General features: G+C 56.8%; 41 protein-coding genes (1 of these 41 only partly in view). 24 read left to right on the top strand and 17 right to left on the bottom strand.

The annotated features are described in order from the left end of the window. Window positions 1–496 precede the first annotated feature (496 nt). From JT718_RS19015 to JT718_RS18970, 10 genes are all read right to left on the bottom strand, one after another. Complete coding sequence (locus JT718_RS19015) at window positions 497–985, bottom strand: hypothetical protein (protein WP_205504379.1); 489 nt, start codon at window positions 983–985, stop codon at window positions 497–499. An 85-nt stretch (window positions 986–1,070) separates the two neighbouring features. After that, window positions 1,071–1,571, bottom strand: a complete 501-nt coding sequence (locus JT718_RS19010) for a hypothetical protein (RefSeq protein ID WP_205504378.1) — start codon at window positions 1,569–1,571, stop codon at window positions 1,071–1,073. A gap of 131 nt (window positions 1,572–1,702) precedes the next feature. Continuing rightward, complete coding sequence (locus JT718_RS19005; RefSeq protein WP_205504377.1) at window positions 1,703–2,071, bottom strand: DUF3997 domain-containing protein; 369 nt, start codon at window positions 2,069–2,071, stop codon at window positions 1,703–1,705. Between the two features lie 1,084 nt (window positions 2,072–3,155). Further along, window positions 3,156–3,578 (bottom strand): DUF4304 domain-containing protein, encoded by a 423-nt coding sequence (locus JT718_RS19000; RefSeq protein WP_205504376.1) that lies wholly within the window; start codon window positions 3,576–3,578, stop codon window positions 3,156–3,158. A 90-nt stretch (window positions 3,579–3,668) separates the two neighbouring features. Continuing rightward, a complete protein-coding gene (locus tag JT718_RS18995) occupies window positions 3,669–4,472 on the bottom strand; it encodes a WG repeat-containing protein (protein WP_205504375.1) in 804 nt (267 codons plus the stop codon). Between the two features lie 503 nt (window positions 4,473–4,975). Then, window positions 4,976–5,830 carry a universal stress protein gene (locus tag JT718_RS18990; RefSeq protein WP_205504374.1) on the bottom strand — a complete coding sequence of 285 codons (855 nt, stop codon included), beginning with the start codon at window positions 5,828–5,830 and terminating at the stop codon, window positions 4,976–4,978. Window positions 5,831–6,441: 611 nt separating this feature from the next. After that, complete coding sequence (gene pbpC, locus JT718_RS18985; RefSeq protein ID WP_205504373.1) at window positions 6,442–8,793, bottom strand: penicillin-binding protein 1C; 2,352 nt, start codon at window positions 8,791–8,793, stop codon at window positions 6,442–6,444. Window positions 8,794–9,758: 965 nt separating this feature from the next. Then, on the bottom strand, window positions 9,759–15,197 hold the full coding sequence (locus JT718_RS18980) for an alpha-2-macroglobulin family protein (protein WP_205504372.1): 5,439 nt from the start codon (window positions 15,195–15,197) through the stop codon (window positions 9,759–9,761). Window positions 15,198–15,474: 277 nt separating this feature from the next. Beyond that, window positions 15,475–16,293 (bottom strand): 3'(2'),5'-bisphosphate nucleotidase CysQ, encoded by an 819-nt coding sequence (gene cysQ, locus JT718_RS18975; RefSeq protein ID WP_317195531.1) that lies wholly within the window; start codon window positions 16,291–16,293, stop codon window positions 15,475–15,477. A 58-nt stretch (window positions 16,294–16,351) separates the two neighbouring features. Continuing rightward, window positions 16,352–16,801, bottom strand: coding sequence for a hypothetical protein (locus JT718_RS18970; RefSeq protein ID WP_205504371.1), 450 nt, complete (start codon window positions 16,799–16,801; stop codon window positions 16,352–16,354). A 364-nt stretch (window positions 16,802–17,165) separates the two neighbouring features. On the opposite strand from JT718_RS18970, the gene JT718_RS18965 reads away from it, so the two are divergent. After that, on the top strand, window positions 17,166–18,302 hold the full coding sequence (locus JT718_RS18965) for a glycoside hydrolase family 26 protein (RefSeq protein WP_374729175.1): 1,137 nt from the start codon (window positions 17,166–17,168) through the stop codon (window positions 18,300–18,302). A 724-nt stretch (window positions 18,303–19,026) separates the two neighbouring features. Here JT718_RS18965 and JT718_RS18960 read toward each other — a convergent pair. The 3 genes from JT718_RS18960 to JT718_RS18950 form a co-directional block, all read right to left on the bottom strand. Beyond that, the gene (locus JT718_RS18960; RefSeq protein WP_205504369.1) at window positions 19,027–19,953 is read right to left on the bottom strand and encodes an alpha/beta hydrolase; all 927 of its coding nucleotides are present in this window, start codon (window positions 19,951–19,953) and stop codon (window positions 19,027–19,029) included. A 117-nt stretch (window positions 19,954–20,070) separates the two neighbouring features. Then, window positions 20,071–21,066, bottom strand: a complete 996-nt coding sequence (locus tag JT718_RS18955; RefSeq protein ID WP_205504368.1) for a YhdH/YhfP family quinone oxidoreductase — start codon at window positions 21,064–21,066, stop codon at window positions 20,071–20,073. A gap of 231 nt (window positions 21,067–21,297) precedes the next feature. Next, window positions 21,298–25,800 carry a DUF7619 domain-containing protein gene (locus JT718_RS18950; RefSeq protein ID WP_205504367.1) on the bottom strand — a complete coding sequence of 1,501 codons (4,503 nt, stop codon included), beginning with the start codon at window positions 25,798–25,800 and terminating at the stop codon, window positions 21,298–21,300. 430 nt (window positions 25,801–26,230) lie between these two features. On the opposite strand from JT718_RS18950, the gene JT718_RS18945 reads away from it, so the two are divergent. From JT718_RS18945 to JT718_RS18915, 7 genes are all read left to right on the top strand, one after another. Then, window positions 26,231–26,443 carry a hypothetical protein gene (locus tag JT718_RS18945; RefSeq protein WP_205504366.1) on the top strand — a complete coding sequence of 71 codons (213 nt, stop codon included), beginning with the start codon at window positions 26,231–26,233 and terminating at the stop codon, window positions 26,441–26,443. Window positions 26,444–26,764: 321 nt separating this feature from the next. Beyond that, complete coding sequence (locus JT718_RS18940; protein WP_205504365.1) at window positions 26,765–27,175, top strand: SPW repeat domain-containing protein; 411 nt, start codon at window positions 26,765–26,767, stop codon at window positions 27,173–27,175. A 255-nt stretch (window positions 27,176–27,430) separates the two neighbouring features. Continuing rightward, window positions 27,431–27,709 carry a hypothetical protein gene (locus JT718_RS18935; protein ID WP_205504364.1) on the top strand — a complete coding sequence of 93 codons (279 nt, stop codon included), beginning with the start codon at window positions 27,431–27,433 and terminating at the stop codon, window positions 27,707–27,709. Window positions 27,710–27,792: 83 nt separating this feature from the next. Beyond that, a complete protein-coding gene (locus JT718_RS18930) occupies window positions 27,793–28,701 on the top strand; it encodes a YihY/virulence factor BrkB family protein (protein WP_205504363.1) in 909 nt (302 codons plus the stop codon). A gap of 217 nt (window positions 28,702–28,918) precedes the next feature. Further along, window positions 28,919–29,530, top strand: coding sequence for an NAD(P)H:quinone oxidoreductase (gene wrbA, locus JT718_RS18925; RefSeq protein ID WP_205504362.1), 612 nt, complete (start codon window positions 28,919–28,921; stop codon window positions 29,528–29,530). Between the two features lie 101 nt (window positions 29,531–29,631). Next, window positions 29,632–30,966, top strand: a complete 1,335-nt coding sequence (locus tag JT718_RS18920) for an NAD(P)/FAD-dependent oxidoreductase (RefSeq protein ID WP_205504361.1) — start codon at window positions 29,632–29,634, stop codon at window positions 30,964–30,966. A 682-nt stretch (window positions 30,967–31,648) separates the two neighbouring features. Next, window positions 31,649–32,257: a hypothetical protein gene (locus JT718_RS18915; protein ID WP_205504360.1), complete on the top strand. Its 609-nt coding sequence runs from the start codon at window positions 31,649–31,651 to the stop codon at window positions 32,255–32,257. 528 nt (window positions 32,258–32,785) lie between these two features. Here JT718_RS18915 and JT718_RS18910 read toward each other — a convergent pair. From JT718_RS18910 to JT718_RS18895, 4 genes are all read right to left on the bottom strand, one after another. Further along, complete coding sequence (locus JT718_RS18910) at window positions 32,786–33,271, bottom strand: ankyrin repeat domain-containing protein (protein WP_205504359.1); 486 nt, start codon at window positions 33,269–33,271, stop codon at window positions 32,786–32,788. Between the two features lie 480 nt (window positions 33,272–33,751). Beyond that, window positions 33,752–35,335 (bottom strand): endo-1,4-beta-xylanase, encoded by a 1,584-nt coding sequence (locus JT718_RS18905; protein WP_205504358.1) that lies wholly within the window; start codon window positions 35,333–35,335, stop codon window positions 33,752–33,754. A 187-nt stretch (window positions 35,336–35,522) separates the two neighbouring features. After that, on the bottom strand, window positions 35,523–37,154 hold the full coding sequence (locus JT718_RS18900) for a sialate O-acetylesterase (RefSeq protein ID WP_205504357.1): 1,632 nt from the start codon (window positions 37,152–37,154) through the stop codon (window positions 35,523–35,525). A 100-nt stretch (window positions 37,155–37,254) separates the two neighbouring features. Then, on the bottom strand, window positions 37,255–37,485 hold the full coding sequence (locus JT718_RS18895) for a hypothetical protein (protein WP_205504356.1): 231 nt from the start codon (window positions 37,483–37,485) through the stop codon (window positions 37,255–37,257). Between the two features lie 814 nt (window positions 37,486–38,299). On the opposite strand from JT718_RS18895, the gene JT718_RS18890 reads away from it, so the two are divergent. From JT718_RS18890 to JT718_RS18815, 16 genes are all read left to right on the top strand, one after another. After that, window positions 38,300–39,781 (top strand): tetratricopeptide repeat protein, encoded by a 1,482-nt coding sequence (locus JT718_RS18890; RefSeq protein WP_205504355.1) that lies wholly within the window; start codon window positions 38,300–38,302, stop codon window positions 39,779–39,781. Window positions 39,782–39,937: 156 nt separating this feature from the next. After that, complete coding sequence (locus JT718_RS18885) at window positions 39,938–40,987, top strand: toll/interleukin-1 receptor domain-containing protein (protein ID WP_205504354.1); 1,050 nt, start codon at window positions 39,938–39,940, stop codon at window positions 40,985–40,987. A gap of 154 nt (window positions 40,988–41,141) precedes the next feature. After that, complete coding sequence (locus JT718_RS18880) at window positions 41,142–42,311, top strand: patatin-like phospholipase family protein (protein WP_205504353.1); 1,170 nt, start codon at window positions 41,142–41,144, stop codon at window positions 42,309–42,311. Next, on the top strand, window positions 42,308–43,660 hold the full coding sequence (locus JT718_RS18875; protein ID WP_205504352.1) for a TRAFs-binding domain-containing protein: 1,353 nt from the start codon (window positions 42,308–42,310) through the stop codon (window positions 43,658–43,660). Before JT718_RS18880 ends, JT718_RS18875 begins: the two co-directional genes overlap by 4 nt. A gap of 399 nt (window positions 43,661–44,059) precedes the next feature. Continuing rightward, the gene (locus JT718_RS18870) at window positions 44,060–44,476 is read left to right on the top strand and encodes an SRPBCC family protein (RefSeq protein WP_205504351.1); all 417 of its coding nucleotides are present in this window, start codon (window positions 44,060–44,062) and stop codon (window positions 44,474–44,476) included. 802 nt (window positions 44,477–45,278) lie between these two features. Beyond that, window positions 45,279–45,902: a contractile injection system cap protein gene (locus JT718_RS18865; protein WP_205504350.1), complete on the top strand. Its 624-nt coding sequence runs from the start codon at window positions 45,279–45,281 to the stop codon at window positions 45,900–45,902. A gap of 5 nt (window positions 45,903–45,907) precedes the next feature. Continuing rightward, a complete protein-coding gene (locus tag JT718_RS18860) occupies window positions 45,908–46,681 on the top strand; it encodes a hypothetical protein (protein ID WP_205504349.1) in 774 nt (257 codons plus the stop codon). A 42-nt stretch (window positions 46,682–46,723) separates the two neighbouring features. Continuing rightward, a complete protein-coding gene (locus tag JT718_RS20600) occupies window positions 46,724–48,811 on the top strand; it encodes a phage tail sheath C-terminal domain-containing protein (RefSeq protein WP_240337176.1) in 2,088 nt (695 codons plus the stop codon). Window positions 48,812–49,112: 301 nt separating this feature from the next. Continuing rightward, window positions 49,113–49,544 (top strand): phage tail protein, encoded by a 432-nt coding sequence (locus JT718_RS18850; protein WP_205504348.1) that lies wholly within the window; start codon window positions 49,113–49,115, stop codon window positions 49,542–49,544. An 11-nt stretch (window positions 49,545–49,555) separates the two neighbouring features. Continuing rightward, a complete protein-coding gene (locus tag JT718_RS18845) occupies window positions 49,556–49,999 on the top strand; it encodes a phage tail protein (protein WP_205504347.1) in 444 nt (147 codons plus the stop codon). A gap of 7 nt (window positions 50,000–50,006) precedes the next feature. Further along, window positions 50,007–50,198 (top strand): DUF5908 family protein, encoded by a 192-nt coding sequence (locus JT718_RS18840; protein ID WP_205504346.1) that lies wholly within the window; start codon window positions 50,007–50,009, stop codon window positions 50,196–50,198. A 12-nt stretch (window positions 50,199–50,210) separates the two neighbouring features. Then, complete coding sequence (locus tag JT718_RS18835; protein ID WP_205504345.1) at window positions 50,211–50,888, top strand: CIS tube protein; 678 nt, start codon at window positions 50,211–50,213, stop codon at window positions 50,886–50,888. Further along, the gene (gene vgrG / locus JT718_RS18830) at window positions 50,885–52,627 is read left to right on the top strand and encodes a type VI secretion system tip protein VgrG (protein ID WP_205504344.1); all 1,743 of its coding nucleotides are present in this window, start codon (window positions 50,885–50,887) and stop codon (window positions 52,625–52,627) included. Before JT718_RS18835 ends, vgrG begins: the two co-directional genes overlap by 4 nt. Window positions 52,628–52,741: 114 nt before the next feature. Continuing rightward, window positions 52,742–53,032, top strand: coding sequence for a PAAR domain-containing contractile injection system baseplate protein (locus tag JT718_RS18825; RefSeq protein ID WP_205504343.1), 291 nt, complete (start codon window positions 52,742–52,744; stop codon window positions 53,030–53,032). An 89-nt stretch (window positions 53,033–53,121) separates the two neighbouring features. Next, window positions 53,122–53,580, top strand: a complete 459-nt coding sequence (locus JT718_RS18820) for a gp25 family contractile injection system sheath assembly initiator (RefSeq protein ID WP_240337175.1) — start codon at window positions 53,122–53,124, stop codon at window positions 53,578–53,580. After that, window positions 53,577–55,355 carry the 5' portion of a baseplate J/gp47 family protein gene (locus tag JT718_RS18815; protein WP_205504342.1) on the top strand. Its footprint extends 1,989 nt past the window's final position, so the window shows 1,779 of its 3,768 coding nt (coding positions 1–1,779); its start codon is at window positions 53,577–53,579; its stop codon lies beyond the right edge, outside the window. The genes JT718_RS18820 and JT718_RS18815 overlap by 4 nt, the downstream gene beginning before the upstream one ends.

Raw genomic sequence — 55,355 nt, 5'->3', positions numbered from 1 at the left:
CCATTGTTACCCGCTGTTGTTTTCTTGCTTCTGCTTCTCTTGCTACTTTATCCCTGTTCCTGTTTTTGCCCTAAATACCTAAAAACGGTTCTAAAACGCTGGCCATCGGCCGGTAAGAACCGCAAGTGAACGTTTTGCGGATTTCTCTATTGCTACTCTTGCCGATTAAAGTCGGTGTTGCCTGTTTTTGGCTTGATTTACCCAAAACGGCTCCAAAACGGTGGCCATCGGCCGGAATGAGCTGCACTTAGATTATGCACGAATTTTACATCAATTCTTCTTCTGCCACAATCGCTGGTAAAAGTCGAGCGGCGCTATCTTTCTTTTGCTAAGCTAACTAAATTCTTCTGCTACTCTTGTTCTTGATTGCCAATTTAGCCGATAATTTTTCTGCTGTGACAGCTGATTTTTATTTTTTCAATTGCGGGTAACGGCTGGGCTAAACGGCGGCAGAGGCCGTCGGCCGAGGCTGGCGTTTAGCTGTTGTTGTAGCACGTTATTCTATTTTCTTTTCAATTTGAGCTTGATGAAGTTTCCTTAATCTAATACCAAGAAGTTTATTGTCTGCATATGCCGATAATGTCGTTCTTAAATCAATCTCATGTTCTGATTTTGTTTCGGCGTCCATTGCTATAATGATATTCGCTTCATTTAATCCACTTATTGAGATTCTTGAATACTTCTTCTCAAATTCTTTTACTGTTTTAAGTTTACTTGCTTTATAAGCTGGCCAATCTGTTAGATTTCGCTTTTTCAAGTCTTGATTTTTTTCAGCGAACTTATCCAAGTTTCGTTTTATAGATTCACCTAACTGCTCATCAGGTGCGTCAAAATTTAACACTTCAATTTCCTCTTGCTCATAGTAAAGCCAAGATTCATCAACAAAGAAAGGAGCAACAAGTATTTTATCATAATCGGCGCTCAAATAAACAGCAATCATTTTCGAAAACTGTTTCTTCTCCTTTTTTGACTTAAACCAATTCATATTATTAATGTGCTACAACGGTCTAGTATAAACAGCGAACGAGGCCGTCGGCCGAAGCTTGATGTTTATACAGTGTTGGCAGGAGCTATTTTAATTTTTCCCATTTGTCAATCAAGTCAGATTCAATCAAGTTTTTCATTCCGTATTCATTGAACTGAATTTTGCTGTTTTCACAACCCTGCATAGGACATCTGTCATGAACAAAACGAATAGGAGCACCGTCATGCTTAGTACAATATGGAGTTAAATCAGAAATGAAAGGTGTATCAAAATCGAAAAAGACGCCCCATCTAAGTAAGATGCTTGCATCAGTAATTTCTGTTTTATTAAATTCTCTTAGCTTTCTCTGCTTTTTGTTGTAGAACTCGTTGTTCTTGTTAAACAACCTCCGTCCTATCAAGTATATTAGAGATGCAAAGCCTAAGAAAAAGAGGATTTGATATACTTCAATTTCTTTAGTTAAGAATTCCCCAACTTTCACAGATTTAACTTCATCCCATTTTATTGATGCACCCCATAGCTTATCAAAAAGATAAACTAGGAAGCCTGAGAAAGCAACTGCTAAAAATGGTAATACCTTTTTCATTCCAATTTTCTATGTATTGAATTTATTATTGATTTTAGTTACTGCCAACGGACTAGTATAAACAACGAGCAAGGCCGTCGGCCGTGGCTTGATGTTTATACAGTGTTACCTTTAGTTGTTTTTATTTTTTCTTATCTCCTTGGTTTCAAGTAAAGGTTAATGTTTAGCGTTTGTAATTTATTCGTAAATTCTATAGAATCGAGTGGAATGGGTTGCGTCTCTTGCTTCTTGTCAATAATCCAGAATTTGATTTCACTTTTATATCTATCTTGTAGATTTCTTGCTATGATATATTCTGAGTTGAAATCGTAATGCGTTACTTCTTCTGGAACAATAGTTTCACCGCCACTTCTCTGCCCACTTTTCCCAAGTAAGATTTGGGATTCCTTTCCATCTCCAATGTAATAGTAGTTATTTCCCAATTCTTGAATATTGTCCGTTTGGTTAAATATGCAGGATTGAAAGAATAGAGCCAAAGGAATCAGGAAAGTCTTCCTCATTATTAATTATAGTTTACAATTAAAGGTAACGGCTCGGCTATGCGGTCGGCTGGGAGACTGAATCGGAGATTCATGTCGGACGGCTGGCCGCTTGCAGGCAGAGATGGAACGTCGGCCGTAGGAAAACCCAGCTGCCGTATAGCCATTGTTACCCGCTGTTGTTTTCTTGCTTCTGCTTCTCTTGCTACTTTATCCCTGTTCCTGTTTTTGCCCTAAATACCTAAAAACGGTTCTAAAACGCTGGCCATCGGCCGGTAAGAACCGCAAGTGAACGTTTTGCGGATTTCTCTATTGCTACTCTTGCCGATTAAAGTCGGTGTTGCCTGTTTTTGGCTTGATTTACCCAAAACGGCTCCAAAACGGTGGCCATCGGCCGGAATGAGCTGCACTTAGATTATGCACGAATTTTACATCAATTCTTCTTCTGCCACAATCGCTGGTAAAAGTCGAGCGGCGCTATCTTTCTTTTGCTAAGCTAACTAAATTCTTCTGCTACTCTTGTTCTTGATTGCCAATTTAGCCGATAATTTTTCTGCTGTGACAGCTGATTTTTATTTTTTCAATTGCGGGTAACGGTTAGGCTAAACGACGGCGAAGGCCGTCGGCCGATGCTGGCGTTTAGCTCTTGTTGTATGGCGTTGTTCTTTATCGTTTGCCACGCGCATTTTTCTTTCCTGTTTTCGGCCTGATTTCAGGAAAATAGCCCGAAAACAGAAAATCGGAGCTTTTTGCTTTTCATTGTCCGTCTGTTTTTGGCTTGATTTCGGAAAAACAGGCCGAAAACGCAATCCGTCGGTTTGCACGCATTGTAGATGAATTTCCTGCGCAAACGCAACGTCAATTCCTCGTCTGCTTCTTTTGCTCCGTTTGCTGGTCAAAGTCGGGCGGCGCTTCCTTTCTTTGCCAAGGTATCTTAATTCTTCTGCTGAGTTCTTCTTTGGCTTTTGCTACTCAAGTCGATAAATTTTTCTGCAAAGACAGCTGATAAAAATTCTTTCAATGCCATACAACGGCCTCGTGTAAAAGACGTGCTAGGCCGTCGGCCGTGGCATGACTTTTACACAATGTTAGCAACAGGCTTTTTTTATTCTTTATCCCAGTACTGCTCCATTAATGGAAGTCGCTCGATTACTTTTTTAGCCAACTGCTCATATTTATTACCGTTATCCGTCATGTGAGCCTTATCATATCTAAACCAACTGTCTGTTCCTTTATCTTCTTTGATAGAGTCGGGATAGATTCTTAGACGTTCATTAAGGTCGTGAGCTGTCAATTTGTTTAGTGGAATTTCTTTACCCCAAGAGGTTTTGAAATCGGGTTCATGCCAATTAGCTAACTCTATCACAAATCCGCCTCCATACTTGTCGAATTGGAAAGTTAACAGATTTGTCCGTCCGCTTTTTGTTCTTCTGAAATGGGGAAAGGTACCTTTGAAATCCTTCTCGCGTATCACGGGTATAAAGATTTCTTTTAGCGCGTTAATCATTTCAGTTCTTTCTTCACTCATATTTAAGCTTGTTGCTAACGGTTAGTATAAAAAACGTGTGAGGCCGTCGGCCGAAACATGGCTTTTATACAATGTTACATGGCGTAGTTTTTATAACTCTATTCTGACTTTTTTACCTTCCATGACACCCTCTGCATAAATCTTCCCGTCATTATGCTCTATGGAGAGGGAGTCAAACCCATTCTTGATTTTTACTTGGCCTGTCGTGTCAACGACGTACCACTTTCCATCTCTCTCTATCTGGCCATGGTACCAGTTGAACTCATATATGCCATCATTGCTGAAAGGTGAGATGAGTTTCCCCTTGTAATTAATAAATGCATACTGATTGTCTTTTACGACAACGGAGACACCGTTCTTGAATCCCCAAACCGTATCGAATGGTATGGTGGAAACCAAGTTCTCTTTTTTATCAATCATGAAGTATTTTCCCTTGTCTTCCACGACAGCGGTTCCCCGATAGAATGGAACGGCATGTTTAAACTTAGGCTTTATCAGCCAGTTTCCTGTGGTGTCGACATAGCCATACAAGGAATCCTTAAGCACCAGGGCGGAATAATCATCTACTAAAACATAGTCGAACTGCGGCCTGAACAGTACCTTGCCAGTCGCATTGATAAGACCGTATTTGTAGAATTTGTAATCATTGTATGCCCTTTTGCCTCCTGAATCCACTAGGATGAATCCGTATTCCTGCCAGTCTTGGATGTAATCGAACTGGGCAGGAAGGATGATATTACCTACGGAGTCATGTAGCCCTTCCTTTCCCTTCTCCTCATAGATGTAGACAGTCTCCTTTATCTGCCCGATTGGTCGCATCAGTACGTCTTCCTCCTTGCTCGGCACTTTGCAAGAGGCGATTAAGCATAGAAGTAGATATAGGTAGCTTTTCATTTTCTTTCTATGCCATGTAACTATTGTATAAACCGAACCCTATTCGGCTTATTGGCTCCTTGGGCGGAGGAGAATGTCCAACGTCCTGAGAGTTTCCAAGGTACATACAAACAAGTTCATCTCAAAAAAGCAGGCAGTAACCTTAGAAATCAGGTTTTTAAAGCGTCAAGTGGCTTTTTGCGGAAGAGGAGAGGACCTTTAGCCGTTTTTTTATCCGGATAGATCCGTTTATAACCGGATAAAAAAACGGATCTGTTCCTTCAAGAAGCTGCAACTCTCTGGTAAGGGAGTGGGCGGCAAGCAGGGGCAGGAAGAAGGGTTGGCCCCAAAGGCAAAACGAACGGGGTACCGCAGAAAAACAGAAAGGCACCGGGTAGATGCGCCCGGTGCCTTCCAGCAAGAGAGTAAAATTTGATTGTATTTATGTGATAGGTTTTCTGATACGTACTTAAATTAGCAAGGTAGGCGGTGCCAAGGTGTTGCTTTCAGGCCGCAAGCCTGGCCTAGAACTGGATTTTTTTGGCGTGAATCATGAGCAGGGGCAGGTTGGCGAAATGGGTTTGCTCTTGCTCCGTTTGGAAAAGCGGTTCCCAGGCATTCACCGTATGGGTGCCCATCACCAGCATGTCGGCTCTTTGGTTCTGGCAGAACTGGCTAATGCCTTTCATGGTGCAGGCATTTACTTCCACGTGCAGGCTCAGGCGCTGGTACGAGATGCGTTTGCTTAACCGTTGCAGTTCTTCCATGGCAAACTGACGGGCCGTTTCGTCCTCTGTAGGGAGTACGTGCACCAGTTGCAACTGGGCACCAAAGTAACTGGCCAGTTTCAGCACCAGGGTCATGTCAGACACGCAGAAGCCTCTCAGGTCGGTGGCCAGCACCATCCTGCGGATAGGTTTGAACGAGGTTTTGTTCGGGATCATGAGCACCGGGCACGCAGCCTGCCGCACCACATGGCCGGTGAGCGACTGGGTCACAATCTCCTTCATGCCCTGCTTAGACGAGGCAGCCAGTACCACCAGGTCGGCTTTTTCTTCCAGCGCCAGGTTGGTGATGGCCCGGTGGGTTTCCCCGTGGCCCAGTTTGGTCTCGTAAGAAACCGGAATGCCCCACTCGGTTGTCTCCAGGGCCGCCTTAATGCGCTTCAGCTTAGACAGCTTCTTCTTCTCCTGGCACAGTTCTTCCGGGGCCGGGGCATCCAGACTTCCCCCGGCCGGAACCAGGGCTGCTGCCACCGGTTCAGCAATGTTATGGAATAAGATAATGTTAGAATTGATCCGTTGGGCAATTTCATCTGCGTACCTGATGGCGTTTTCAGAACTGGCAGAGAAATTTGTCGGACATAGAATAGTAAGCATATATAATTGAATAATATTTATTTGCAGACGAAAGTTACTAGGAAAATAGTTCCTCTCAAAATGACTTTAATCATGAAATAATTAGAATATTCGGTAAATACTCCTGTGTATTTCTAAAATAAGTGAATAAATACGGAGGGAGGTAGCTGATAGGATACCATGGCTTTAAATAAGTGATTGATAACCAGTAGGGAATACAGATGGACCTTGGTTAAGTAAATGCCAAGGAAAAAACTTATGTAAAACAGGAATTAGATTTATAGAACCATTCTAAATAAAGATTGACTTTTTGCATGGCGCAGGCTACGTAGTTTTGCTAAGTTAAAGCCAATTTTAAGTCAATTTCTGGAATCCTTAACTTGAGGGTAGCATAATTCTAATGAAAAACGTCTGTGCGCCGCACCTGCACGGGTTTTGAGGTGCGGTGAACCCAGCGTGATGGCCTTTGTGCTTGGGAGAAGCAGAGCAAAGGAAGAGAAGGCGCGGGTCTGGCAAGGCGTTGGGCTATCCCTAGCCAGCAGAGGCAAGCAGGGTGGAGGGAGCCTGGATCACAAGCCCTCCATAGGAAGCAGAGCGCCCACCAGTGGGGCAAAGCCTGCACTACTCCGGGCTTATTCCACAAGCCGGACGGTTACGTAGCTGTTGGTATTACGGCCCTGGTCATCCAGGCAGGAGATCTTGAGCTTGCCTGCCTGTTCGGGGGCAAAGAAAACCGGCTCGTCACGGGGAGCAGCTTGCAGAAACCGGTCGTTCACGTACCAATACACCTTTTTTACCTCATTGTGGGCGTGGCATTGCAGCATTAGTTTCTGCTGATCGGCTTTTTCCAGCAGGTACTCCATGCCAGCCGTGGGCGAGGCAATCACCGGGGCCCATTCCTGGAAGATTCGGCTGCAGCCTGGGTGATGCGGCGGCAGGGCTACATAAGGCAGGTGCTGCTGCACAAAGTAGGTGAGCAACTCGGGCGGATGGTTGGGGTACCATTTCTCCTGGTAGTCTCCCTGGGGCAGGCAGTGGGGGCAGTAGGCGTACTTCCCGTCTACTGAAACCGCTACTTTCTTGAGATGGGTGCATTTGGTGGTCCTGGAGATGCCGGGCAAATAGGTGTCTACCACCAAATCCTGACAGAACGAGTTGGCCGGCAAGCCGCTGTGTAGGCAAACCCTGCGGGTGCCAAGGGTGGCCGGGGCCTTGTACCAGTGATTGGGGCTGTTGTAGTCCAGGGTGTTGAAGATGGAGAACAGGAGCGGGGTGGCCGTATCGGTGCCGTTCAGTTCGGGCACGCCCTCGCCCGAGAAATTGCCTACCCACACGCCTACCGTGTACTTCTGGTTGTAGCCAATGCTCCAGGCGTCTTTGCGGCCGTACGAGGTACCCGTTTTCCAGGCGATTTTGGGCAAATGGGCACTATTCTGGGCATTGTGGGGCAGGTCGGGGCGCTGTAGCTGAGTCAGGATTTGGTTCACCATGAAGGTGGCTCCGGTAGAGAGCAGCTGTTTTTCCTGCCGGGAGGTGTCCTGCTGCAGCCAGCGGGTCGGCGCGTGCTTTCCCTGGCGCGCGAAAGCCGCGTACAGCGTGGTGAGTTCCTCCAGGGTCACGCCGCAGCCGCCCAGGATCAGGGACAGGCCCAGTTGGTCGCCCTTTTTCTTCATCTGCGAAAACCCGGCCTGTTCCAGTTTCTGCACGAACGGAGCCACGCCCACCTGGTCCAGCAGCTTCACCGCCGGAATGTTCAGCGAGGTGGCCAGGGCGCGCTCTATGGTGATGTTGCCGCTGTAAGTGCCAAAGTAGTTTTCGGGGCGGTAGCCGGCGTAGTCAACGGGCACGTCGGTGATAATGGTTTTGGGCGTGATCAGCCCTTTTTCAAAGGCCACGGCGTACAGGAAGGGCTTTAGCGTACTGCCCGGCGACCGCAGGGCGCGCACGCCGTCTACCTGGCCGCCGTGCAGCACATCCGTGAAATCGGCGGAGCCGAGGTAGGCTTCCACGGCCCCGGTCTGGTTGTTGAGCACCAGCACCGCCGCGTTGTGGATGTTCTTGTAGTTGAGCTGCTGCAGGTAATTGTAGGCCAGCTGCTCCACTTTCTCCTGCACCCGGGGCTGAAGGGTGGTCCTGACGCTGGCTTGCCCCGGATGCTGCCGGAACATGCGGTAGGCAAAGTGCGGCGCCATGCGGGGCGGGGCCAGCCGTTGGGCGTTGAGCGGCTCCAGCAGGGCATCGGCAATGGCCTGGCGCGGGAAAGCCTCCTGCCGCTGGTAGTACCGCAGCCACTTGTTCCGGAACGCCACAATGCGCGGGTTCTGTAGCCCGATGCGCAGGCTGGAGGGCTTGTTGGGAATCACCGTGAGGGCCACCGCCTGCGCCAGGCTTAGTTCCTTAGGCGATTGCTGAAAGTACAGCACCGAGGCCGCTTTCACACCCTCAATGTTGCCGCCGTAGGGCACCAGGTTCAGGTAAAGCTGTAGAATCTCCGTTTTGCTGTACCGAGCTTCCAGTTGCAAGGCCCGGAACACCTCAGTGAGTTTGTGCCAGTAAGTGCGCTCGTTGGGGTACAGCAGCCGCGCCACCTGCATGGTGATGGTAGAAGCCCCTGAGGTGGTTTTTCCCTGCGCCAAGTTCTTGAGGAGCGCCCGGCCCACGGCCACTGGGTTCACGCCGGGGTGATAGTAGAAGTACCTGTCTTCCTTCAGCAACACCGCCCGCTGCAGCACCGGACTAATTTCATCGGGGGCCAGCTGCATGCGCCATTTCTCGTCGGGGCTCAGGAACGAATGCAGAATGCTGCCATCGGCCGCGTAGATCACGGGGGAGTATGAAATATTTACCCTAAGCGGAAACAGCACGTTCAGCAGCAGGAACAACCCCAAAGTGCCCGCCACGGCCACGGCCACCCTGCGCGCCCACCGCTTCGCCCTGGCAGGAAAGAGGGTGGAAAAGTCCGGTTGTTTGCGAGTGAGGGGCATGGGGGCTGGGGTAAAGGTTACGTGGGTTTCAGTTTAGGTTAGAACCGTAGCCTATATGTGTTTTAAGGCGGATTCTTCAGGCTTTGGTAAACGAGGCCAAGAAGTTAGAACCGTAGCCTATATGTGTTTTAAGGGCAATTTCCGGAAAACAGGTCAAAAACTACAATCATTTGCAAGCATCATGCGTTCAGAACCTTCTTTGTTATCTGAGATCTCATCTGTCCTCTACAATTTCTTCTTGTCACCATAGTTACCATCTGCCATCCACAATCCTCTCTTTTCATCCACCGTCTTCTCTTAGCTTCCACCGTCTTCTCTTGGCATACACAATTTCTATCTGTCACGTACTGCCTTCTCTGAGCATCCACACACCTCACCGGTCGCTCGCAGTCTTCTCCTGCCAACCGTAATCCCCACCTGATAGCCGCCATCTCCATCTTCCATTCGCAATCCTCACCTGCCATCAACAGCCTTCTCTCATCATGCACCATACCCACCTGACATCCACAGTTTTCCCCTGGCATTCACCACCTCCATCTTACATCCGCAACCCACAACTGCCATCATTAGTCTGCACTTATCATTCTCAATCCCCACCACCTATTATCCGCAACCCCCATCTGTCATCCTGGAAGGATCTTGTGGGCGAACTAGACAGACTTTGGACAAGCGCCATTACCGTTGGTAACCAAGATCCTTTCAGGATGACAAGAGGAGGAGCCCCATATAGTAGAAGAAGCTTTCCACATTCAACTTGCGGCACCTTCCAGGATGACAAGAGAAAGAGCCAAGAGAAGGAGCGAAGAGAATAGGAGTCAAGAGAAGAGAATCAAGAGGGCGAGCCAAATGGCTTCCAATTGTCCGGGTTCTCAGGTCTCAGCCCCCAATCTTCCTGCCTGCTCCTTTTCCTAACGCTGTTTAGAGGCTGTTTTCGTCAAAACAGCCCTTAAACGCTGGCCTGGCGGTTACCGCACCTTCATGACCCCCGCGCCGTGATAGGAGTGGTACTCGGCGTTGTACATGGCATCGGCGCCCACGGGGCCCATCTGGAAATCGCCCTTAGACACGGCCCGCACCTGGTAGAAGAAGTACTGGGGCTTGGGGCGGGCGGTGGCATACAGGTTGATGCGGTCATCGCGCATATCCAGGTGGTCTGGAGTGGCCGGGGCCATGGCCTGGAGCCAGCCGAACTCGCGCGAAGTCATCAGGCGCGGGTTCTCCACCTCAAAGCCGGCGGGCAGCAGGTCGGTGATGGCCACGTTGGGGATGGTGCGCCCGTCCAGCGACTGCAGCGCCAGCCGCACCACCACCAGGTCGTTCTGCCGCACGGTATGGTGGGTGATTTCCTTACCGTTGCGGTCAAAGAACTTCTTCCTGACCTGCAGTAGATGGTCTTCCTGCCGGTAGTGGCCGCTTTGGCTAATGCCTTCGGTCTCCCAGAAATAGTACAGCGTGCCCTGGCCCTTGCTCCGCAGCGTGACCGGGGCGTTTTTCAGCTGGTGGGTGAGCCGCAGGTCCTTGCCGGTGAAGGCCCCCACCACCTTTCCTCCCTGCAGCACCTGCGCCGACAGATTGCCGCCGCTGCGGCTGGCCAGTTTGCCCAGGGCCAGCAGGGCGAACGCGCGTTCCTGGGTATTGTACCAGCGCGCAGACCGCAGTTCCTGCGAGAGGTGCCGGGCCAGCGTGGCCACCTGCGGATGGTCTGGGTTGGCCTCCACCAGGCTGTTCAGCGAGATAGCCCTGTCGCGCAAGGGCGAGTAGAAGGAGCCGTCCAGCGCCCGCACCGAGGTTTCCCCGGCAAAGGAACGGGGTAGCAACTGCCGGAAGCTTTCCAGGCCGCCGTTGAGGGCGTAGGTGCTGGCCAGCAGGTAACGGGAATCCAGGGACAGCAGGTCGGGCTTGGCTTTGTAGTAGTTCATGGTGGACCAATCGGGCTGGTCCGCCACGCTGAGCACGTACAGCGAGTAGGCGCTTTCATGGGCGGCAACGTACTTGCTTTGCACCCGGCGGGCGGCGTCATAGAAGCGGTACACCTCGGTGGCCTTGCCTTTTACCATGCGCTGCAGGTAGGAGAGGGCTCTGTCCAGTACTTCCCGGCTCACGGGGTAGCCGGCCTTGCGGGCCTCCAGCAGGAAGTGGGTGGCGTAGGCGCTGCTCCACCAGTCGGTGTGGGTAGCGCCGGGCCAGTAGGTAAAGCCGCCGTCGTACTGCTGCATGCCCTCTATTTTGGTAATGGCCTCCTGCACCAGGTACGCCGGGTTAAAGGTGCGGCCTTTCTGCTCCTGGTGCAGGGCCCGCGCCAGGTCAGCGTAGTACAGCAGCGGAAACGCCGTGGAAGTGGTCTGTTCCAGGCAACCATGCGGATATTGGAGCAGGAACGAAATATCATCGGTGAACTGCACCAGGGGCGAAGTGCTCACCACCAGCCGGGAACTGACCGAGGTAGGCAGGTAATCTTGGGCAGCGGGTAGCTGCACGGTAGCGGCGTTCTTCAGCGTACCCGATTGGGTGGTCTGCGCCAGCGGGGCCGCCGGCCGAACGGTGAGCTGGGTGGTATTGGTGAACTGCTCGCCCAGGGCTTTCACGGCCACCTTCACCGTAGCTTGCCCAATGGCCGGCGTGGCCACCAGTTTGTACTGAACCTGCCGTTCACTGTTGGCTCCCGCCGTAGCCGAAACCATAGCCGACCCTACCACCCGCAGCGGCCCCGTCACCGAGATAGAACTGCTGAACGGCGCGTTTTTGGCGGTGGTGTTGCTAAGAGTCACGGGCACGTATACCGTGTCTTTGGGACTCAGGAACCGGGGCAGGGCCGCGCTGATGACCATGGGGTCGGCCACGCGCATGCGCTTCTCGGCGGAGCCGAAGGCATTGGCTTTGTAGGCCACCGCCATGATGCGCACCGCCCCCGAGAACTCCGGTAGCTTTACCTGCACCAGGGCTTCGCCGCTGCCGTTGGTCTTGAGACGGCCGCTCCAGAGCGCGACCAGCTTCACCCGTTTGGAGGTTAAGGGGTTGATGCGTTTTTCCAGGTCATAACCGTCGCCGCCGGTGCTGGAGCGGGTGCCGGTCAGTTCTGGGAACAGAAACGGGTACAGGTCAAAGGCCTGCACCTCCAGGGCCCGTTTCTGGTAGAAGAAGCCGTGCGGGTCGGGGGTCTGGTAATCTTTGAGCTGCAGAATGCCCTCGTCCACCACCGCCAGGGTCACCTCGGCGTTGGGCGCGGTTTTGATCCTGATGGGCTGCGTACGGTTAGACCTGGAGCTTTCCGGGGCCGTGATAGCCACCTCCAGCCAGGTGTCTTTCCGGGTGACGTGCACCGGCTTAAAGCCCCGCGCAATGGTGAGCGGCAACTGGCTGTCCTTTACCTCCCGCAAGGCCACCGCCGAGATGTAGGCCGTGGGCAGGTGCTCGTCCAGGATGGGCAGCTGGAGCGAGGCCGCTTTTTTATCGGTTTTCAGGTAATGGTAGCTCAGGACCTTGTTCTGCTCCACCGTCACCAGGATCTTGCCCGCAAACGGCGACTTGAACAAGACGCGGGCAGTTTCGCCCACCTCGTAGCTTTCCTTGTCCAGGGCAATGTCTACTTCGCCCTCAGTGTTCACCTCAAAGGACGTGCTCTGGGTATCGCCCCAGCCGTAGGCGTAGAACTCCCGGGCCACGTAGTGGTGGGCCCCGGGCCGCATGACGCGCAGCTCGTACTCGCCCGAGGAGGAGGGCAGGAACTGCACGTCTACCCGTCCGGTTTGGTCGGTTTGCAGCACGGTGTTCAGGAGCACGCTGGAGCGGCGCTGCGATTTGTAGTTGTAGTTCTGGCTGTACCGCTCCACCACGGTCTCATAGGTGTAGCGCACCACCTGTACCTGTACCTGGGCCGGCGCGGGGCGGCCCCGCGCATCCAGGGCCAGCAGGGGCACGCGCAGGGGCTGGCGGGTGCTCACGTAAGGGTCAAACTTCTTGAGCCCGTAAAAAATAGGCTGGGTGTTTACGGTAAACCGGTTCAGGCGGTTCACGGGGCGGCCGGTCTCGTCGAAGACGGTGGTGAAGAGGGAGCCTTCCAGCTGGCCCACATCGCGCAGCTCGTCCAGGGCGAAAGTTTCCTGTCCCTTGCCCTGGGCATCGGTCTGGCCCTGGCGTACGCTGTTCTGCAGCAGGGCGTCGCCGGACTGGTTCAGCTCAAAGTGGAAGTCGGGGTACTGTTTGGCTTCAAAGGGCTTTTTCTTAAGGCTCAGCTGCACCTCATAGGTTCGCCCGGCGGCGGGAGGGCCAAAGAGGTTCTGCGCGGTGAGGTTTACCTGCACGTGCTGGCCCGGCACAAAATCGGTCTTGTTGAGTACGGCGGTGACTTTGAGGCGGTCGGGCATGAACTCCTCCACGCCAATCTTGCGTGCGTTCAGGAGTACGTCATTGCCCGAGTAGGCTTCCAGGGTGTACGTGCCGGTCACAACCGAGGGGCTGAGCACAAAGGCCGTTTCATACGCACCCTCCTGGTTGAGCGTGCCTTTCTGGCTGCGGTATTCTTTGCCGTTGGGCAGCAGCAGCTTTAGTTTGATGGGCAGGCCAGCCACGGTTTTCCAGGCAGGGGTGCGCACCAGGGTGTTCACGTGCACGGTGTCGCCGGGGCGGTAGAGGTCGCGGTCGCCGTACAGGAACGCGTCGTAGGGGAGCTGGTCCAGGCGCTTGCCACCCACGTCAAAGCGGGAGGTGTTCACCTGGGTCTGGGCGTAGGGCAGGTAGTTGAAGTCATCGCCCTGGCGGGCGGTGATGAGCCCCATCTTGAAGCCGGCGGCGGTTTTGTCCATGTTGGGGAACCGGGCCACGCCGTCCTGGTTGGTAGTGGTTTTGTGCACCACCTGGTTGTTGGTGCTGATGAACCTGACTTCTACCCCGGGCAGGGTCTGGGCTGTTCTGATGGAATTGGCGAACACCAGCACCTCGTCTTTGCCCTGCTTGGCGATCAACCCGATGTCAGAGACCGAGATGATCTTGGAGTCTTTGAGCCAGTTGTTCTCGGTGCTGGAGACGGTGATCACGTACAGGCCCTTGAAGTTGCTGTCAAAGTCCAGGTCGGGCAGGTTGAGGTGGAGCAGGTGGTGCTTGCCTTGCCGGGGCAGGCTGGCGGCCTCGTACTCGCGCTCAAAGATGGTCTTGCCGTTGGTCTCGTTCACCGCGTAGTACGCGTTCTCATAGTATTCTTCCGTCTGCTCGTCGTAGTACCCGTCATAGGTCTGGCCTTCCTGCAGGTAGCGCAGGATGTTGTTCTCAAACACCTTGCTGATGCTCACCTTCACGCGGGGCACTTTGGTAAGGTCCAGCGCCAGGTTGCGGGCGCCCTGGCTGCTCAGGTAAATGCTTTTCTGGTGCACGAAGGCCACCGTAGGCTTGCCCGAACTAAACGAGACCGGATATTCAAAAGCCTTGCCCAGCGGTTCGCCTTCCACACCGCTCAACTCGCCGGAAACGGCCAGCCGGTAGCTCTGCCCCGAGGCGAAGTCGCCGCTCAGCACCAGGCCGTTCTCCAGCCGCTCCACCGTATACTCCCGCCGGGGAGTAAGCGTCACCAGGGCGTTCACGTCGGGGTTGACCACGGGTTGTGAGGTGAGCACGTAGATCTTGTCCTGTCCTTCGGCCTGGGCGGTGACCACTTCCAGCACCTGCATCTTGCCGCGGCCGGGCAGCAGTACGGTTTGCTGGGTAGCTTCTGGGGTTTGGTACGTGCTGCCGGGAGTGGAGAGGCCTTTGGCCAGGTGCACCCGCACGGGCATCGGGTTAGGATTGGCCAGGTCCAGCCCTTTCACCCTAATGGCTACCTGGTCGCGGGTGCCGTTGCCCAGCTCTATGGGAAGTTCGGTGGTGCCCTGGTACACTTTCAGCTTGTCGCGCAGCACGGCAAACGGCACCGGGTAATTAAAGGCGAACTGCACGTTGGCCACCAGTTGGGTGGGGTTGTTCTCGTTCTGGGTCCAGTAGGCTTTGGCGGAGTTCAGCTTCAGGTAGGGCGTATGGAATTTAAAGTCCTGCCCGGCCGGAATCTTGTAAGGGGTGGCGCTGTGCCGCAGCAAATCAGGGGTGAGTTCGGCCTGGTAACTGGTGCTGGGCGCGAAGGCCTGGGCCGGCGAGAACACCAGCTCGTTGGGGGCCGTCCATTTGAACTTTCCCTCTACGCGAGGCGTGAACCGCAGGTACGGAATGGTGTCCCATTGGTTGAGCAGAGAATCAGTGACCAGGTCTTTGTCAAAGGTGAAGACCAGGTTCTGTTCCTGCGAGATCTCTGACTTGAAATTCTTCTCTTCCAGCCGGAGTTCGTCGCATTTGCCCCGGCAACCAACGAAGGCCAGGAAGAGCACAAGCGCAAAGCAGGAAAGGGTGCGGAGCCGGTGGGGGGCTGTTTTTGGGGCGGGCATGGTCTGCGGGCGTGGCGTAAATTCTCCTCTAAACTTAGGAATAGTTTTAAAAGGAGCAGAACTATCACAGGAATTTATTTTAGGACAATTCTATCCTTGATCTCCCTTATAAATGGGGCTTTTACGGTTGTCCCATCGCCAATGAACCCGCACCGGATGGCGCTTTTATTGGTAGCGTACTGCCTAAGGTTTTGCGATGGTGCCATCCGGCGTTTCACCCCTGTTTTAGGGCTGTTTTTCCGGAAAGAGTCCTAAAACAGACGGCTGGTATCCAGGCCTACAGGGCGATAAACGAGGGGTTGAGGAGGTCTGGTTTGTTGTAGGTGAGTTCGGCGGCAAGGTGGGGGTGGTAGATGCCCTGGTTCAGGGCGTTGAGCAGGGCGTGGGCCGCGGCGGTGTCCCATTCCATGGTGGGCGCAAACCGGGGGTAAAGGCTGGCTTTTTGCTCGGCCAGGAGCATGAACTTCAAGGAGCTGCCCATGGAGGTACGCTGCGCCTCCGGGAATTGCCCGATGAAGGCCTCGGTCTCCGGGGTGAGGTGCGTCCGCGAGGCGATAATCCTGACGCCGGTCTGCTGCCGCAACGTTGGCAGGTGGCGTTTGGCGGGTAAAGCCTGCAGTGGGGTTACGGTGCCTGCCAGTTCCTTGTAGACCCCGGTCTGGCGGGAGCCCCAGTACAGGCTGCCCAGGCAGGGCGCGTAAATCACCCCGGCCACGGGTTGGCACTGGTGCATAAGGGCCAGGTTTACCGTGAACTCGCCGTTCTTCTTGATGAACTCCTTGGTGCCGTCCAGCGGGTCTACCAGCCAGTACCAGGCCCAGGAGGCGCGCTCGGGGTAGGGGATCTGGGCGCCTTCTTCTGAGAGCAGGGGCAAGCCGGTGGTGGCCAGGTGCCGGGCTATCACAGCGTGAGCTGCCTGGTCGGCGCGGGTGAGCGGCGACTGGTCTGCTTTGGAGACAACCCCAAACTCCTGGCTTTCATAAATCTCCAGAATGGCGCTTCCGGCCTCCAGGGCGGCGGCTTTGGCTGTTTCCAGCAGGGCTGGCAGGGAAGAGGGTGGCGGCAGCATGGTGTTCAGGTGTTCAGGGCGAAGCACTTCAACTGGTCAGAAAGCGGAGTCTGGCCTCCCGTTAGGTGGGGCGGTGGACCAGACTTCAGGGGGCCTGTTCTTCCTTGTAGTCGGCGAACAGCCACTCCAGGGCCGAGTCCTTGTCGGTGAAGGCCTCAAACTGGGTTCTGGCTTCCAGGTCTGGGCTGCTGGACAGGGCGCTGTAAATGCGGTGGAAATCCAGCAGGCCAATGCTTTCCTTGGTGGAGAGCCGGGCGTACTTCCTGAGCGGCGAGGCCATCAGGAGCGGCGTCATTTCCCTGAGCACCCAGTTCTGTTCGGCAAAATCCAGGTACGGAATCACGCGGGCGTCACTGAGCCAGTACTCAATCTTCAGGTCCAGGGCAAGGCGGGCGGCCGCCTGGAAAGCCTCCCTGAACTGGGGCGTTGCCGGAGGGCTGAACCATTCCAGGTAAATAAACTTCACGTTCTCGTCCACCTCTACTTTCAGGTAGTCGTCCTGGTACACGAGTTTTACTTGTAGGTCAATGTGCATGGAACCGATGTCTCTTTGGTAAATCCCTTAAAAGCCAAAATGACATTGTTGCCGTCTGTGAAAGCAATATAGAAAAGCTTTTAAATTATTTCAGCCGGAAAGCGGGTATTTATGAGAATTTTCATCAAAGCTACAAACTTATGTTTACCAGGCGCCTGTAGCGGCCGGTTTTCTGCCAAATAGCAATCTGGTGCTTCTGCAGGAAACCGCCTCCAGCGGAAGAGGACAACCCGTTCAGAACGAATTTAGGTTGATTGCTTTTCTCACCGGCCGGTTCCCCTAGCTGGCCAGGGCGGGTTTAGGGCGTGTTTTTTGAAAAACAGGCCCTAAACGGTATCTTGCTTTTTATCTTTCCAAGCCGATGATGACCAGACTCTCTGTTTTTCTGCTGATGGGGGCCCTCTTTCTGGTGGGCTGCGCCGGCAGCAGACCTATTGACCGCCATGCCACTCCCCAGACCAAGGCCCTGTACCAGAACCTGAAGAATTTTTCCAGGAAGCACACGCTCTTCGGGCACCAGCACGCCACCGAATACGGCCACGGGTGGTCCGGCGACAAAGACCGGTCCGACGTGAAGTCGGTGACGGGCTCGCATCCGGCGGTGATTGGGGTAGACTTCAGCGGGTTTTCGGGACGCTCTCCACAGGCCATCCAGCAAGCAAAGGAGGCGGTGCGGCAGAACGTGGTGGATACCTACAACCGCGGCGGGGTGACCACTATGGCCTGGCACTTCTCTAATCCGGTGGCCAAGGGTGGCTTTTACTGGGTAGACTCCCTGTCGTTGCCGGCGGTGCGGTACATCATTCCGGGTGGCGAGGCCCACGGGCAGTACAAAGAAATCCTGCGCGGCATTGGCCAGTGGGCGCACAGCGTGCGGGGCGCCGACGGTACCCTGGCCCCGGTGATTTTCCGGCCGTTCCATGAGTTTGACGGCGAATGGTTCTGGTGGGGCAAGCCGCACGCCAGCCGCGACGAGTTCATTGCGCTCTGGCGCTTTACCGTCTCGTACCTGAGAGACAGCCTGGGGGTGCACAACTTTCTCTACGCGTTTTCGCCGGACAACAAGTTCAGCACCGAAGCCGAGTTTCTGGAGCGTTACCCCGGCGATGAATGGGTAGACATGGTGGGCATGGACAACTACGGCGACATGGGCCGCGACCGTTACGCCGTGGACGTGGCCGCGCAGAAGCTCAAGATTGTGTCTGATTACGCCCAGAAAGCCAACAAACTGGCCGCCTTCACTGAAACCGGCCTGGAGTCTATCCCAGACACTACCTGGTGGACCAACACCCTGCTGGCCACCCTCAAAAAGCACCCCCTGCGCCTGGCCTACGTGCTGGTCTGGCGAAACGATACCCGCAGCCTCACCCACTACTACGCCCCGTTCCCGGGCCAGGTAAGCGTGCCCAACTTCCTGAAATTCTACCAGGACCCGTACACTCTGTTTGAAAAAGACCTGAAAAACATTTACCGCCGCAAGCGGTTCCTGGGTATCTTTTAACCCAGCCGAGGAGAGCTGCCCCGCAAAAAGGAAATAGTCAGAGAAAGTGTTTGGGGCCTGTTTCCCAAAAAACCGGCCCTAAACGCTTTCTCCGTTTTAAACTATCCACCAGCTTCCCACTACCCTCGCCACTCTTGTGGGTTTTTTCACGCGGCAGAATGCAACCGCTGCCTGTATGGTCTCCGTTACCCAGTTTTCTTCGTTCACGCGATAGGGTGCCGCCGTAGCCTGTGGTATCTCCGTTGCTCACACCACCCTTGTTGGTGTTATCACCAACAAGCCAAGGAACGGCTGCGCTCTCCTCATCGGTAAAAACACGCAGCAAGAAGCAGAAAGGCCAGGTGCTTTCCCATGGCTAACCGAAACAGGTGTTTCGGACTCTAACAGTCTGCCATCCTGTTCTGTTTATCACCAACAAGCTGAATGACGGCTCCGCTACCCTTATTGATGAAACCACCAACACGAAACACAAGGGCCAAGTACTTTCCAATGGCTGAACAAAACAACTGGTCAATAATCCAGTAGTCCTCCCGCATTTAAATAGTAGGCAAATAGCGTTTAGGACCCGTTTTTCCAAAAACAGACCCGAAACGCTTGTTGCTAAACTAACTGTTCCAGGCATCCGCTGGGGTAAAGCCACAGGAACCAACTCCCAGAGCCGTGGGCGCTACGTTCTTGCACCTCCAACTGGCAGTCTCAACAAGAGGTTGGTACCTTCTCTTTCCTACTCACAGAAGGGAAACGCAGTGGGACGGGTGCCCGGTTTGCCGGTGGCCACGATGGTGTGTTCCTGGGATTTGCGGCCGGCCAGCACATCGTTCAGAAAGTCCACTAAGACCTGCTGATTCTTCTGGAAGAGTTCGGCGCTGTACTCGTGGCCGCCGCCGCAGTAAGTGACCAGCCGCGTACTCCCGTTCAGTTGGACCAGGTGCTGGTAAATGGAGTAAGAGCCCGCCAGCAGGAGCCAGTTAGAGGCGTTGGTGGGGCAGTTGTGGTGCGGGGCCGTGGCATAGGGCACCACCGTATCGGTGGAACCGTGGAACAGCAGGACGGGCAGCTGGTTGGCAGGCGTGATCAGGTTCAGGTCCATGAGGGCGCCCGCCCCCGAGATAAGGCCTTTGTAGCTGAAGTTGGCCGGAAGCGTGGTGTTGGGGTACAGGTTCATCAGCTTGTAATCCCAGAAGGCGGCGTGCAGGGCGGCCTCGGCCCCGGCGCTGCTTCCCGCCAGGAAGATCTTGGTAGCATCCAGGTTGTATTTTTGGGCGTGCTGCAGGAAGAACCCGGTGGCCAGCCAGAACTGGTTGGCCGCGTACTGGAACGCCCTGATTTTCTCGGGCAGCTTGCCGTCACAACCGTAGTTTCGGCCTTTCATGTACAGGGTGTAGGTGAGGGTGGCGGCGGCGTAGCCGTGTTGGGCCAGGTACGCGCAGAAGCTGTGTCCGCTGGTCCGGTCACCGGCAGAAAAGCCCCCGCCGTGCTCAAACAAGACCAGGGGCAGTTTCTCCTTGCCGGGTTTTTGGGGCAGAAACAGGTCCAACTCCAGTTTCAGGGTGTCATCCTGGTAGTAGGTGAGGGTGGTGAATTTCTGGGCAAAAGTGGCAGGCAGCATTCCGGTCAGTAAGAAGGCAAGCAGCAGAAGGGTTTTTCTCATAAGCACAGGCAGGGTGGAGGAGCTGCTGGGGCAGCACCGTTGCTGGCCCAAGATAGGCACTTCGCGCAAAACTAACCATGGTTCCGCCCAGGCAGTTAAGCAAGGACTGAACCATGGCTACGGAAGCCGCACCAGGGCCCGGCCCTGCATCTGGCCTTTCAGGATGGTGGCAATGGCCTGGGGCAGCTCCTGCAGGGTGATCTCATGCGCCAGCGTTTCCAGGGTGCGGGGTTTCCAGCCCTGGGCCATCTGTTGCCAAACGGCAGGCCGCCGCTCCGCCGGATATTCCACCGAGTCAATGCCGGCCAGCTGGATGCCGCGCAGGATGAAGGGGAACACGGTGGTGGGCACCTCGGCGCCGTTCACCATGCCGCAGCAGGTAACGGTGCCGCCGTAGTGCACGCTCTTCAGGAGCGTGGCCAGCACCTGCCCGCCCACGGTGTCCACCGCCCCGGCAAAACGGGGCTTCAGGAGGGCTTTGCCGGACTGGTCCTCCAGGTCAGCGCGCAGAATGATTTCAGTGGCCCCCAGTTGGTGCAAAAAGTCCTGGGCCGAGGCCTTGCTGCTCACAGCGTGCACGGTATAGCCCAGCTGGTGCAGCAGGGCCACCGCAATAGAACCCACGCCGCCCGTGGCCCCCGTCACCGCAATGGGGCCTTTCTGGGGCGTCACCCCGTTCCGGAGCAAGGCTTCCACGCTCAGGGCGGCGGTAAAGCCGGCGGTGCCGTAGACCATGCTCTCGCGCAAGGACATCCCTGCCGGAAGCCTGACCACCCAGTTGGCCGGTACCCGTATGTACTGCGCAAACCCGCCGCTGGTGTTCATGCCCAGGTCAAAGCCCGTCACAATCACCTCGTCGCCGGGTTGCCAATCTGGCGAGGTGGAGCTTTCCACCACCCCGGCCGCGTCAATGCCAGGCGTGTGCGGGAACTGCCGGGTCACGCCCCGGTTGCCCGTGGCCGACAGGGCGTCTTTGTAGTTGAGCGACGAATACTGTACCCTGATCAGGACCTCGCCGGGCGGAAGGTCCTGCACACGCTTCTGGGTGACTTCCTGGTGGAACTCGCCGGTGTCCGTCTGGGTCACCAGCAGGCATTGAAATTCTTTTTCCATGGTCTGTTCGGCTAAGGGGTTCGGCCGGCCCTTGGCTCTGTTTTAAGGCCCTTTTTTGGAAATCAGGGCCCAAACGGAGCCAGGGGAGAAAGTGCCGGAGCGGTGGTCCCAAGGCGCGCCTTCTCCGGCCCAACCCAAAACACTTGGGTACGGGCTATTTCCCCTTAGCGTTGTATCCTGCGTGCTCCCCCGAGGAGCTGGCAGCAGTACGCAGGCGCTAACCAGAGCAAGCTACAGCACCACCACCCGCTTCACCACTAACCCAACGGAGGTCTGAAACCGAAGGGTGTACACCCCAGGGCCAAACTGCCCCAGCGAAAGCTTTACCTCGTCCTCAGCCGCGGCGCTGAGGTCCTGGCCATGCACCGCCTGCCCGATGGCGTTGTAGACGTTTACCCTTTCCACTTTGAAATCGGCCCTGTACCAGTTTACCGTGAGGGCACCGCGGGTGGGCGTAGGATAGAGGGCAATGGCTTCGGCGGGGGCCAGCGCGGGCACCGTAAACTCCTGGGCAACGGCTTTGCCGCCGGCCCCCGCCACCGAGAGCGCGCCCGTGGTCACGTGCTTGGGCGCCCGCACCACCAGCGTAGTGGCAGTGGCCTGCAGTACCGGCGCGGCCTGCCCGTTGAAGTACACCGTATCGGCCTGCCCGTCGGCCCCGAAGTGGGTGCCAGTGATGGTGACCTGGGTGCCGGCATGGCCGCTGGCCGGACTGAAGCTGGTGATAACCGGGGCCGGCACGAAGGTGAACTCAGTCTGGGTCAGGGCTTCGCCGCCCGGGGTTTGCACCAGGATCTTCCCGCTGGTGGCCCCGGCCGGAACCCGCACCTGCAGTTGGGTGCGGGTGGCCCGCTCCACCTCAGCCAGGGCAGGGCCAAACTGCACCCGGTTGCGCTGGGCCGCTTCCGCGAAGTTAGTGCCGGTGAGGACCACGGTGGTGCCGGTTTTCGCTTTGGAGGGGGTAAAGCCCGCGATAGTAGGGGCATACCAGACCATGAACGGCGCCGGACTCTCCGCTTCGCCGCCCAGCGTTTTCAGCCTGATTTTCCCAAAAGTGGCCCCATCGGGCACCCGTACCCGCAGGCGGGTAGCCGCAGCTTCCACCACCTGGGCCGGTACGCCGTTGAACGTGACCGTGTCCTGCTGGGCTACGGGCGAGAAATGGGTGCCGGTGAGGGTGACCAGGGTGCCGGGCACCGCCTCAGCGGGCGAAACCGAGGCAATGGTAGGCGGCTGGAAGATGGTAAATGCCGTGCTGCTCTGGGCCGCGCCGTCTGGCGTCACTACCTTGATCTGGCCGGTAAACGCCCCGGCGGGCACCAGCACCGTGAGGGCGGTAGGGGTGGCGCGCTGCACCAGCGCCGCCACCCCGTCAAAGTAGACCTTGTTGCCCGCAACCTGCCCCGAGAAGTTCTTACCGGTTAGCTCCACAGCTTGCCCGGCGCGGCCCTGGGCGGGGCTGAAGCCCAGCAGGGCGGGAGAGGCCACTACTGCATCGGTGGAGAGTTGTTTGGCCGGGTTGACCACCGGCGGCAGGTCATAGAGGCGGTTCTGGGTGGTGTTGGTGCGCACCGGCTCGTTGTAGTCAAAGAAAATGTCGGCGAAGTTCTCAATCAGGGTTTTCTCGGGCAGGTGGGCCTTGGGCCGGATGGAGAACTGGAGGAAGCCGTTGCTGCCCGCCTGGTCGGCGGCGCTGTCGGGGAGCATGATCTGGTCAAAGTGGAACGTGAGCACGGGCCTGCCCTTGCCGCTGACTTCCATCCGGTAGGGGTGCGAAACGGCCCCCACCTGGAGCGTGCTCAGGTCCAGGTCCGCGGAGAGGGTGTCCACCACCACCACGCGGTAGGCCACGTCGGTGCCGGTGTTCTGGAACCGCACGGTGTAGCGCAGGGGCGTGTTGGTGGGGGTGTAATGCTCGGCGGTGAGCCCCACGGGCAGCACCTGCTTGTCGTTGGGGTCAAAGGAGTCAATGATGGGCAGGCACTCCTCGGTGATTTCCGGCTCGGGGTCATCGGGCGGGAAGGCGTTCATGGCCGGGGAGGGTAGCCCGTGCGGGTTGGCCCCCCGCATCTCCAGGTTGGCCCCGGCCAGGGTTTTCACCGGGTGCCCGCCGGGCTGGTCGGCCTCCACCCGGATGGCCCTTCCCGTGGGGGAGAACCGCAGCACCAGGCTGTCCTGGGCGGCCAGTTTGTACTTGTCCTGCAGCACCAGCTCCTGGTCCTGGTATACCCTGAAAGCCAGGCTGTCGGTCATGTTCCCTTTGCCCTGGTTGCTGATCACGAAGCGGGCCTGGTGCTGCCCGGGCGCGGTGCCCGCTACCAGTATGTGGGCCTGGTTCCAGGCGTCAGGGGTTGGTTGGGGGTTGGCGGGGGTGATCCAGGCCTTGGTGCACACGGTTAGGCCCCTGATGTTGGAATCTGCGCAGGAAACGGAATCGGTGAGGGTGATGGAGCCTCCCTGGTTGGGTTTCAGGTCGCCTACCTCAAACACCAGATTGCCGCTTGGGTCTACGGTGTAGGGCATGCTGGCCTTCACCAGGGCCACAAACTCCGGCAGCTGCACGGTTACCCTGGCATTGGGGGCCGGGGCAAAGCCGGTGTTGGAATAGGAGACGGTGGTCACGTTCTGGAAGCACCGGCGGCGGCGGTTAGACGAGAGGTGCACGTTGAGGTACGGGCTGTCAAAGACCGCATTGGCGAAGTTGATGTTCTGCACCGTCTGGCCCGCTGCGGCTACTTTCACGGGGTGGCCCTGGGAAGGGGCGGGGCACAGGGGCGTGATGGTTCTGCCCGCGTGGGCCGGCGGAATGGTCCTGACGGTGTATTCGCCGGGGTCCACGGCAACGGCGTAGCTTCCGTCCTCCTGGGTCACGCCGAAATACGGGCCGGGGGTCACTTCTATTACCATGCCAGGCACGGGCCGCTCGCCCTGGTCTGGGGTGCAGCTGCGGTTGGCGTCATCATAGGCAAACCCCGTGATGAGGCTCTGCGGCTCCTTATAATCTTTGGAGAGGAACAGGGAGTACGCCCCGGCGTCTTCGTTGGTGACAAGGCGCGTGGCGCGCTGGTTTACGGCCAGGTAGGTGAAAGAACGGTCAAGCTCCTCGTGCAGCAGGTTGCCTTTGGCGTCGGCGATCCAGAAGCGGCGGGGGTACAGGTTAGAGACCACGTACACGTTGCCCCGGCCATCCAGGGCCATGTCTGAGTCCACGTCCCAGGTGATGTAGTCGGCGCTGTAATGGCCAAACTGCCGGATAAACTTGCCCTCGGGGCTGAACTGCTGCACCCGGCCGCCGTTGTAGTCCAGCACGTGCACCACGCCCCGCATGTCTACGGCCACCGCCCTGGGAATCCAGAGTTGCCCGGGGTTGCCGCCCCAATGCCCGATGGACATGAGGTATTTGCCCGAGGGGGCAATCTTGCGCACCGCCCCGCCGTAGTGATCGGTCACGTACAGGTTCCCGATGGCGTCCACGGCCAGGTCTGAATAGAGGTTGGTGTTGGCCTCGGGGCCGAAGTCGGTGAACTGCCTTATGAAGGTGCCGTCTTTGCTGTATTTCGTGATGGCCGAGGCCGTGTTGAAGAAACCTCCGCTGGTGAGGATGTAGATGTAGCCCTGCAGGTCTACCGCGATGCCCTTGGCATAGCCCACCAGGTTCACCGACCCAAACCGCATCACTTCCACCCCCTGCGGATTGAATTTGACCACCTCGCCGCTGGACTCCAGCAGGAACACATTGCCCGCCTCGTCCATGGTGAGTTCATTGGGGAAATAGTGGTACCCCAGCTTCTTCAGCACGTTGCCCTGCTTGTCAAACATGAGCACCTGGCTGTCGCCCTGGTGGCGCCGGTCGGCAATGAACACCTTCCCGTCTGGGGCAATGGCAATACTCTGCTGGGTGCCCCACAGGCGGCCGTCGCCGGTGGTGTGCTGCACCTGGCGCTCAAACACGCCAAGGGTGCTGTAGACAAAGAATCCCCCCGAGTTAGAGCCTCCCATCTTTAGGTCAGTGATGTAGACCTGGCCGGTTTTCTTGTCAATGGCCAGCTTGGCCGGCGCGTAGAGTTTGGCTGGGTCTGCGGCGCTGTTGCCAAATTCCAGCAGCTTTTCGCCGGTGGGCGTGTATTTGATGATTTTGCCGTTGGGTGCGTCCAGCGCGTACAGGTTGTCCTGGGCGTCCACGTCCAGGCTGCTGGGCGTTTCAGTGTAGGAGCCTGCGTTGACGTCGGTGTTCAGGATGATGCTCTGCAGGTAAGTCCCGTTGGGGTTAAACTTCTGGATGCGGCGGTTGCCTTTGTCGGCCACGTAGATCTCGCCCCGGGAGTTCACGGCAATCTCCTCGGGGTACAGAAACTGGCCGGGCTGCTGGCCCTGCGAGCCAATCTCAAACAGGAGTTTTCCTTCTTTGCTGAACTTGGCAATCTTGGAGTTGGAGTAACTCACCACGTAGAGGTTATCATGCTGGTCCAGGGTAATCCGGAAGGCGCCGTACCGGTTGTGGTCCAGGTTCTCGGGCTTGAAGTCATGGTACACCTGGCCGTCCTGGCTAAACTTCCGGATGTAGAAGTCGGTCACGTAGATATCGCCCTTGGAGTCAATGGCAATGTCATCGGGCATGCCTATGATGGCCCCAACGCGCTTATGGAGTTCAAACGCGGGCGCCTGCCCATAGCCGGGCACCCACAGCAGCAAAAGAAACAGGAAGCATAAAAGCGGGAGTACAACTTTCTTCATAGGCAGGGAGGCCGATTGGTCCGGGGCGATAGTCAAGGGTAAAGGATTCTCTGTAAAACTAGGAATAATTCACATCTAAATAGCACAATATAGGTGTCTGAATTTAACCCACTTAAGCCAGCGGCTGCCGTGAACAGGGCCACAATACAGCGTACAGGCCCCATTTAGCGGAGACAGGCTGCTGCATGCTGCGCCAAAGCCTGAGGGATCGGAACAGAAATCTGCGCCGTTCATTTCCTGCCTGCTTCCCATTTTAATAACAGCGCTTGGGCGTTCGCCGGGGCGGAGGATAGCCCGAAGAAGCCTCCGTGAAAACCGAAGTTTTACGGGGTAAATACTGTAAATGCCTGATCCTTACTGCTTTTTTGGTGGAGCTGGAATTTTAATCTTTAAATTACGTTTGCCCGGGAAGTGGCGAAACGGAAGAAGTATGAAGAGAAAAATACCCTTAGAAACTGTCCTCTACCTCATAGAAAAGACAGACCTGTCGGCTTGTTCAGAAACCGTTGAGTTCATCAATGGCCTGGACTTTTATGAGTATTCTCAGGAGGAGTTGAAGTGCATCAGCGACAAACTCAGCGACCGCATCACCATCCTCATCCGGCGGGAGCTCCAAGCCGCCCGGACCAGCCGCCTGGGCTAATCGCTATCCTAATTTGGTTTGTGATCGGGGGGCGGGGACGCTAGGGCTCCGGTGGCGCCTGTTCCTGTTTTCCACGGCAGGTTTGCCTGGACTATCCCTATAAAAGAACCCTAACCCGGCGGCCATTTCAGGGCATCAAACGCCTGCTTTGGGTTTTAGGGCCTATTTTCTAAAAGCAGGCGGTAAACGGGTGGAAGCAAAAAGAATTGTCTGTTGCCGGGTTCTGATAGGAACAAACCTGTACTGCCCTCGTACAGAGTGGGAAGAAAGCAGGGCTGCGCTTGGCAGTCTGCATGTTTCATCCACCTAACCAATAAAACTATGTGGCAACCCATTACCCGGCCGCTTCACGGCGTTCTTGAAGCAGCCTATATCCCGGCCATTGCCTCGGCGCCGGAAACCGTTGGTTTTACCGAAGAAGAAACCGCCACCACGCTGTGCCGCGCCATCGGCGGCATGGCCCTTACCTCAGCCCTGGTCACCAAAGCCGAGTGGGGCGCCGTGCAGGTGATGCCCTACAAAACCCACTTAACCATGGACTTTGTCACCAGCGCCTTTACCCTGGCGGCCCCGTGGCTGTTTGGCTTCTCGCAGAACACCAAGGCCCGCAATGCCTTTGTGGGCATGGGCCTCACCGGAGTTTTGGTTGGGTTGCTGTCGCGCCCCGAGGAAATGGACCCGGCTAAGGTGAGAAGGCTGCGCCGCAAGGCAGACAACCTTCCGGCCCTGTAACGCCAGCCGCTGATACCTGACTCTGGCCCCGGTTTTTGCCCCGTTTCCAAGAAAAGGGCCGAAAACCGGGGCCATTTTTTTCACGATGTGGGAACCCGGCTCAGGAAGATTTCTGGTAACCAGCCAGGTTTACAAGTGGTGCGCCAGGTGCGCGCGATGCGGCTCTTTCGGGGTGCCCTGGTGCTGCCCCGCCTAAGGGTTTACACCTTTTTCCCTGCGGCCCGTAAGTATAAATTCACCTACCATTATTTGAAGATGAACGTTTTCTCGCTAAACAAAAGAGCTGCTTCTGTGCTGGTGTTGGTCCTGCCGCTGGTCATGGGCTGCTCGGTGCTTTCGGGGGGAGGATACTCCAGTGACCCGGTGGTGGCCGACCAGCAGCGCAAGGTAGAAGCCCTGCGCGCAGAACTGAGCCAGGCCGAAAAAGATACCGAGTACGCCAAGGAAAGGGAGCGGGCCGCCAAGAGCCGCCTCAAGGCCGCCGAAGATGAGCTGCGGGTGCTCAAGACAGCTGCCTCCCGGCGAAACGGCTAACCTTCCCAGGCCGGCCCGGGCACTGCATGAGCCCGGCGCCCAGCCCAGCACTGTTTCCTCCCTCAGTAAGAAGCGCATCGCCCATGACCGCACGACTCGCCTACGCCTGGAAACTCACCAAGCTCACCTTTCAGGAGTTCGCCCGGGACAATCCCCTGGACTCGGCCGCCATCATTGGATTTTACACCATTTTCTCGCTGCCCGCGGTCCTGATCATCATGATCAGGATAGCCGGCACGGCCTTCGGGGAGGAGGCGGTGCAGGGGCAGGTGGTGCGACAGATCAGTGGGTTGGTGGGGCAAGACAGCGCCCAGCAGATCCAGAGCATCATCCAGAACGCCAGCCAGTCGCCGGCCAGCACGCTGGGCACGGTGGTGGGCGTCTGCACCATGGTGTTTACCGCCACCACCGTGTTTGTGGCCCTGCAGGATGCCCTCAACGCCATGTGGGACGTGAAAGCCAAGCCCCAGAAAGCCTGGCTGAGCATGGTGGTGAGCCGGGTGCTTTCCCTGGCCATGGTGGTGAGCCTGGGCTTCTTGCTCCTGGTGTCGCTCTCCGTGGAAGTCATGCTGAGCATCCTCAACGAGTTTCTGCGGCAGCGGTTCTCCTACATTGCCGTGTACCTCATTAACCTGGGCAACCTGCTGGTGTCGGTGCTCATCAGCATTGCCATCTTCGCGGCCATCTACAAAGTACTGCCCGATGCCCGGATCCGGTGGACCCATGTGTGGGTGGGCGCCACGGTCACGGCCATCTTGTTTGTGATAGGCAAGTACATCCTCAACATTTACCTGCAGTATGAACCCCTGGGCGATACGTACGGCGCGGCCGGATCGGTGGTGCTGTTGTTGGTGTGGGTGTACTACACCTCGGTGGTGTTTCTGCTGGGGGCCGAGTTCACGCACGTGTACTCCCGCGAACATGACCGCACCGTAGAACCCGCCCAGCACGCCGTAAAAGTGGAGCAGCATGAGGTGGAAAAGGAGGGGTGAGCCCTGCGCCCGGTTTCAGGGCCGTTTTGTGTAAAACAGGCCCAAAACCACTTCCCCCGCAGCCGGCCACCCGGGGCAGCGGCTGCTTCTTGCTTACTTGGTGAACAGTGGGGGCTTGCTCCCGTAGAACCTTGAGTACGTTGCCCCAGGCAAAGGCCAGACCGTGGCCCTAGCTGCCGGGCCGCTTGAACTTATCATTCATCCTATACCAAACGCTATGGAAAAAGTAAAATTGGCCATCATCTACTACAGCCAGACCGGCACCAACTACCAATTGTCTAAATGGGCCGCCGAAGGAGCCGAGCAGGCCGGGGCCGAGGTGAAAATCCTGAAGGTGAAAGAACTGGCCCCGCCGCAGGCCATTGACTCCAACCCTGCCTGGAGAGCCCACCTGGACAATACCCAGAGCGTGCCCGAGGTAAGCCTGGACGACCTGGAGTGGGCCGATGCCATCATCTTCAGCATGCCCACCCGCTACGGCAACGTGCCCGCCCAACTCAAAGAATTCATAGACTCTACCGGGGGACTGTGGTTCCATGGCAAGCTGGCCAACAAAGTGGTGAGCGCCATGACCAGCGCCCAGAACCCGCATGGCGGCCAGGAAGCTACCCTGCTGGCCCTGTACACCACCATGTTCCACTGGGGAGCCATCATTGCCGCCCCGGGCTATACCGATGCCGTTATCTTCGGGGCGGGCGGTAACCCGTACGGCACCAGCGTCACCGCCGGGCCCGATGGCCTGAAGGAAGATGCCCGGGTAGCCGTGGTGCACCAGGCCAAGCGCACCGTGATGGTGGCCTCCTGGGTAAAACAAGGCCTTAAAGGCTAAACCCCGCTAAGGACCTGTTTCCTTGAATAGGTCCTTAGTTTGTATTTTATGTTAATCAGGAGTGGTCTACCAAGGCCACTCCTGGCTATAACCCCACAGACATGGGACAATACGCGCGCATTGCCTCTACCGGCAAGCCCAAGGTGGTGATCATTGGAGGCGGCTTCGCCGGACTGGAGCTGGTGAAATCGTTGAGCCAGGCAGACCTGCAGGTGATCCTTATTGACAAGCAGAACTACCACACCTTTCAGCCGCTCATGTACCAGGTGGCCACTGCCGGGGTAGAGGCCGATGCCATTGTGCACCCGTTCCGGAAGGTGTTTGAACGCCAGAAGAACTTCTATTTCCGGATGGCCGAGGTGCAGCGCGTAGACACCGCCCGGCAACTGGTGGAAACCAGCATTGGCCTCATTCGGTATGACTTTCTGGTGATTGCCACGGGCGCCACCACCAACTACTTCGGTGACGCGCAGATGGCCCAAAACGCCATTGCCATGAAGAGCATTGACGATGCCCTCAGCCTGCGCAACACCATCCTGGACAATTTTGAGAAGGCTCTGCAACTGGACGATGAAGAGCAGCTCAACAGTCTCATGGACTACGTGATAGTGGGCGGCGGGGCCACTGGCGTGGAACTGGCCGGCGCCCTGAGCGAACTGCGGCGGCACGTGTTCCCCAAAGACTATCCCGAACTGGATTTCAAGTCCATGGACATTCACCTGATCCAGAGTGGGGGAGAACTGCTGAAGGGCATGTCAAAGGAAGCCTCAGAAAAGTCATTGGCGTTTCTGCGGGAGATGGGCGTAGACGTGATGCTCAACCGCCGGGTAAAATCATATGACGGCTACACCGTGACCCTGGACACCGGCGAAACCCTGATCACGCGCACCCTTATCTGGGCGGCGGGCGTCACCGGGAACCCCGTGCCAGGCCTCCGCCCCGAGAGCCTGCTGCGCGGCAACCGCCTGCAGGTAGACGAGTTCCACCGGGTGGCCGGCTATGACAACGTCTTCGCCCTGGGCGATGTGGCCGCCATGGTGACGCCCGCCTACCCGCAGGGGCACCCCATGCTGGCCCAGCCCGCCCTGCAGCAAGGGCGGCACCTGGGCAAGAACCTGGTGCAGTTCCTGGCCGGCCGGCCCATGCAGCCCTTCGTGTACAAAGACCAGGGCGCCATGGCCACCATAGGCCGCAACAAAGCCGTTGCCGACCTGAAACTGTTCAACCGGGAGATCAAGGCGCAGGGCTTCGTGGCCTGGCTCATCTGGATGTTCATTCACCTGGTTTCCATTGTGGGCTTCCGCAACCGGCTGGTGGTCATGACCAACTGGTTCTGGAACTACTTCACCTATGACTCCGGCAACCGCCTCATCATCGGGAAGAAACAGGAAAACATTCCCATCACCCAGACCATCACGCACAAAACCGTCATCTGACCCCTTACCGGCCCCCTCACCAACCCTATCTCTGCCTCGCTTTTTGGCTCCAGTAATCGGCGGAGGGTGCCTACGCTTAGGTAGATTATTCTACAACTTATGGTTGCCCTGCGGGTATAGCCTTACCGCCGCTTAGTCCTGCCTTACCCCTTTGCCTAGTCATGAACGGTGGAAACTGGCAACTGGAATGCCGCTGCAAACGCCCGGTGAAACTTAAAACCTCCCTCTCTTTCCTCGCTCGCCTCCGGCGAGTGTGCGCTATCGGGCGGCCTCTGGCCGCGTTGCGGGGCTACGCGCTTTAGGCCTGATTTCGCAAAAATAGCTCTAAAACAGATAATGCACCTTGTAGCAGAAGCTTATCAACATTGCTGCATTCCTGCCCGGCGGCGAGACGCCGCCCCATTGCTCACACTCGCCAGAGGCGAGCGAGGGAGTTGGAGGGAACCGGGTAGAACCGAGCCAAAGGATAGAGTTGTCGTTTCTGCTCCAAAGTTGCCTCAGAGGTAGAGCAAGCCATGGCACAGACTTCCCGGAGGTTTGAACAGTGGTCTTTTCAGGAATTGGTTCTTTGCAGGGTACAATTTTATTTACATAGGTTCTTTTTGAATCTATTTTAAGAAACCACCAACTAAATGAAAATGAACTCGTTGCAAATAATATGGTACAATTTAAAGGCAAAATTATGAAACAATCTGTACTCACCCTTGTATTGGTAGTGGCGGTGGTGGTAGAGACCATGGGCCAGACCATTTCCCGGCCGCAAAGTACCGCGCCGGTGGCGAATTCTTCCGTCAGGAAGGGGAACTGGCTCATTGGGGCCGGTATTGGATCAATCGGGCACAACTTCAAGTCTGAGACCTTCAGCTTTGAGCTGGAACCTAGGGCGGGCTTTTTCATCAGCGACAACGCGGCCATAGGTACCCAGGTACAGCTGGCGGCCGAGATCTTTGACGGCGGCGAGTTTGTGAGTTACGGCTTAACACCTTTCATCCGGTACTATTTCCCTGAGGGAGCCGCCCCCACGCACCGCTGGTTCGGGGAGGCCCTGGTGGGGTTTGCCGGCAGCAACCTGGAAGACGTTGAGGGCGACCGGTTCTTTTCTACGGTGTATGGGGTAAGGGCCGGGTACGCCCACTTTGTGGCCACCAACGTCTCACTGGAGGGGACCCTTAACCTGGTGCGCAGCCACGCCAACATTGACGTGGGATCGGGCACCTCGGGGAGTACCGGCTTGTCACTGGGGCTGGGGCTGCAGATTTACCTGCCCTCCCGGGCGAACCGTGAGCCTTGAGCCCCAGGGCGGGGGATAACGCTGCGTAGGGCCGCGACACGGGCGTAGTCCCGTAAGTTGATGTTGCGCAATGAACTGGTTTGTGATGCTCTGGAAGCAGGACCTGTGCAGGAAAGCTACCGTTTAAGTCCCTCGCCTCCGCAGTTCATTTTTTCCGGTAAGGAGCCTGCCCTCAGATGTGTCTCAAACACAGCTGGGGCAGTTGGGGCGCTAACCGGTGTGCTTCGCTTCACAGCCCTATGATGGAAACGCCTGTTTTGGCCCCGTTTCAGACAAAACGGGGCCAAAACAGGCGTTTTATGTGAGCGTTTGGAGATGTTCCTGATATGGAAAACACCGCTGTTCCACTGCCCGTGCTTTGTTTCCCCAGGAAAAGATCATCCCAAAAACGCCCCTGCCGAAAAGGGGCTGTTTTGGGGAAAACAACTCCTTTTCGGCAGGGGCGGTAAGGTTGGGTTCCTGACCAGGAAAACCTGCTACAGAGGTGCACCGGGGCAAAGCGCAGGCACAGAACCGGCTGTTGCCGGCTTAGTAATGGAGCACTTTGAGGGCTTCCTCATTGCCAATCTTCTCGGCCATCTCCAGGGCGGTGAGGCCGCGGCTGTCCCTGATGTGCTGGTCGGCCCCGTGTGCGGCCACCAGTTTCACCAGTTCGTGGCGGCCAAACATGGTGGCAAACATGAGGGCGGTGCCGCCGCTGTTGTTCTGGAGGTTGAGGTCGGCGCCGCGCTCAATCAGCAGTTCGGCAATATCGGCGTAGCCTTTGAAGCAAAGTCCCATCAGGGCCGTGTTACCGCTGTAGTCCTGCATGTTTACGTCGGCCCCAGCGTCTAGAAGCGCTTTGGTGGCTTCATAATGGCCCTCATAGGAGGCCAGGATCAGGGGAGTAAAACCACGACCGTTCTGCGCGTTGATGTCGGCGCCCTCGGCGATCATTTCTTGGATGGTCACCACGTCGCCTTTGCGCGCGGCATCAAACAAGATGTCTTCAACTCTGCTGGATGTGAAATTCATGGGGAAAGATGTTATAAGATGCACGTATGCTGCTGTATACGATTAATATACAGAAACGGCTATGTTTTTAGCGCAACAAAGTAGATGTGCCTGAGAATGAGATAGAAAAATTTTGAGGTTTCTTGCCCTTGTCTTCCTGCGCCCGAAGAAGTGCAGCCCTATCCTGTTTTTTGCCTGTTTTAGCAGAATTAACCCCTATACGCGGCCGCTTTCAAGGGGCGTATAAACCCTGTTTAAAATAGTATTATTCCAGTGCGCTTTCCTGTTTGGCCAGGTTTGGGGCCGAGCCGGTGGGAGAATGCGCAAGACCAAGCCAGCAAGCTACCATCAGAGGAACAGGTGATGAGCCAGGAAATGATAGATTCTGTTTTGGGGCCATTTGGCGAAAGATAGCTCAAAAACAAGACTCCCCGGCAGGTCTGCCGGGGAGTCTTGTTTTAGGAAAGGGAAAAGGTGCCTGTTCGGGTTACGGGGCTAGGGTTATTGTTTGACAAGCCGGAACGTTTTCACCGTCTCGCGCTGGCTCACCTTAAGCACGTAGATTCCCTTGCCCAGGGCCTGGCCCAGCTTGGCCTGGTCGGTGGCGGTGCCGGCTTCCACCAGGGCGCCGGTGCTGCTGTACACCTGGTAGCTGAAGCGGCCCGCTAGTTTAAAGGTAAATTCCTGGTGCGCAGGGTTGGGATACACCGAGGCCGATACCGCGTTTACCTCATCGTCTATTCCTGTTACGGTAGACTCCTGGGTGCAGAACGGAAAGCCAACATCGGGCCGGCCGGCCAGGTACTGCCGCAGCCAGGTCATGGCCGGACGGTCAAAGCCGCCGGAGGTGAGCAGGTTTGTGTTGGCTTTCCAGGTTCTACCCGACTCATACCCCCAGAGGGTGATGCCCGCCACGGCCGGGTGCTGCCAGTACACCGGGAACAGGGTCTCATACCGGGTTTTCTGGAGGTTGTCGTCGCCGGAAATGTCCAGTTCGGTGACGTAGATGGGCACCCCGGCGTTGTCCATCAGGTCAAGGGCGTTTTTCAGCTGGGTGGCCGTGAGTGTGTTAATGTTGAACTCGTGCGCTTGGGTGCCAAAGCCGTCAATGAGGTTGCGGTCCCGCAGGAGCTTAATAATCTGCAGCTGCTCATTGATGGCCGGCTGGTCGTTCTCCAGGCCGTAGTCGTTCAGGATCAGTTTGGAGTTGGGGAAGTACTGGCGGGCTTTGGTGAACAACCAGATGATCCAGTCGTGGCCGGTGGCGCCCGCGCCGCCCAGGCCGGTCTTGAACGCCTGCGTGGCCGGGGCGTGGGTCCGCAGGTTTTCGTTCAGCACATCAATCTGGTCAATGCCGGTGGGGTACTGGGCGGCCACCGCGGCAATGTACTCCTCCATCTCTTCCTGGAACTCGGCGGGAGTGAGGAGCAGGGTATTGCGGCTGTTGATGGCCCAACCGGGGAACTGGCTGCCCCAGGCAAAGGCATGGTACCGGAACATGAGGTGGTTGTTCTTGGCGTGGTTGTAGGCCAGGTTGGCCCCGTTCCAGTTCATCACGTCGCGGGTAGCTTCCACCACGCCCCACTTGGTGTTGTTCTCGGCGGTTACCCCGTTCCAGAGCGGCAGGTAGTTGGTGGGCACGTTGCCGGCAATGATGTTGCCCAGGTACTTGCCCTTGCAGGCACTGAGGCCGTGGCTGGTGGCCGGTGCGCTGCCCACGGTGACCATCACTCCCGCCGAGGTGCTCACCGTATTCTGGTTGTCGGTGGCCTTGGCGGTAAGGGTGTAGGTGCCCTCGCTCAGCGGGGCCCACACAAACGAGAAGGTGTGGTTGGTGCCGGTAGTGGCTTCGCCGAGTTTGGCGGGCCCGTTAAAGAACTCCACCTTGGTCACGGTGCCGTCGGCGAAGCTGCCCCCGATGTCTGCGGCGTACACCTGAATGGTCATAGCCTTGCCGGCCTGGAAGTAGGCGTTGTTGTGCGGCGCCGTGATCACGCACGAAGGCGGGGTGTTGTTCTGCCCCTGCGCCTGAAACGACAGTAGGGTAAGCACCAACAGCAAAAGAGAGAGTAAAGGTTTTGTCATGGAAAAAGGCTGAAGTTTAAGAGCTGGTTTTAGCCTGAATATACTCAAAAGGACTATAGCTTGGCTACCAAAATGCCAACGTTAGCGTAAATTTTTAGGGCTGAACCAGAGAAACTTACAATCAAAGGAAAGCAGGAAGCTACCAGGGCTCCCGGGTAGCTTCCTGCTTTGACCGGGCACGTCAGCTTTATTGAATGACCAGCTGTTGGTTGGTCAGCACCTTGGCATGGTCTCTCACCTGCAGCAGGTAGTTGCCCGGTCTCAGGTGGCTGTTTACCTGAATCTCGGTGGCGGCTTTCACCTCTTGCCGGTACACGGTTCTTCCCAGCAGATCCACTACCTGAACAGACAAGTTACCCGAGGTTTCCTGATCGCCCAGGCGGATGCTGAACTGCCCGTTGGCGGCGGGGTTAGGGAAAACGGCCGGACGGGAAGAAGCCAGCTCGGTAGCGGCAGAAGCCGGGGAGGAAGTGGCCGCCGCCAGCGGCGCCACGCTGATCTGGAACTCAGATACCTTCAGCCGGTTTACAATGACGTTGCCGCCCTCAGTGGGGATGCTCACGCGGCTGTACAGGTTCCCCACGCTGCTGTAGGAGTACTGTACCATGGCGGGTTTGGCTACTTTGGGGTTGGATACCTCTACCGTGTTGCCCACAATGACCGCCGTGGCCGTCTGGAACCGGCCATTGGCGTCGGCTACTTTAAACTCGCCGGGCGCCAGCCCATTGTCGGTGAAGAGGCCGTTGCCCAGGTGTTTCCAGTGCAGGATGACCTTATTCCCCGACACGTAGGAAGTAGGAATGTCGCGCACGGGAGCCGAGTACGGGATGTTGTCGCCGTACACCAGGCCCCGGGCCCCAATGGCAGTTCTGATGCCCACCGGCTTCTTTTCAGTGGGGTGCAGGGAGCCTCCCGGCAGGTCTCTGATGACCACCAGAAAACAGTTTGGCTCAGAGTCGGCGACCTCCAGTTGGGCATTGCGGGCGGCATTCCAGCCGGAGCGGTACGCCAGCTGAATGATGCCGAACGGAAGGTTGGCCTGGCCCCAGTCGGCCCGCCACTCCCGCACCAGGTTGGTCAGTTTGGCTCTATACCCGGTGTCGCCGCCGTTGCTTTCGCCCTGGTACCACGCCACTCCCTTCACGGCAAACGGCTGAATGGCCTTCACCATGGCGTCATAGTCGGTGCCCACTCCGCCGCTGGTGTGTTGCCACTGGTCAATGGCGGTTCCGTCGTGGGTGGCCTGAATCAAACCAATGGGCACGTTCCCCATCCATTGGGAGAGTTCCAGTCCCATCCAGTACCCTACTGCCGAAAAATTGGCCACCGTGCTGGAGTTGGACACTTTCCAGGTGGTGGTGGCGGGCCCGTTGCCCGCCGTCATGCGGAACAGGCGGATGTTGTGGTTGCCCGCATCGGCAATGGTGGCGGCGCTGTTGTTGGCATTGGACAGGGACCAGCCCATGTTAGACTGACCACTGCACAGCCACACTTCGCCCACCTGTACCCCGGTCAGGGTCACCGTTTCACTTCCAGAGGTGATGGTCATGGAACTGGGGGCCGCGCTGGCCGACATGCTGGCCAGGTCAATCCGCCACTTGCCGCCGGCATCGGCCACGCCAGACTTGTTCTGCCCCAGGAACTGCACGCTAACGGTGGCTCCCGCGGTGGCCGTGCCAAACACCGGAACCGCGGTACCCCGCTGCAGCACCATGTCTGAACCGAAGATGGGCGATAGGCTCAAGGCGGCCCAGGCGGCCGGCGCGCCCAACAGGAATGCCAGAATAAACGCTAAAAACGCAGATAAAATTCTCTTCATATAGGGTTGGGTTTAAGGTGAAAAATTTGAAAACCAAGAGATGGAAGCTGGTAGTAGAGTTTAGGAAGCCTACTTTAGCTGGGGAGCCCCAGGTCATGAATCAAAGTGCATAATCCCACCAGCCGGTCGATACGGGATGCAGCACCAGCTTTTGCCGGGCCAGCACCGCCGGACGTTCTGGAAAACCCAGATGACCCAGTGTTACCCCCGTGCTGGCAGTGCCACCGTTGGCATTAAAAAAGGCAGGCACCCCGCGCAGCGGATTTACCCAGAGGAATACCAAAATGCGGGACAGGCAGCCCGTACGGGGAAGAGGAGTGATTTTCTGCATACCGTAGTTTCTTTGGTGCACTATAGATAACAGGAGCAGCCTTTCTGTTGTCAGAAAGCAGCATGAAAAGCAAGCAGGAAAGGGTAATGGGTACTCTTCCACCTGTAGGGCCTATGGCACGCCGAGTTTCCTAGTACCCTAAGCCGTGTGCCGTTCCAGGTGACGCAAAGCGGGCGGGCGTAATGCCGGGAACATTTCCGCGAGGGAACCCCAACGCTTTGCCCGTAAACTTGTAAAAGTGAGCCCCTTTGGTGAAAAGAGGCTTAAAACAGAAAAGGAAAGCAATCTTAAGCAGGCTAGGGCTTTATACGCGTATTATGTAAAAAAAGTAGAGAAAAGTATATGGTTTTTTAGGGATGGGTTGAAAGGATGGAGTGCCCAGTACAGGAGTGAAGTACCCACACAAGTTGCACAAGCGAACCAGAACCCGCAACGGCAGCAGCTTTCATCGTATTTGCTTGCACTCTCCGAAGAATTTTTCCCTTCCTCATGGCAGCCTCTCCTCATTTTAGGGGTGTTTTCCGAAAAATGCCCTTAAAACTGGTGCTGGGGTTCAGGTTGAGTTGGACAATCCGCTGGGGAATGACAGAATGTGTTGTAGGATTTGTAAACTTTCCCTAACATACTTGAAAGTAGTTTAATTTATAGCTATTTTTATTTCACTTTTAGAAGTTCGCAAAAGGAGCTTTTCTGCCTGCTCCTGATCCTTGGTTGTGGTGGCTGTCCGGCGCCATAAAGATGTTCTCCAGGTAACACGCTTCGGGCGTGTGTTCTGCATCGCCTTGCTTCAAGCCCCCTTCACCAACCATACCGTATGAAAGCGTTTTTTCCCCTTGCCCGTGTCCTGGGCGCAAGCCTGCTGGTGCTCCTGAGTACCACCGGCTGGGCCCGGCAGGACGCCCCAACTGCCATCCCCATCACCACCACCTCTGAAGAAGCCCGTCAGTTATACCTGAAGGCCCGGGAAGACCTCAACAACCTCAAGTTCCAAAATGTGGCTGCCCTGCTGGACCAAGCCCTGCAGGCAGACCCTGACTTTGCCATGGCCCACCTGCTGCGGACCCTGGCGGCCGGAAAATCCGGCGACCAGCAGGCCTTTCAGCAGCACCTGGCCAAAGCTACCGCGCTCAAAGACCGGGTGTCTGACGGGGAGCAGTGCCTGATCAGTTTTGTGCAGGCCAACATCAACCACAAGCCCCAGGAGGCAGTGGCCGCCATTGACCAGGCCGTGCGGCTCTACCCCAAAGACAAGTATGCGCTGCTGTGGCGCGGCCAGAACGCCCAGGGCCGGGGCGAGGTGGACCGCGCCATTGAGTCCCTTACCGCAGCCCTGGCCCTTGACCCCCATCTGGCGCCTGCGTACAACGCGCTGGGATACGCCTACACCAACAAGGAGGACTACGACAAGGCCAGAAAAGCCTTTGAGGCGTACATCAGGCTGGCGCCCCAGGAAGCCAACCCCTATGACTCCATGGGAGATCTGCTCCAGAAACTTGGCAAGCACAAAGAAGCCATCCAGCACTTCAGGAAAGCCGCCGAGCTGGACCCCTCGTTCAACATTTCCCTGACCAAGGTAGGCCATACCTACCTGCTCATGGGGCAGTATGACGAAGCCCGCAAAGCCTACCAGTACGCCGAGCGCCAGGCCTCCCTCTACCTGGAGAAAGCAGACAACCTCTTGGCCATGGCAGACGCGTACCTGTCCGAAGGCCGCTACCAGGAAGCCATGGGCATGGCAGACAAAGCCCTCACAGTGCTGCAGGAGAACAACAATACCCTGTTTCAGGCCTGGGTTTACCTCCAGAACGCGGAAGTGTACACCCAGATGAATGCCCTGGCCCAAGCCCGCCAGAACCTGGACCAGGCGAGTGCGCTCAAAAACAGGGGTGATTTTATCCCCGTCCAATCTGCCCGGCTGCAGGAACGGATCCTGTACGTAGAAGCCCTGTTGGCGGCCAAACGCCATGACTTCGCGCTGGCCAGGACCAAAGCCGAGGCGCTCAGGACCCAGCTGGCGGCCAATGGCCATTCCACAGGCATGAAGGAGTACCATCAACTGGCGGGAATCCTGGCCTACGAGCAGGGAGACATGAAAGAGGCTTTGGCCCAATTAGCCCAGGCCGACCAGGTGAACCCCAGGGTGGTGTACCTGCAATCCTTGGCCGAGGCCAGAACCGGGAACAAGGGAAAGGCAAACCAATTCAAACGCAAGCTTCTGGCACTCCATGAGCCGGGCCTGGAATATGCCCTTGTCATGGCCTCCATGGCCAAAAAGCCTAAAATGGCAGCTAAGTAAACAGCTGCCCCAGGCTGCACCCCTGGGGGAAGCGCCTCCTCCCCAATCCGCCAACGGGAGCGGGAAGGGGGCGCTTCCTCTCCCTGTTCCCCTTCTGGAGACAGTTTCCCCCTCTTATGGCGCCAGTTTGTGTGAAACTCCTTGAAACCCCATGCCATGAACGTAGAGAGCATCTTCAGGGTGCCTAAAAGTACCGCTACCAGGAATGTGTTCATCAGTTACCGGGCAGATGATGCCAAATCAGAGGCCGCCAGGCTTTCTGATGCGCTAAGAAGCCGTTTTGACGACAGGTACATCTTCCATGACATTAAGAAGATTGAGCCGGGCTTAGATTTCTCTGAGGTGATCTCCAGCTATCTGAGATCCTGCGATGTCATGCTGGTGGTCATGGGCAAAAACTGGATTGGGGCAGACCCAGCCAGCGGCAGGGTGCGCATTCAGGCGCCCGAAGACTGGGTAAGGATTGAGGTGGGTACCGCCCTCCGGAAAAACATCCGGGTGATTCCCGTGCTGATGGACGGGGCCACGCTGCCCCTCCCCGAGCAACTGCCCCCCGATTTGGCGCCCCTCTTACTGAGGCAAACATTTGACATCAGGCATAAAAAGTGGGAGGCAGACACCACCGAACTGCTGGACTTTCTGGAAAAGGGGGTGGGCATACCTGCCAAAAAGAAAGGCCCCGACCCGGGCATACCCTGGAAAGGGGGCTGGCTCAAGCGGAACTGGCTCTGGGTAGCCGTGGTATCGGCGCTGGTGGGCTTCATCTGGATCTTGCTGGAGTCCCTGGCCCTGCTGTTTCCCGCTGAGTATACCACAAAGCCGGTGAACCCGCCCGCCACTACAACCGGCACCGCTTCTACCACCGGAGGGCCGGTCCACAACCCAGACCCGGTGGTGAAACCGGTGCCGCCCATAGCCATTGGGGGAACCTGGGTAGAGGAGCATGACGGAACCCAGTACCAGATCAGCCAGGACCAAGGAACGTTTACCATCCAGGCCTACAGTGACGGGGTGCTTATTGGCAGCGGCAGCGGCGCGGTCAGGGAACAATTGGTAACCTTTGACTTAACCCTGGACCTGGCTTACCTCACCGGAACGGTTTCCTGCCAGCTCACCCTCTCCGCCGATGGGAAAAGAATGAGCGGCACCGGGGTCATGAAGGAAACCGGGGTTACGTCACCGTTCTCTTTCGCCAGGCTGAACTGAGCCAGTTGGCGCCACCCGTACCCGGGGGAACTTCCCTCTGCCAGAGCAAACCACTCCCGCGCATTTACGGGGAGCAGTGGTTAAGCCCCAGACCTTGATGGTCCTTGCCTCAGCTGCCGCTTGTGCTTTGTACATCTTATATCTCCCGTGCCCTATGACGCTCCAGCAAAAGCTAGCACCCACCAGCCCCAAGCGAATCCTGGCCCTGGACGGCGGCGGGATAAGAGGGGCGCTCACCCTGGGCTATCTACAGAAGATAGAGGAAATCTTGGGGGAGCAGCACCACCATGACCCGGCGTTCAGGCTCAGCCATTACTTTGACCTTATTGGGGGCACCAGCACCGGGGCCATCATTGCCGCCGCCCTGGCCATCGGCATGAAGGTGGAGGAGATCAAAACAAAGTACTTTGAACTTGGGGGCAAGATCTTCGGCGACCGGCACAAGTGGTACGAGGTGTTCAGCCTCCTAAAGGCCCGGTTTGATGCTGGTCCCCTGGACAAAGAGCTGCAAAAGGTGTTTGAGGACATTACCCTGGGCAGCGACAGGATTCAGACGGGGCTTTGCATTGTCACCAAACGGGCAGACACCAACAGCGTGTGGCCCATTATCAATCATCCAGAAGGAAAGTTCTTTGACAGCAAGCTAGGCAGGAACAAGGATATTCTGCTCTGGAAAGCGGTACGGGCCAGCGCCGCTGCGCCCACCTATTTTCTACCCCAGGTCCTGGACGTGGGCGGTGGCCTGCCCGAGGCCGCCTTCGTAGACGGCGGGGTAAGCATGGCCAACAATCCTGCCCTGCAGTTACTCATGGTGGCTACCCTCAAGGGTTTTCCCTTCAAATGGAAAATAGGGGCCGAAAACCTGCTGCTGGTGTCGGTGGGTACTGGCATGGGCAAACCCCAGCGGTTACCCCAGTCCATCACCCAGAACCACCTCTTAGACTGGGCCCAGCAAATACCCGACATGCTCATGCAGGATGCCAGCTGGCACAACCAGCTGATTCTGCAGTGGCTCTCTGCCTCGCCCACCCGGTGGGAGATTGACAGCGAGATAGGCAAGATGGAAGAAGACCTGCTGGTGGCGGACACCAGTGGCCGGGGCCTGCTGGCGTACCTACGCTACAACTACTGGCTTGACCAGGAGCACCTGCAGCCCCTGATGGAAAAACCGTATTCCCCGAAGCAGATAGCCGATTTGGTGGACATGAGCAAGGCCGCAAGCCGGTTTGAGCTGTACGAGATTGGGTACAAAGCCGCTGCCGCTGAGGTAGAGGCAGCGCATTTCCCGCTGTCCTTCAAACCAGAAAGCGCGGTGCTGTCATGATGAGGCCCCTGTGTTTTGTGGTGATGCCCTTCGGCCGGAAGAAAGACCTGGAGGGGAATGAGGTAGACTTTGACCTGGTGTACTCCGCCCTGATCAAACCTGCCATAGTGGCCGCCGATCTGGAGCCCATCCGGGCCGATGAGGAAACCATCAACGGCATCATCCACAAGCCCATGTATGAGCGGCTCATCCTGTGTGATTACGCCGTGGCCGACCTCACCACAGCCAACGCCAACGTGTTCTATGAGCTGGGCATTCGGCACGCCATAAAGCCGTGCACCACCATCACCCTCTTTTCCGCAAGTTCCCGGCTTCCCTTTGACCTGCATTTCCTCAGGAGCATGCCCTACCAGTATGACCATGCCACGGGGAGCCTGTTAGCGGTGGAGCAGAGCGTGTCTGCCCTGCGCGCGCAGTTGCTGCGGGCCAAGCAGGAAAAGACCATTGACAGCCCGGTGTACCAGCTGGTAGACGGCATTGCCTTCCAGAACAGTGTGGCCCACGAGAAGACCGATATTTTCCGGGACCTGGTCAAATACAAGCAGGACATCAAAGACCGGCTGGCGGAGGCGCGGGAACTGGCGGGGAGCCGGGAGGAAAGAATAAGGGCGGTGGAAGCGATAGTGCAGGGGCTGGTGCTGGAGAACGAAGAAACCGGGGTTCTGGTAGACGTGATGCTTTCCTACAGAGCCATTGGCGCCTACGAGCAGGCGGTGGCGTTCATCAAACAGATGCCTGCCCATGTGCAGCAAACCAGAATGGTGCAGGAGCAGCTTGGGTTTGCCCTAAACCGGGCCAAAAAACGGAAAGAGGCCATTGCCGTGCTGGAGCGGGTGCTGGAACAGAACGGTCCCAGCAGCGAGACCTACGGAATCCTGGGCAGGGTCTACAAAGACTTGTTTCAGGAGGCCTACCACCAGGGCCAGGAACTGCTGGCCGAGTCTTACCTGGACAAGGCGCTGGAAGCGTACCAAGCCGGCTTTGAGGCTGACTGGCGGGACGCGTACCCGGGCGTAAACGCCGTCACCCTCCTGGCCCTGAAGGGCGAGGAGCAGGAAGCACGGAAACTGGCCCCGGTGGTGGAATACGCCGTGCAGCGGAAGCTGGCCGCCAAACGCCCCGACTACTGGGACTACGCCACCCTGCTGGAGATCGCGGTCATTGCAAACTGCGAGGCCAAAAGCCGGGAGTACCTGAAAAAGGCCCTGTCCAGCCCCATAGAAGGTTCCTGGATGCTCCAGACCACCCTCCAGAATTTACAGCTGCTTCATGCGTTCCGAACGAAAAGAGGGGAGGCAGACCCCGTTGGCGAGAAAGTGCTGGTTCTGCTGGCAGAGCAGGTGCCGTAAGATAGCCATGCGCGGCCCTCCGCTGGTTTTCTGGCGGGCAGTTGCCCAGATAAGGTCCTTTCTTTCAACCGCAACAAAGTCCTGGTAAAGAGGCCCAGCCAAGAGAAATTTCTCTCCTGGCAACAGCAGGTTAGGGAAGGGCGTTTTTGGGCAATTTTCCTGAAAATCGGGCAAAACCTGTTGCTTTATTTTGGGAGAAATTCGCAGCTTTACGGCAGGGCAAACTTCCAGTCCTTCTTTGTGGGGGCGACTCCTTTACCAAGGCATCTTGAAAGGAGAGAGGAAACCCATGCCTCCAAAAGCCTGGCTGCCTTGGCGCTTGGGGGAACCCTTAAGTTACGGGGCGGTTTGCCAGAATTTCCCTACAGTACCTAACCATCTACAAAACATAACAGCACCATGGAACAAACAAAAATCACGGTTGAAGCAACCTTTTCGGCAGACCTGGGCAAGGCGTGGGACTTCTATACCAGGCCCGAGCACATCACCAACTGGAACTTTGCCTCAGAAGACTGGCAGTGCCCCAACGCAGAAAACGACCTGCAGGCTGGCGGAAAGTACAGGGCCCGGATGGAAGCCAAAGACGGCAGCTTCGGGTTTGACTTTGAAGCCATCTATGACGAGGTCATTCCCCAAAAGCGCCTTACCTACACCATGACGGACGGAAGGCAGTGCACCACCGAGTTCACAGACCTGGGCGGGGCCACCAACGTGACCACCACGTTTGATGCCGAAGGCGAACATGACACCGAGATGCAAAGAGCCGGCTGGCAGGCAATCCTGAACAACTTCAAACACTACACAGAGACCCACTGAAAGTAGGGCTACCCAGAACCGGTGAACGGGGGCTGCGTGCCGGCAGCTAGAGCAAACTCCGGACAGGGATGGCTCAATGCCCAGCTCTCTTCAGGACCTTAGAAAGAAGTTAGCACTTGCGCAGATTCCGTTCCTGAAACCACATTCCTGCCAATTAAAAAGCCTTGCAAACACCAGTTTGCAAGGCTTTTTAGTACCCCTTTTTAACCTTGGCGGAATTGTGTGGAGTGGTCGGGCAGAAATCCCGATGCAGGTTTCCATACCTTGCCAATTGATCATTCCCTTGGGTTGGAGTAGAAGGTCTGTGGGGTGGAAGCAGGGGAGACAAAGGGCTGAAAATTAATTAATTTTATTATTTGTGAATCCAAATAATTATTACTTTAGTATAAAGAAGTAAGCAGCAAGGGTTAAACGCCTGTTCCTTCTGGTAAAAAGGAAGGGCGAGTATAACATAACCTATTCCGCGGTATTATCAGAAACCTGAGCCCGACTTTCCTGTACCAGGAAAACATAGCCTCTAAGCCTCCCGGCAGGGAGCGTGTCGTGCTTTTCATCAGCTTTTCCACCTTCCCAAAGTTGACATACTCCCATAGCGGTTGTTTGCGCTGAATAGGTTTTAGTTCAGCCGAGGCCATGGACACCCTTTGGAAGTAAGCCGGTATGCTTTTTTCCAGTACAGGAGCTTCCTAGCCAGGAACCCTGTATGGTTTTCTTATCCGCCCTGCCACTCTCCCGTTCTGCCGGAGATTCCTCTGCCCACGGTGAATTCCTGCTTTTTAGCAAGCCTTAATTCCGCTGACCCGTGATTTCCCACGCCCTCAAGATTCTGGTTTCTGAGCTCAATACCTTTTTTGAGGGCATTCAGCCGGCCGTGGAAGACACCGTGGTGCTGGGCAACATCGCCACGATGGAATCGCCCACGGGCACGGACAATGCCGAGATGCGGGACAAGGTGGTGATGACCCTGGTGAACCTGCGCGAGGAGAAGACCCTGAAGAACTCGCCGTACTCCTTTGCCAACAGCGCCACCCTCAAGACCGAGTATTTCAACCCGCCGGTATTCGTGAACCTGTTCGTGCTGTTCTCGGCCACGGCCAATAAATACGAGAAAGCGCTCACGTACCTGTCCCGGCTCATCCGGTTTTTCCAGACCAGGAACATTTTCACCCACCTCAACAGCAACCTGGCCGTCACCGGTGAATTCATGGAGTATGACCGCCTGAGCGAGTTCAAGCTGATTGTGGACCTGTACTCGCCCACCTTTGAGGAACTGAACCACCTGTGGGGCACGCTGGGCGGCAAGCAGTACCCCTCGGTGCTGTACCTGGTGCGCCTGCTGGAACTGAAACAGGAAACCGTGACCGAGGGCGGCTCCCTGATTTTGGAGACAAATGAGAAAATCGGCCACAAAACGCCCGTGTCCTGAAGTCAATGGAAAGCACAAAACGCAGATACCAACCCCTGATGGCCGTGGACATCCTCCACCACTCCTTCCTGGACGAGGGCGGGAAAATCTTTGACGGGACTCAGGATCTGCCCGCGCCCCGCAAAGCCCAGAAGCTGAAAACCTATGACGTGCGCGAGTGGCTTTTGGTAGAGCCAGACACGAGCACCCGCAAAGCCCTGCAAGCCCATGGCGTCCTGCTGAAACAAACCAAAACCGGCTTCCTGCTGCTGGCCCAACTAGCCGATGCGCTGCCCGGCACCCGCAAACCGCTGGCCAACCTGGAAAAGATGGTGCTGGGCTTCTGGCTGAAGTGGCAACTTCCGGAACTGGCTGCGCAAACGGCGTTGGCTTACCGGGTAAAGGCCGATGGTGGGAGGGGAGTCTACCTGTTCGGGAACCAGTGGGCCCGCATCTTTGGGGGCGCATATCCGCACCTCACCCTGCCTTTGCCCACGTACCGCCCCGAAGAAGACTATCTGCCCGGCGACCTGGTCCGGAAAGACGCGAAACACTACCGGGCCATCGCCAAAAGCAAGGGAGCCGCCGTTACAGATGCCGCTTTCTGGCAACCCACCGACAGCAAGATCAGCTACGCCAGCCGCCAGAGCCTGCAAACCCAACAAGCAGCGGTGCCCCTTGATGTCTGGGGCAAAATTGAGATCTCGGGCAAAAGCGGGCTCAGCAATTACAGCCTCCTCACCGGCACCGGCGACCTGAAGAACTCCCAGGTGTACAAACTCCATTTGGACAAGATGTGAAACTGCACGAACTCTAAAACCAGTCCTTAACCCAACCCAGCCATGTTGAACCTTTCTACCCTGCGGGTGCCCGGTGTTTACATTGATGAGGTCCCCAAATTCCCGCCCTCTATTGCGGCCGTAGACACGGCGGTGCCCGCGTTCATTGGCTACACCCAGCGCACCACCTTCATGGGCAAGGATTACGCGCTCACCCCGGTGCGCCTGGAATCTTTGGTGGAGTTTGAGGAAATGTTCGGGGGAAGTCCGCCCTTGAACGTGGCCGCCGTGGACCTGAGCGTGAACAACACCGTGAAAACGGCTACGGTGGAGAGCACTTATTATTTATACGACAGCCTCCGGATGTATTTCCGGAACGGGGGCGGCAAGTGCTACATCGTCTCGCTGGGGAAATTCCCTGATCCGTTTGTGCCTGCCGACCTGGCGACCGGCGTAGAAAGCGCCCTGGCCGAGTTGCGGAAAGAAGACGAGCCTACCCTGATCCTTTACCCCGACGGCATCAAACTGGCCCCCGATAAACTGGGCGATCTGCACAAGGTCACACTGGAACAATGCTTCAACCTGAAAGACCGTTTCCTGATTGCCGATGTCAAAATCGCGAATCCCTCCGACGAGAAATACCGCAAAACCGACATTGACGCTTTCCGCACCAACATAGGCACGGGCAATTTGCAGTTCGGGGCCGCGTATTATCCGTACCTGCGGGTGAACCTGCCCCGGCAGGTGCGCTACCGCGACGTGAAAGGCAAAGTGACCAAACTGGGCGCCATCATCAGCTGGGCCGACCCTGATTTTGTGGCCCCCACCGATACCACCACCCAGGAAAACCTGACGGAGTTGGACAACATCATCACCAGTTCCCAAAACCTGAACAGCGCCCTCACCACCTTCCTGGGCACCAAATCCTCCTTGGAAGAAATGTACCAGGAGCGCAAAGCCGCCTTTTACACCGCCATCAGCGAGCTGGTCGGCGACTACGCGGACATCACGACGGTCAAAGACAGCTACACCGCTGTTTGGGATTTTCTGTACCAGATCATCGACGCTTTCATAGACGAAAGTCTCAAGGATGACCCCTCAGCGTTGCTCGTGGGTTCCCTGCATGAAGAATTGAAGTCGCGCCTGTTTCCTTCTGGCGGTACGCCGCCGCTTTACCTCCGGCAGCTGTTAGGGGTGGAAGTGCTTTCCACCGATCCCGCCATTGTGGGCGATCCGGGTATTGCCAGCATCAACGACCAGGGCGGCCGCGCCTGGGACACCGATGAACTGGACGATGCCGTCACCGCCGGTTTGGCCGAGCCCGCCGACCCCACCGGGTTCACCTTCACCGCCGATGCCTCCGGCAACACAGACGCGGCCCGCGAAGACGCCGTGAAAAACCTGCGGGAAATTATTGAAAAACGCGGCGATTCCATTTTCAACGGCCTCTACACGCTGCTCTCCAACCTGCTCCGCGATGCCCAAACCTCAGAGGAAGCCGCCGAGGCCGACATTCTGCGCCGCATCCCGGTACTGGGCAACGTCATTTCCTATTTGAAGGAGCAAACGGCTCTGTTGCCGCCTTCCGGAGCCATTGCCGGCTTGTACGCCCGCGTAGACGCCGCCCGGGGCGTCTGGAAAGCGCCCGCCAACGAGAGTCTGATCAACGTGGTGGGGCCGTCGGTGAAACTGGAGGAGTCGCAGAACGGGGAGCTGAACGTGGATGTGAACTTCGGGAAGTCCATCAACGTGATCAAGGCTTTTACCGGCAAAGGCACCCTGGTGTGGGGCGCCCGCACGCTGGCCGGCAACAGCAACGAGTGGCGGTACGTGAGCGTGCGCCGCTTCTTCAACATGGTCACTGAGTCCAGCAAGAAAGCCACCGAGCAGTTTGTCTTCGAACCAAACGATGCCAGTACCTGGGTGAAGGTGCAGGCCATGATCGAGAACTTCCTGACCACGCTCTGGCGGCAGGGAGCCTTACAGGGCGCCATCACCGAGCACGCCTTCTACGTGGCCGTGGGCCTGGGCAAAACCATGACTCCGCTTGACATTCTGGAAGGCCGCATGATAGTGGAGATTGGCCTGGCGGTGGTGCGGCCCGCCGAGTTCATCATCCTGCGGTTCTCCCATAAAATGCCAGAAAGCTGATCTCCCTGCGCCTCGGGGCTAAGCTCCGGTGAAGTCTTTACTATACCCTTTTGTCTGTTTAAGCAGAAATACGTGAATGTGAAGGCAGGTTTCGGGGCTGTTTGCAGGAAAATAGCCCCAAAACGGCTTCTCCCCAATTTCGGCAGTTACCTCAGAAAATGCCTTGCGGCGCACTGTCAAGGCAATGGCCGAAGCTCCAGATTCGAAATGCAGTCTGAGGCTGTTTTGAGGAAATCGGCCCTGAAACGTGAGTACTAACAGATTTTCCCGCTGATCACCAAACGTAAACCAAGAGAAAGAGATGGCCGAGTATCCATTACCCAAGTTCCACTTTGAGGTTGAGTGGGGCGGGACCAAAATTGGCTTCACCGAAGTCACGGGCCTCAGCACGCAGATAGACCCCATTGAGTACCGCGAGGGGCACAGCCGCTCGTACGGCAAAATCGCGCAGCCCGGCTTGCCCAAAAACGAGAAGATCACCCTCAAGCGGGGCACCTTCCAGGGCAAAACCGATTTCTACGACTGGTTCAACAAAACCAGCCTGCTGGGCAAAGTAGAGCGCCGCGACATCACCATTAAATTGCTGAACGAAACCCACGAGCCCGTCTTTGTCTGGAAAGTCCTCAATGCGTTCCCCACCAAAGTGCAGGCCAGCGACCTCAAAGCCGACGGCAACGAGGTCGCCATTGAGACCATTGAGATCGCCCACGAAGGCCTGAGTCTGGTGAAATAAACGAGGAGGCTATGGAAGGGTACTATCCGCCGGTAGGGTTCCATTTCAAGGTGGAGTTCACCAACGTGAGCAACGTGGACAACGACACCCGTTTCCAGTCGGTGACGGGTTTGTCGGTGGAGTTTGAGACCGAGACCTTCAAGGAAGGGGGCGAGAACCGGTTTGAGCACGTGCTGCCCGTGCGGACCAAATACCCGGATCTGGTGCTCAAGCGCGGCTTCCTTACCAAGGACTCCAAAATCTTTGCCTGGTGCCAGGACGCCTTCCAGCGGCAGACGTTTGTGGGCGCCACGCTTCTGATCACCCTGCTCAACGAACAGCACGAGCCACTCAAAAGCTGGAACGTGGTGAACGCCTGGCCCCGCCGCTGGTCCGTCACCGATTTCAACGCCGAGAACAACAGCCTGGTCATTGAAACGCTGGAACTGCGCTACAACTACTTCACCGTAAACTAATGCGCCCATGCCGGTAGAGATAAGAGAACTGCATATCAAAGTAGTGGTGACGGAAGGCGCCTCGGGCAGCACGGGTGCGGGTAATTCCGGGGCAGCGGGCATGGCTACCTCGGCCTTGGGGGGCGAAGACCGCGAGGCCTTGATCGCTGAGTGCGTGGAACAGGTGATGCATTTGTTACGGGAACGGGAGGAACGCTAACTTTTGGCAGCCATGGCAGACACCGGAAAACTGGAGAAACTCAAGATCATCGCTTATGATAAAGCCGATCTAAGCGACGCCTCTTATGTAGGGGAGTACCTGGCCCTGGTGAACCCAGAAACGTACCAGCTAGACTACAAAGTGGCTTTTGTGGAAGCACAGGGGCAAGGTGCAAGCGCGAAACAGCAAACATACGTGCATACCAAACCCGAGGATTTCTCCTTTGAATTCCTCTTTGACGCCACCGGCCTCATTGAAGGTAGTCCAACCTCTGATATCTGGGCAGAGCTCAAGTATTTCAAAGACCTACTTACTGAATTCCATGGTCCCATCCACGAGACTCGCCACTTCAAACTGGTGTGGGGCGTAAGTTTATTCAAGTGCCGGCTTGCCTCCTTGCAGATCACCTTCAAGCTCTTTAAACCCGATGGTACACCCATCCGGGCCATAGCAAAAGCCCTTTTTAAAAGCAGCGTGGAGGAGAACCTACGGGTGGCCAAGGAGAACCGCCAATCCCCAGATCTCACCCATGAACGGCAGGTACTGGCGGGTGATACGCTGCCGCTGCTGTGTTTCCGGCTCTACGAAGATCCTCGCCGCTACCTGCAGGTAGCCAAAGCAAACGGCCTCACCAATTTTCGGCGGCTTGTCCCCGGCCAGACCCTGTACTTTCCGCCCGTAGCCAAATGATCAGCCCCCAAACCTTGCCCACAGCGGCCTCACCCGAGGTCTGCACCTTCCAGATTTTCTCTGAAAGCATACAGGTATCTTATACCGTGCACGTGTTATCCATTGTGGTGAGCAAAGAGGTGAACCGAATTCCCACGGCCACCCTGGTGATGCTGGACGGAGAAGCCGCCGCCGAGACCTTTGCCCTTAGTGACCAGGACCTGTTTGTGCCGGGCAAAAAGATTGAGATCAAGGCCGGGTACCGGGGGAAGGACGACACCATCTTCAAGGGAATTGTGATCCGGCACAGCATCAAGGTACGCCAAAACGGCTCTTTCCTGACGGTGGAGTGCAAAGACGAAGCGATGAAAATGACTGTGGCCCCGCGCAGCCAATACTACCATGACCAGCAGGACAGCAGAATTGCGGAAGATTTACTTAAAAAGCACCGTCTGGCCAGAGAGGTGGAGGAAACGAAGTTCACCCATCCGCAACTGGTGCAGTACCATGCCACCGATTGGGATTTCCTGCTCTCCCGCTTGGACCAGAACGGCCTGATCTGCCTGGTAAGCGACGGCAAGGTGAAAATAGAAAAGCCGAAGCTAGGGCAGGAGCCGGTAATAACCTTGCAGTTCGGCGCTACCTTGTTGGAACTGGATGCCGAGATAGACACGCGAGTTCAGCCTTCGGGGCTCAAGGTGCAGGCCTGGGACCCAGCTTCGCAGGAAATGAAGCAGGCGGAAGGCGTGGAGCCTAAAAGCAAGTTGAACGGTAATCTCTCAGGCAGCCAGTTGGCCAAAGTGGTGCAAGCCGAGCTGCAACCCGAGCCGCAGAGCGGAATGGTTCCGGAGCCGGTGCTTCGTGAGCTGGCCAACGCCAAACTGCTGAAACACCGGCTGGCCAAGATCCGGGGGCGGGCACGTTGCCAAGGTTTGGCGCAGTTGCTGCCGGGCCAAGTGGTAGAGCTGAAAGGAGTGGGCGACCGGTTCAAGGGGCCGGCTTTTGTGTCGGGGGTGCGGCACCAGATCTCCAACGGCAACTGGGAAACCGATGTACAATTGGGCCTGAACCCCGAGTGGTTTACGCAGACCGCCCGCCCGGCAAACCCGGCGCAGCCCTACCTGGGTATCACCGGCTTGCAGGTGGGCGTGGTGACCCAACTGGAGAAAGACCCGGCCGGGCAGGACCGCATCAAAGTACGTTTGCCGGTGATCAGCCAGAAAGACGAAGGCATCTGGGCCCGGCTGGTCACCCTGGATGCCGGGGAAAGCCGAGGTACTTTTTTCCGTCCGGACCTCAGGGATGAAGTAGTGGTGGGCTTTTTCAACGGCGACCCCAACCAGGCGGTAATCTTGGGCATGTGTCACAGCAGCGCCAAACCTGCCCCGCTCACCGCCGCCGATTTGAACGATGAGAAAGGCTACGTCTCCCGCAGCAAGATGAAAGTGCTGTTCCATGACAAAGACAAGACACTCACCATCCAGACGCCGGAGGGCAATTCCTTGCTTTTGAGCGAGAAGGAAAAGCGGGTGCAACTGCAGGACCAGCACGGAAACCAACTGGTGCTGGATCAAAACGGCATCACCCTCAGCAGCATCAAAGACATTACGCTCAAAGCCACCGCCGACGTGAAACTGGAAGGAATCAATATCTCGGCCAAAGGAAAATCGGCCTTCAAAGCCGAGGGCGGCAGCGGCAACGAACTCTCGGCGGGCAACGGCATGGCCATCGTGAAAGGAGGTACGGTCATGATCAACTGAAACAAATAGCCGAGTAATAGCCTTGACTTGGACCTTCCCGTTTTCGCCCTGTTTACCGGAAAATGGCCTTGAAACAACCGCTTTGTAATGATTTCCTGACCAACATTTGAAAATATGCCAGCCGCCGCCCGAGTTTCTGATCTGCACGTCTGCCCTATGTCCGATGGACCCAAGCCCCACGTAGGCGGTCCCATTCTGCCGGCCGGAGCGCCCACGGTGCTCATTGGGGGGATGCCCGCCGCTCGAATGGGGGATCTGGCTACCTGCGCCGGTCCGCCCGACGCGATCATCAAAGGCTCAGGTTCGGTCTTGATCGGGGGCATGCCCGCGGCCCGCTTAGGCGATTCCACCGCCCACGGCGGCACCATCACCATGGGGTTCGTCTCGGTGCTGATCGGCGGGTGAGCAAAATGTGAAATGGACCTACTTTCTGGAGAACAGCCTAAAAACAGAACTGCCTGAGACAGACCTCTACCCCAACGCGCTGAGAACCTATGGCCTTCACACCTACCCAAAACTTTCTGGGCCGCGGCTGGAGCTTTCCGCCCACCTTTGACCACCTCAGCGGCCAGGTGGACATGCTGGAAGGCGTAGCCGATATCCAGAGCAGCCTCCATATCCTGCTCACCACCATGGTGGGGGAGCGGCTTATGCAGCCTCGGTTTGGGTGCAACCTGGAGGAGATGATCTTTGAGTCGCTGGATACCACGCTTAAAACCCAGCTTACTGATAAGATTGAGACGGCCATCCTTTACTTTGAGCCCCGCATTGACCTGGAACGGGTATTCCTGAACACCACCCGCGAACTGGAGGGATTGCTGCTCATTGAGGTAGACTACCGGGTGCGCACCACCAACTCAAGGTTCAACTTCGTGTTCCCGTTCTACAAAACCGAGGGTACCGAACTGCTACACTTCCTCACCAATCCGCCCCAAACCGATAACGCCCTATGAGCTCGCCCTGCGCCCATATCATCCATCCGCAGATGGTTTCCCGCGAGGGCACTGATCAACCCGGCCGGACCAGCGGGACGCTAGCGCCTTCCTCGGTGCCGGTGGAGGAGCACGGGGTGGCAGAGTGGCTGGTTTACGCGCAGAACCTGAGCGAGCACCTGCGGTTTTACGGACCCGATAACCAGTACCACAACCAGAACTGGAAAGCGTTTCTGGAGAGTGATGTCTCGGCGGTTCTGGCCTTGGCGGCGGTGCAGAACGTGGATGCCTATTGCAACCAACTCAACGGATTACTCCACAAAGGAATCCGGCAGGAATTGGGAAAACAGCCCGTAAACGAAGGAAACCTGAAAAAAGCCTTTGCCCAGGTCTTCAGTTACGTTGCCACGCTGGCCTGGAGTCTGGAGAAACTGTGGCAACGGCTACCCGCCTCCGTTCCCCTGAAAGCCACGCTGCAGAACCTCATCCAGAGCAAACTGGCCCTGGAACTGCAGAAACTCAAAGCCTTCCACGCCGCCGCCGAAGCGGAGGATTTGTTGGACGAGACCGAGGTGCCGCCCTGGATGATTCTGGGCGAGAAGCTGGCCCCAGCTTCCCAGATGCTGGCCCAGCCTTTCTCCGTGCTCTGGACTTCCGCGGCCGTGGTGGATACGCAGATTTTCGGACCTACGGCTCCCGGCGAGACGTCCCGCAAGATTTACTTCGCCATCAACCATTCCTTTTTTGCGGCCACGCTGGACCAGTTTCTGCGGGCCTACGCGCGGGTGGTTACGGATGCCCGGCAGCAATTCCAGGCCTCCCTCACGTCCCGCGAGGACCATGCCCCACACATGACGCTGCTGTTGGCGTTTCTGCAGTTGCTGCTTTATAACCGGGAACACCTGAACACGCTTTCCGCCAGGCACCTGGATTTCTATTACCAGGAAGTACTGCGGCTTACGCGCAAACCGGCTCAGCCCAGCAAAGCGCACGTGGTGGTGGAACTGGCCCGGCACGTCACCCACGAAATCCTGCCCAAAGGCACCTTGTTCCAGGCCGGGAAAGACAGCAGGGGGCAGGAAGTGGTGTTTGCCTTGACGGAAGACTTCGTCCCGAACCAGGCCCGACTGGTTTCCTTCAGATCGGTTTACCAAGCTACGGAGGAGGACGAGCAGAAGAAAGGAACCGGCGTAAACCTGCAGAAAGATTGGCTGTACGCTTCCCCGGCCGCCCATTCCCTGGACGGGACGGGCAAGGAACCCATGCCGCCGGAGCAGGGCTGGCCTTTTTTCGGGAACAAACAATACCGCCACGGTAAACTCACCCAGTTGGCCATGTCGCCGGCTACCATCGGGTTTGCCGTGGCGTCGCCGCTGCTCTACCTCACCGAGGGAACCCGCACGATCACTCTCAAGCTGTTTCTCACGGGTGCCGGCCTCAGCCTGGAGGATTATTCCGCCGCCATCAAGGCGCAGGTGACCACCGCCGAGGGGTGGCACCCGCTCATGCTCATCAGCCCGTACTTCCGATTTCAGGAGGAAAGCGGGAACAAGCTGCTGGTGTTGAAGGCGAAGCTGCAGCCCGATGAACCCGCCACCGCTCCCTTCCATCCAGAAGTCCACCAGGCGGCCTATGACACGGCGCATCCCATGTTGAGCGTCCATCTCCAGCCCCAGTCCGGGAAGGAGTACCTGTACGAACTGGTGAGAGACGCCACGTTGACCAAGATTGAGCTGACGGTGGAAGGCCAGGGCCTGCGGAATCTGCAGCTGTACAATGATTTCGGGATGCTGGAT

It is taken from the genome of Rufibacter psychrotolerans (genome assembly GCF_016924645.1).
Classification (GTDB): Bacteria; Bacteroidota; Bacteroidia; order Cytophagales; family Hymenobacteraceae; genus Nibribacter; species Nibribacter psychrotolerans.
The sequence above is the reverse complement of the archived record's forward strand: the minus strand, read 5'-3'. Positions and strand labels throughout refer to the sequence as shown.

Bases quoted from the DNA above. Each gene is read 5' to 3' on its own strand.
- JT718_RS19015 (WP_205504379.1), bottom strand. From the start codon at position 985: ATGAATTGGTTTAAGTCAAAAAAGGAGAAGAAACAGTTTTCGAAAATG.
- JT718_RS19010 (WP_205504378.1), bottom strand. From the start codon at position 1,571: ATGAAAAAGGTATTACCATTTTTAGCAGTTGCTTTCTCAGGCTTCCTA.
- JT718_RS19005 (WP_205504377.1), bottom strand. From the start codon at position 2,071: ATGAGGAAGACTTTCCTGATTCCTTTGGCTCTATTCTTTCAATCCTGC.
- JT718_RS19000 (WP_205504376.1), bottom strand. From the start codon at position 3,578: ATGAGTGAAGAAAGAACTGAAATGATTAACGCGCTAAAAGAAATCTTT.
- JT718_RS18995 (WP_205504375.1), bottom strand. From the start codon at position 4,472: ATGAAAAGCTACCTATATCTACTTCTATGCTTAATCGCCTCTTGCAAA.
- JT718_RS18990 (WP_205504374.1), bottom strand. From the start codon at position 5,830: ATGCTTACTATTCTATGTCCGACAAATTTCTCTGCCAGTTCTGAAAAC.
- pbpC (WP_205504373.1), bottom strand. From the start codon at position 8,793: ATGCCCCTCACTCGCAAACAACCGGACTTTTCCACCCTCTTTCCTGCC.
- JT718_RS18980 (WP_205504372.1), bottom strand. From the start codon at position 15,197: ATGCCCGCCCCAAAAACAGCCCCCCACCGGCTCCGCACCCTTTCCTGC.
- JT718_RS18970 (WP_205504371.1), bottom strand. From the start codon at position 16,801: ATGCACATTGACCTACAAGTAAAACTCGTGTACCAGGACGACTACCTG.
- JT718_RS18965 (WP_374729175.1), top strand. From the start codon at position 17,166: ATGACCAGACTCTCTGTTTTTCTGCTGATGGGGGCCCTCTTTCTGGTG.
- JT718_RS18960 (WP_205504369.1), bottom strand. From the start codon at position 19,953: ATGAGAAAAACCCTTCTGCTGCTTGCCTTCTTACTGACCGGAATGCTG.
- JT718_RS18955 (WP_205504368.1), bottom strand. From the start codon at position 21,066: ATGGAAAAAGAATTTCAATGCCTGCTGGTGACCCAGACGGACACCGGC.
- JT718_RS18950 (WP_205504367.1), bottom strand. From the start codon at position 25,800: ATGAAGAAAGTTGTACTCCCGCTTTTATGCTTCCTGTTTCTTTTGCTG.
- JT718_RS18945 (WP_205504366.1), top strand. From the start codon at position 26,231: ATGAAGAGAAAAATACCCTTAGAAACTGTCCTCTACCTCATAGAAAAG.
- JT718_RS18940 (WP_205504365.1), top strand. From the start codon at position 26,765: ATGTGGCAACCCATTACCCGGCCGCTTCACGGCGTTCTTGAAGCAGCC.
- JT718_RS18935 (WP_205504364.1), top strand. From the start codon at position 27,431: ATGAACGTTTTCTCGCTAAACAAAAGAGCTGCTTCTGTGCTGGTGTTG.
- JT718_RS18930 (WP_205504363.1), top strand. From the start codon at position 27,793: ATGACCGCACGACTCGCCTACGCCTGGAAACTCACCAAGCTCACCTTT.
- wrbA (WP_205504362.1), top strand. From the start codon at position 28,919: ATGGAAAAAGTAAAATTGGCCATCATCTACTACAGCCAGACCGGCACC.
- JT718_RS18920 (WP_205504361.1), top strand. From the start codon at position 29,632: ATGGGACAATACGCGCGCATTGCCTCTACCGGCAAGCCCAAGGTGGTG.
- JT718_RS18915 (WP_205504360.1), top strand. From the start codon at position 31,649: ATGAAACAATCTGTACTCACCCTTGTATTGGTAGTGGCGGTGGTGGTA.
- JT718_RS18910 (WP_205504359.1), bottom strand. From the start codon at position 33,271: ATGAATTTCACATCCAGCAGAGTTGAAGACATCTTGTTTGATGCCGCG.
- JT718_RS18905 (WP_205504358.1), bottom strand. From the start codon at position 35,335: ATGACAAAACCTTTACTCTCTCTTTTGCTGTTGGTGCTTACCCTACTG.
- JT718_RS18900 (WP_205504357.1), bottom strand. From the start codon at position 37,154: ATGAAGAGAATTTTATCTGCGTTTTTAGCGTTTATTCTGGCATTCCTG.
- JT718_RS18895 (WP_205504356.1), bottom strand. From the start codon at position 37,485: ATGCAGAAAATCACTCCTCTTCCCCGTACGGGCTGCCTGTCCCGCATT.
- JT718_RS18890 (WP_205504355.1), top strand. From the start codon at position 38,300: ATGAAAGCGTTTTTTCCCCTTGCCCGTGTCCTGGGCGCAAGCCTGCTG.
- JT718_RS18885 (WP_205504354.1), top strand. From the start codon at position 39,938: ATGAACGTAGAGAGCATCTTCAGGGTGCCTAAAAGTACCGCTACCAGG.
- JT718_RS18880 (WP_205504353.1), top strand. From the start codon at position 41,142: ATGACGCTCCAGCAAAAGCTAGCACCCACCAGCCCCAAGCGAATCCTG.
- JT718_RS18875 (WP_205504352.1), top strand. From the start codon at position 42,308: ATGATGAGGCCCCTGTGTTTTGTGGTGATGCCCTTCGGCCGGAAGAAA.
- JT718_RS18870 (WP_205504351.1), top strand. From the start codon at position 44,060: ATGGAACAAACAAAAATCACGGTTGAAGCAACCTTTTCGGCAGACCTG.
- JT718_RS18860 (WP_205504349.1), top strand. From the start codon at position 45,908: ATGGAAAGCACAAAACGCAGATACCAACCCCTGATGGCCGTGGACATC.
- JT718_RS20600 (WP_240337176.1), top strand. From the start codon at position 46,724: ATGTTGAACCTTTCTACCCTGCGGGTGCCCGGTGTTTACATTGATGAG.
- JT718_RS18850 (WP_205504348.1), top strand. From the start codon at position 49,113: ATGGCCGAGTATCCATTACCCAAGTTCCACTTTGAGGTTGAGTGGGGC.
- JT718_RS18845 (WP_205504347.1), top strand. From the start codon at position 49,556: ATGGAAGGGTACTATCCGCCGGTAGGGTTCCATTTCAAGGTGGAGTTC.
- JT718_RS18840 (WP_205504346.1), top strand. From the start codon at position 50,007: ATGCCGGTAGAGATAAGAGAACTGCATATCAAAGTAGTGGTGACGGAA.
- JT718_RS18835 (WP_205504345.1), top strand. From the start codon at position 50,211: ATGGCAGACACCGGAAAACTGGAGAAACTCAAGATCATCGCTTATGAT.
- vgrG (WP_205504344.1), top strand. From the start codon at position 50,885: ATGATCAGCCCCCAAACCTTGCCCACAGCGGCCTCACCCGAGGTCTGC.
- JT718_RS18825 (WP_205504343.1), top strand. From the start codon at position 52,742: ATGCCAGCCGCCGCCCGAGTTTCTGATCTGCACGTCTGCCCTATGTCC.
- JT718_RS18820 (WP_240337175.1), top strand. From the start codon at position 53,122: ATGGCCTTCACACCTACCCAAAACTTTCTGGGCCGCGGCTGGAGCTTT.